Source organism: Halomonas daqiaonensis, from assembly GCF_900109725.1.
GTDB classification, from domain to species: Bacteria; Pseudomonadota; Gammaproteobacteria; order Pseudomonadales; family Halomonadaceae; genus Halomonas; species Halomonas daqiaonensis.
The window spans coordinates 112865-168827 of the sequence record NZ_FOBC01000003.1 but is presented as its reverse complement, the minus strand read 5'-3'; the positions used below and the strand labels follow the sequence as shown (position 1 = coordinate 168827).

General features: G+C 65.9%; 55 protein-coding genes and 1 pseudogene (2 of these 56 cut by a window edge). 7 read left to right on the top strand and 49 right to left on the bottom strand.

What is annotated here, in order from left to right:
• The 5 genes from BMY30_RS03495 to BMY30_RS03475 form a co-directional block, all read right to left on the bottom strand.
• Window positions 1–392 carry the 5' portion of a MotA/TolQ/ExbB proton channel family protein gene (locus BMY30_RS03495; RefSeq protein ID WP_244516110.1) on the bottom strand. Its footprint begins 997 nt before the window's first position, so 392 of the gene's 1389 nt are visible here — the first part of the coding sequence; its start codon is at window positions 390–392; its stop codon lies beyond the left edge, outside the window.
• Window positions 389–1183 (bottom strand): DUF3450 domain-containing protein, encoded by a 795-nt coding sequence (locus BMY30_RS03490; RefSeq protein ID WP_089710648.1) that lies wholly within the window; start codon window positions 1181–1183, stop codon window positions 389–391. The genes BMY30_RS03495 and BMY30_RS03490 overlap by 4 nt, the downstream gene beginning before the upstream one ends.
• A gap of 150 nt (window positions 1184–1333) precedes the next feature.
• Entirely contained in the window at window positions 1334–1945 is a 612-nt protein-coding gene (locus BMY30_RS03485; RefSeq protein ID WP_089710646.1) for a superoxide dismutase, read from the bottom strand.
• Between the two features lie 196 nt (window positions 1946–2141).
• Entirely contained in the window at window positions 2142–3080 is a 939-nt protein-coding gene (locus BMY30_RS03480; RefSeq protein WP_089710644.1) for an electron transfer flavoprotein subunit alpha/FixB family protein, read from the bottom strand.
• A 14-nt stretch (window positions 3081–3094) separates the two neighbouring features.
• A complete protein-coding gene (locus BMY30_RS03475; protein ID WP_089710642.1) occupies window positions 3095–3844 on the bottom strand; it encodes an electron transfer flavoprotein subunit beta/FixA family protein in 750 nt (249 codons plus the stop codon).
• A 393-nt stretch (window positions 3845–4237) separates the two neighbouring features.
• Here BMY30_RS03475 and BMY30_RS03470 point away from each other — a divergent pair, with 393 nt between their 5' ends.
• A complete protein-coding gene (locus BMY30_RS03470; RefSeq protein WP_089710777.1) occupies window positions 4238–5878 on the top strand; it encodes an electron transfer flavoprotein-ubiquinone oxidoreductase in 1641 nt (546 codons plus the stop codon).
• A gap of 145 nt (window positions 5879–6023) precedes the next feature.
• Here the strand turns inward: BMY30_RS03470 and BMY30_RS03465 are convergent, their stop codons facing one another.
• The 16 genes from BMY30_RS03465 to BMY30_RS03390 all read right to left on the bottom strand — a co-directional run bounded on the left by BMY30_RS03465 (window position 6024) and on the right by BMY30_RS03390 (window position 19915).
• Window positions 6024–6854 (bottom strand): sulfurtransferase, encoded by an 831-nt coding sequence (locus BMY30_RS03465; RefSeq protein ID WP_089710641.1) that lies wholly within the window; start codon window positions 6852–6854, stop codon window positions 6024–6026.
• Window positions 6851–9082, bottom strand: coding sequence for an ATP-dependent helicase (locus BMY30_RS03460; RefSeq protein ID WP_089710638.1), 2232 nt, complete (start codon window positions 9080–9082; stop codon window positions 6851–6853). Before BMY30_RS03460 ends, BMY30_RS03465 begins: the two co-directional genes overlap by 4 nt.
• Window positions 9073–9651: a DUF1285 domain-containing protein gene (locus tag BMY30_RS03455; protein WP_089710636.1), complete on the bottom strand. Its 579-nt coding sequence runs from the start codon at window positions 9649–9651 to the stop codon at window positions 9073–9075. The genes BMY30_RS03460 and BMY30_RS03455 overlap by 10 nt, the downstream gene beginning before the upstream one ends.
• A gap of 33 nt (window positions 9652–9684) precedes the next feature.
• Window positions 9685–10530: a TatD family hydrolase gene (locus tag BMY30_RS03450; protein WP_089710634.1), complete on the bottom strand. Its 846-nt coding sequence runs from the start codon at window positions 10528–10530 to the stop codon at window positions 9685–9687.
• Between the two features lie 48 nt (window positions 10531–10578).
• Window positions 10579–10914 carry a PilZ domain-containing protein gene (locus tag BMY30_RS03445; protein WP_089710632.1) on the bottom strand — a complete coding sequence of 112 codons (336 nt, stop codon included), beginning with the start codon at window positions 10912–10914 and terminating at the stop codon, window positions 10579–10581.
• Between the two features lie 13 nt (window positions 10915–10927).
• Entirely contained in the window at window positions 10928–11923 is a 996-nt protein-coding gene (locus BMY30_RS03440; protein WP_089710630.1) for a DNA polymerase III subunit delta', read from the bottom strand.
• A complete protein-coding gene (gene tmk / locus BMY30_RS03435; protein WP_089710628.1) occupies window positions 11920–12597 on the bottom strand; it encodes a dTMP kinase in 678 nt (225 codons plus the stop codon). Before tmk ends, BMY30_RS03440 begins: the two co-directional genes overlap by 4 nt.
• 11 nt (window positions 12598–12608) lie before the next feature.
• Complete coding sequence (mltG, locus tag BMY30_RS03430) at window positions 12609–13613, bottom strand: endolytic transglycosylase MltG (protein WP_089710626.1); 1005 nt, start codon at window positions 13611–13613, stop codon at window positions 12609–12611.
• Between the two features lie 16 nt (window positions 13614–13629).
• Entirely contained in the window at window positions 13630–14451 is an 822-nt protein-coding gene (gene pabC, locus BMY30_RS03425) for an aminodeoxychorismate lyase (protein ID WP_089710624.1), read from the bottom strand.
• Window positions 14452–14468: 17 nt separating this feature from the next.
• On the bottom strand, window positions 14469–15707 hold the full coding sequence (gene fabF / locus BMY30_RS03420; protein WP_089710622.1) for a beta-ketoacyl-ACP synthase II: 1239 nt from the start codon (window positions 15705–15707) through the stop codon (window positions 14469–14471).
• A gap of 200 nt (window positions 15708–15907) precedes the next feature.
• Complete coding sequence (acpP, locus tag BMY30_RS03415) at window positions 15908–16141, bottom strand: acyl carrier protein (protein ID WP_089710620.1); 234 nt, start codon at window positions 16139–16141, stop codon at window positions 15908–15910.
• A gap of 132 nt (window positions 16142–16273) precedes the next feature.
• The gene (gene fabG, locus BMY30_RS03410; RefSeq protein ID WP_089710618.1) at window positions 16274–17017 is read right to left on the bottom strand and encodes a 3-oxoacyl-ACP reductase FabG; all 744 of its coding nucleotides are present in this window, start codon (window positions 17015–17017) and stop codon (window positions 16274–16276) included.
• Window positions 17018–17047: 30 nt separating this feature from the next.
• Window positions 17048–18019, bottom strand: a complete 972-nt coding sequence (fabD, locus tag BMY30_RS03405; RefSeq protein ID WP_089710617.1) for an ACP S-malonyltransferase — start codon at window positions 18017–18019, stop codon at window positions 17048–17050.
• A gap of 5 nt (window positions 18020–18024) precedes the next feature.
• Entirely contained in the window at window positions 18025–19146 is a 1122-nt protein-coding gene (gene plsX, locus BMY30_RS03400) for a phosphate acyltransferase PlsX (protein ID WP_089710614.1), read from the bottom strand.
• Window positions 19147–19184: 38 nt separating this feature from the next.
• The gene (rpmF, locus tag BMY30_RS03395; protein ID WP_089710612.1) at window positions 19185–19355 is read right to left on the bottom strand and encodes a 50S ribosomal protein L32; all 171 of its coding nucleotides are present in this window, start codon (window positions 19353–19355) and stop codon (window positions 19185–19187) included.
• A 32-nt stretch (window positions 19356–19387) separates the two neighbouring features.
• On the bottom strand, window positions 19388–19915 hold the full coding sequence (locus BMY30_RS03390) for a YceD family protein (protein ID WP_089710610.1): 528 nt from the start codon (window positions 19913–19915) through the stop codon (window positions 19388–19390).
• Window positions 19916–20044: 129 nt separating this feature from the next.
• On the opposite strand from BMY30_RS03390, the gene BMY30_RS03385 reads away from it, so the two are divergent.
• Window positions 20045–20680 (top strand): Maf family protein, encoded by a 636-nt coding sequence (locus BMY30_RS03385; RefSeq protein WP_089710608.1) that lies wholly within the window; start codon window positions 20045–20047, stop codon window positions 20678–20680.
• Window positions 20681–20865: 185 nt separating this feature from the next.
• Here BMY30_RS03385 and sppA read toward each other — a convergent pair whose 3' ends face one another.
• The 3 genes from sppA to BMY30_RS03370 are packed head-to-tail and all read right to left on the bottom strand — an operon-like array spanning window position 20866 to window position 23584.
• Window positions 20866–21951 (bottom strand): signal peptide peptidase SppA, encoded by a 1086-nt coding sequence (gene sppA / locus BMY30_RS03380; RefSeq protein ID WP_089710606.1) that lies wholly within the window; start codon window positions 21949–21951, stop codon window positions 20866–20868.
• A gap of 22 nt (window positions 21952–21973) precedes the next feature.
• Window positions 21974–22624 (bottom strand): HAD-IA family hydrolase, encoded by a 651-nt coding sequence (locus tag BMY30_RS03375; protein ID WP_089710604.1) that lies wholly within the window; start codon window positions 22622–22624, stop codon window positions 21974–21976.
• Window positions 22625–22636: 12 nt separating this feature from the next.
• Window positions 22637–23584, bottom strand: coding sequence for an RluA family pseudouridine synthase (locus tag BMY30_RS03370; protein WP_089710602.1), 948 nt, complete (start codon window positions 23582–23584; stop codon window positions 22637–22639).
• A gap of 563 nt (window positions 23585–24147) precedes the next feature.
• Here BMY30_RS03370 and rne point away from each other — a divergent pair.
• Complete coding sequence (gene rne / locus BMY30_RS03365; protein ID WP_089710599.1) at window positions 24148–27360, top strand: ribonuclease E; 3213 nt, start codon at window positions 24148–24150, stop codon at window positions 27358–27360.
• 62 nt (window positions 27361–27422) lie between these two features.
• Here rne and murB read toward each other — a convergent pair whose 3' ends face one another.
• From murB to BMY30_RS18085, 11 genes and pseudogenes are all read right to left on the bottom strand, one after another.
• On the bottom strand, window positions 27423–28442 hold the full coding sequence (murB, locus tag BMY30_RS03360; protein WP_089710597.1) for a UDP-N-acetylmuramate dehydrogenase: 1020 nt from the start codon (window positions 28440–28442) through the stop codon (window positions 27423–27425).
• Window positions 28439–28915: a low molecular weight protein-tyrosine-phosphatase gene (locus BMY30_RS03355; RefSeq protein ID WP_089710595.1), complete on the bottom strand. Its 477-nt coding sequence runs from the start codon at window positions 28913–28915 to the stop codon at window positions 28439–28441. The genes murB and BMY30_RS03355 overlap by 4 nt, the downstream gene beginning before the upstream one ends.
• Complete coding sequence (kdsB, locus tag BMY30_RS03350) at window positions 28915–29715, bottom strand: 3-deoxy-manno-octulosonate cytidylyltransferase (RefSeq protein WP_089710594.1); 801 nt, start codon at window positions 29713–29715, stop codon at window positions 28915–28917. Before kdsB ends, BMY30_RS03355 begins: the two co-directional genes overlap by 1 nt.
• 9 nt (window positions 29716–29724) lie before the next feature.
• On the bottom strand, window positions 29725–29934 hold the full coding sequence (locus tag BMY30_RS03345) for a Trm112 family protein (RefSeq protein WP_089710592.1): 210 nt from the start codon (window positions 29932–29934) through the stop codon (window positions 29725–29727).
• Window positions 29935–29953: 19 nt separating this feature from the next.
• Window positions 29954–30961: a tetraacyldisaccharide 4'-kinase gene (lpxK, locus tag BMY30_RS03340; protein ID WP_089710590.1), complete on the bottom strand. Its 1008-nt coding sequence runs from the start codon at window positions 30959–30961 to the stop codon at window positions 29954–29956.
• Window positions 30962–30964: 3 nt separating this feature from the next.
• Entirely contained in the window at window positions 30965–32701 is a 1737-nt protein-coding gene (msbA, locus tag BMY30_RS03335; protein WP_089710775.1) for a lipid A export permease/ATP-binding protein MsbA, read from the bottom strand.
• On the bottom strand, window positions 32701–33123 hold the full coding sequence (locus BMY30_RS03330) for an ExbD/TolR family protein (protein ID WP_089710588.1): 423 nt from the start codon (window positions 33121–33123) through the stop codon (window positions 32701–32703). The genes msbA and BMY30_RS03330 overlap by 1 nt, the downstream gene beginning before the upstream one ends.
• On the bottom strand, window positions 33120–33833 hold the full coding sequence (locus tag BMY30_RS03325; RefSeq protein WP_244516109.1) for a MotA/TolQ/ExbB proton channel family protein: 714 nt from the start codon (window positions 33831–33833) through the stop codon (window positions 33120–33122). Before BMY30_RS03325 ends, BMY30_RS03330 begins: the two co-directional genes overlap by 4 nt.
• A 39-nt stretch (window positions 33834–33872) precedes the next feature.
• Window positions 33873–34340, bottom strand: coding sequence for a ComEC/Rec2 family competence protein (locus BMY30_RS18095; RefSeq protein ID WP_244516108.1), 468 nt, complete (start codon window positions 34338–34340; stop codon window positions 33873–33875).
• Window positions 34341–34352: 12 nt separating this feature from the next.
• A complete protein-coding gene (locus BMY30_RS18270; RefSeq protein ID WP_280140870.1) occupies window positions 34353–35039 on the bottom strand; it encodes a ComEC/Rec2 family competence protein in 687 nt (228 codons plus the stop codon).
• Window positions 35040–35175: 136 nt separating this feature from the next.
• Window positions 35176–36039: pseudogene (locus BMY30_RS18085) on the bottom strand (ComEC/Rec2 family competence protein); the annotation flags it as partial.
• A gap of 264 nt (window positions 36040–36303) precedes the next feature.
• On the opposite strand from BMY30_RS18085, the gene BMY30_RS03315 reads away from it, so the two are divergent.
• Window positions 36304–36843 (top strand): DUF2062 domain-containing protein, encoded by a 540-nt coding sequence (locus BMY30_RS03315; protein ID WP_089710587.1) that lies wholly within the window; start codon window positions 36304–36306, stop codon window positions 36841–36843.
• A gap of 61 nt (window positions 36844–36904) precedes the next feature.
• Here the strand turns inward: BMY30_RS03315 and BMY30_RS03310 are convergent, their stop codons facing one another.
• Window positions 36905–37642, bottom strand: a complete 738-nt coding sequence (locus BMY30_RS03310; RefSeq protein ID WP_089710585.1) for an ABC transporter ATP-binding protein — start codon at window positions 37640–37642, stop codon at window positions 36905–36907.
• Complete coding sequence (locus BMY30_RS03305; protein ID WP_089710583.1) at window positions 37635–38876, bottom strand: lipoprotein-releasing ABC transporter permease subunit; 1242 nt, start codon at window positions 38874–38876, stop codon at window positions 37635–37637. The genes BMY30_RS03310 and BMY30_RS03305 overlap by 8 nt, the downstream gene beginning before the upstream one ends.
• 151 nt (window positions 38877–39027) lie before the next feature.
• Between BMY30_RS03305 and BMY30_RS03300 the strand changes: the two genes are divergently transcribed.
• Both BMY30_RS03300 and BMY30_RS03295 read left to right on the top strand, forming a co-directional pair.
• Entirely contained in the window at window positions 39028–40071 is a 1044-nt protein-coding gene (locus tag BMY30_RS03300; protein WP_089710581.1) for an agmatine deiminase family protein, read from the top strand.
• 108 nt (window positions 40072–40179) lie between these two features.
• Window positions 40180–41082 carry a carbon-nitrogen hydrolase gene (locus tag BMY30_RS03295; protein WP_089710579.1) on the top strand — a complete coding sequence of 301 codons (903 nt, stop codon included), beginning with the start codon at window positions 40180–40182 and terminating at the stop codon, window positions 41080–41082.
• 91 nt (window positions 41083–41173) lie between these two features.
• Here the strand turns inward: BMY30_RS03295 and BMY30_RS03290 are convergent, their stop codons facing one another.
• The 4 genes from BMY30_RS03290 to BMY30_RS03275 form a co-directional block, all read right to left on the bottom strand.
• Window positions 41174–42121 carry a Nudix family hydrolase gene (locus BMY30_RS03290; protein WP_089710577.1) on the bottom strand — a complete coding sequence of 316 codons (948 nt, stop codon included), beginning with the start codon at window positions 42119–42121 and terminating at the stop codon, window positions 41174–41176.
• 84 nt (window positions 42122–42205) lie between these two features.
• Complete coding sequence (argJ, locus tag BMY30_RS03285) at window positions 42206–43435, bottom strand: bifunctional glutamate N-acetyltransferase/amino-acid acetyltransferase ArgJ (RefSeq protein WP_089710575.1); 1230 nt, start codon at window positions 43433–43435, stop codon at window positions 42206–42208.
• A 28-nt stretch (window positions 43436–43463) separates the two neighbouring features.
• Window positions 43464–46199 carry a preprotein translocase subunit SecA gene (gene secA, locus BMY30_RS03280; RefSeq protein ID WP_089710573.1) on the bottom strand — a complete coding sequence of 912 codons (2736 nt, stop codon included), beginning with the start codon at window positions 46197–46199 and terminating at the stop codon, window positions 43464–43466.
• 69 nt (window positions 46200–46268) lie between these two features.
• Window positions 46269–46628, bottom strand: a complete 360-nt coding sequence (locus BMY30_RS03275; protein WP_089710571.1) for a hypothetical protein — start codon at window positions 46626–46628, stop codon at window positions 46269–46271.
• 142 nt (window positions 46629–46770) lie between these two features.
• Here BMY30_RS03275 and BMY30_RS03270 point away from each other — a divergent pair, with 142 nt between their 5' ends.
• A complete protein-coding gene (locus BMY30_RS03270) occupies window positions 46771–47196 on the top strand; it encodes a DUF721 domain-containing protein (RefSeq protein WP_244516107.1) in 426 nt (141 codons plus the stop codon).
• A gap of 172 nt (window positions 47197–47368) precedes the next feature.
• Here BMY30_RS03270 and lpxC read toward each other — a convergent pair whose 3' ends face one another.
• The 8 genes from lpxC to ftsW all read right to left on the bottom strand — a co-directional run.
• Entirely contained in the window at window positions 47369–48280 is a 912-nt protein-coding gene (lpxC, locus tag BMY30_RS03265) for a UDP-3-O-acyl-N-acetylglucosamine deacetylase (protein WP_089710566.1), read from the bottom strand.
• Between the two features lie 110 nt (window positions 48281–48390).
• Window positions 48391–49563 carry a cell division protein FtsZ gene (gene ftsZ / locus BMY30_RS03260; RefSeq protein ID WP_089710564.1) on the bottom strand — a complete coding sequence of 391 codons (1173 nt, stop codon included), beginning with the start codon at window positions 49561–49563 and terminating at the stop codon, window positions 48391–48393.
• A gap of 34 nt (window positions 49564–49597) precedes the next feature.
• Window positions 49598–50887: a cell division protein FtsA gene (gene ftsA, locus BMY30_RS03255; protein WP_089710563.1), complete on the bottom strand. Its 1290-nt coding sequence runs from the start codon at window positions 50885–50887 to the stop codon at window positions 49598–49600.
• A gap of 194 nt (window positions 50888–51081) precedes the next feature.
• A complete protein-coding gene (locus tag BMY30_RS03250; protein ID WP_089710561.1) occupies window positions 51082–51807 on the bottom strand; it encodes a cell division protein FtsQ/DivIB in 726 nt (241 codons plus the stop codon).
• A gap of 3 nt (window positions 51808–51810) precedes the next feature.
• On the bottom strand, window positions 51811–52728 hold the full coding sequence (locus BMY30_RS03245) for a D-alanine--D-alanine ligase (protein WP_089710559.1): 918 nt from the start codon (window positions 52726–52728) through the stop codon (window positions 51811–51813).
• Window positions 52725–54137 carry a UDP-N-acetylmuramate--L-alanine ligase gene (gene murC, locus BMY30_RS03240; RefSeq protein WP_089710773.1) on the bottom strand — a complete coding sequence of 471 codons (1413 nt, stop codon included), beginning with the start codon at window positions 54135–54137 and terminating at the stop codon, window positions 52725–52727. Before murC ends, BMY30_RS03245 begins: the two co-directional genes overlap by 4 nt.
• Window positions 54138–54198: 61 nt before the next feature.
• Window positions 54199–55284 (bottom strand): undecaprenyldiphospho-muramoylpentapeptide beta-N-acetylglucosaminyltransferase, encoded by a 1086-nt coding sequence (gene murG, locus BMY30_RS03235; RefSeq protein WP_089710557.1) that lies wholly within the window; start codon window positions 55282–55284, stop codon window positions 54199–54201.
• Window positions 55281–55963, bottom strand: partial view of a putative lipid II flippase FtsW gene (gene ftsW, locus BMY30_RS03230; protein ID WP_089710555.1) — the 3' portion only. It continues 526 nt past the right edge of the window; only the last 683 of its 1209 coding nucleotides appear in the window; its start codon lies off the right edge, out of view; its stop codon occupies window positions 55281–55283. The genes murG and ftsW overlap by 4 nt, the downstream gene beginning before the upstream one ends.

Genomic DNA, 55963 nt, shown 5'->3' with positions numbered 1-55963 from the left:
CAGCTCTCTGCTAATTCATTGCGCAGCTCGCCACTATGACGCGCCAGGGTATCCAGCACCGCCGTGAGACCCTCGCCCTGCTCGGCCTGGCGTTCATCGAGCGCATCTTGACGGGCCTGCTGGACCTGTTCCCGTTCCGACAGAGCCGCGAAACGCGCCTGGGCCTCGTCGTGGGCCTCGCGGGCCTCCTCGAGGGCCACTTGCAGGGCGTCGCGATCCTCGACCAGTTGGGCCAGCCGTGCCGCATCGCGAGCCTCGGCCGCCTCCCGCTCGGCGCGCAGGGTGGTCAGGGGCTCTTCCTGTGACTGGACGGGCAGCCCGACAATCAACAGGCCGCCCATGACCAGCCCCACCAGAGTACGGCGTGCGGAGCGCGTCCGGGAATGACTCATGAGCTCGCCTCTGCACCGGTGGCATCTGCCCGCTCGAGGGGTCGGGAGATCGGCAGGGTCAGCAGTTCCGGCGCCCGTTGGTCGCGGGCGATACGCAGGCCGTGACGCAGTTCCATGCGTCCGGCTTCATCCAGTGCTTCCCAGCGGTCGGCATCGGCGCGCCACACACCGCCTCTGCGTCCATCGGGGGTCAGGTAGTAGAGGCCCACTCGACCCAGGCGCAGGAAATCCACCTCGCGGCGAGCATCGCCATCGTTCAGGGTACCGCGCCAGGCGTCCAGCTCGCGGCCGTAGTCGAGTTCGGTTCGCCAGGCGGCGAGGATGCGATCCAGGTGTTCCGCGGCAGAAGCCTCGAGGTCGGCAAGGCCAGCCTCAAGGCTCCCGGCGCGAGCCAGGCGTTCTTCCTTCAGGAACGGCAGGTCGCGCGACACCCAGGCCTGCAGGCGCGAGATCAGCGCCTGCTCGATCTCGGGCAGCACCTCCCGGGTCTCGGCCAGGGTGTCCAGCGCCGCCTGGCGGCGGTCCAGACGATCGCTCCGTCGCTCCAGGCGTGGCGCCAGGACATCGCTACGCGCTTCCAGGCGGCGAGTCTCGGCCTCTATTCGACGCAGTTCGGTGAGCATCTCGCGGCTCTCGTCGTCGGCAGCATCGATACGTCGCTGTAACTCGGCCTGGGCGCGCTGGGCCTGGCTGGCCTCCTCGACAACTGGCTCCTGTGCCTGGAGGAAGCCGGCGGCGAGCAAGCCGAAGACGATGCCGAATGGCAGTTGAAAGCGAAAGTTCCTCACCATGGCTCTCCGTCGTGGTCGCAGGCAGGGCGCCCACCATGCCACCAATACGAACGATTATCAATGCATATTGATTGACATCTGAGCAGGTGTGCCGCACAGAAAAGCCGCACCCTAGCGGGTGCGGCTTTTTGGTGGGAGGAGGAGCTGGCCTTATGACGTAGCGTTGCGATAGCGACGCTCGACGTCCTCCCAGTTGATCACGTTGAAGAAAGCCTTCAAGTAGTCCGGACGCTTGTTCTGGTATTTGAGATAATACGCATGCTCCCAGACGTCGACACCCAGGATCGGGGTATGACCGTGGCTGATCGGGCTGTCCTGATTGAGCGTGTTCTCGACGACCAGCTTGCCATCAGGCTTGACGCTGAGCCATGCCCAGCCACTACCGAAACGCCCTAGGCCAGCCTTCGTCAGGGCTTCCTGGAAAGCCTCGTAACCGCCTAGCTCGCTGTCGATAGCGGAAGCCACCTTGCCCTCGGGAGTACCGCCTCCCTTGGGAGACATCATCTGCCAGAACATGCTGTGGTTGGAATGACCACCACCGTTGTTGATGACCGCCTGACGCTTGTCATCGGGCACACGGTCCAGATTCGCGAGCAGCTCATCTACCGGGACATCCTCCAGACCGGTGCCTTCCAAGGCACCGTTGAGGTTATTGACGTAGGTCTGATGGTGCTTTGAATGGTGGATTTCCATGGTCAACGCATCGATATGCGGTTCCAGAGCATCGTAAGCATAGGGAAGATCAGGAAGAGTATGCGCCATGATCCATTCTCCTTGTTGATGTCGGATAGGCCTCTTGGGCCTGGTTCACCCACAAGGATGGCAGGGAACTGCCTTTGTTGCTAACGGTTCCTGTTATCCCTTGTATAGAAAATGTTAATTGACCACTTAACGACGCGGGCCGCCCCCCATACAAGGGCCGGCCCGCGTCGCTTCCAGGTCGAAGAGCACTGCTTCCCTACAATTTCTGCTCAAGCTCCGGCAGCACGTCGAACAGGTCTCCCACCAGACCATAATCGGCTACCTGGAAAATCGGCGCCTCCTCATCCTTGTTGATGGCAACGATCACCTTGGAGTCCTTCATGCCGGCCAGGTGCTGGATGGCCCCCGAGATGCCCACGGCGATGTAGAGGTCCGGGGCGACGATCTTGCCGGTCTGGCCGACCTGCATGTCGTTGGGCACGAAGCCGGCGTCCACTGCGGCACGCGAAGCGCCAATGGCCGCGCCCAGCTTGTCGGCGATACCCTCGAGTAGCTTGAAGTTCTCGCCGTTGCCCATGCCGCGGCCGCCGGAGACCACCACCTTGGCAGCAGCCAACTCGGGACGATCGGACTGGGCCAACTCTTCCTTGATGAAAGTCGACTGGCTATTCTCGGCGACAAAATCGACTGCCTCGATGGAGGCACTGCCGCCTTCACTGACCGCATCGAAGCCGGTGGAGCGTACGGTGATCACCTTGAGCGAGTCCTCGCTCTGCACCGTGGCAATGGCATTTCCGGCATAGATCGGACGCGCGAAGGTGTCAGCGGACTCCACGGCGACGATCTCGGAGATCTGCGCTACGTCCTTCAGCGCGGCGACGCGCGGCATGATGTTTTTGCCGTTAGTGGAAGCCGCGGCCAGCACGTGACTGTAGTCACCGGCCAGCTCACTGATCAGCGCGGCGGTGGGCTCGGCGAGCAGGTGGGCGTAGGCGGCGTTGTCGGCCACCCGCACCTTGCTCACGCCGTCCAGCTTGGCGGCGGCGTCAGCGATGTCGCCGACACCTTCGCCGGCGACCAGCACGTCGATATCGCCACCACTCTCTTTGGCGATCTGTTGGGCCGCGGCGACGACATGGGCGGTGGCACCGGCCAGGGCGCCATCGTGATGTTCGGCAAGGACCAGAATGCTCATGAGATCAGCTCCTATCAAAGCACTTTGGCTTCGTTCTTCAGTTTGTCGATCAGCTCGTCCACCGAGCCCACCTTGACACCGCCCTGACGCTCGGCCGGTGACTCGACCTTGAGCAGCTTAACCTTGGAGGCTACCTCGACGCCGAGATCCGCCGGGCTCTTGATGTCCATCGGCTTCTTCTTGGCCTTCATGATATCGGGCAGCTTGGCGTAACGCGGCTCGTTGAGGCGCAGGTCGGTGGTGACGATGGCGGGGAGCGTGAGCTCGATGGTCTGCAGGCCGCCATCGATCTCTCGGGTCACCTGGAGCTTGTCATTCTCGAAGACGACGTCCGAGGCGAAGGTGCCCTGAGGCAGGCCGGTCAGGGCGGCGAGCATCTGGCCTGTCTGGTTGTTGTCGGTGTCGATGGCCTGCTTGCCGAGGATCACCATGCCGGGCTGCTCTTCATCGACCAGCTTGGCCAGCACCTTGGCAGCGCCCAGCGACTCGACGCGTTCGTCGGTCTCGACATGAATGGCGCGGTCTGCGCCCAGCGCCAGCGCGGTGCGCAGCTGCTCCTGGGCGGCCTTGGGCCCCACGGTGACGGCAACGATCTCGCTCACCACGCCCTTTTCCTTCAGTCGCACCGCCTCTTCCACGGCGATCTCGCAGAACGGGTTCATGGCCATCTTGACGTTGGTGAGGTCGACGTCAGTGTGATCCGGCTTGACCCGGATCTTGACGTTATAGTCGACGACGCGCTTGACCGCGACGAGTACCTTCATAGTGTCCTCGCTTGGTTCACACTGGGAACCTGATGGTTGGAGAAGCGGGCTCTACCCCGAGTGGATGCCGGAGGAAACCCGCCTCCTTAGGAACCGGCTGGCATACCTTCATACGTTTCATGCAAGCGTTTGATAGGTGCAGCACCGTGAAACACTCCCAATGTGCCACAGCCACAACCTGATCAACAATCCCGGGTCACGCGGGTGCAGCAACAGACAATGACGCGCTGCATCATCGCAGGGGGTGACCCTTTACCGCTATTATGCCTATCATGACGCATGGCTAGAAGCAAACGACCGTTTTAAATCCTTTCGACGTTGGTCGCATTCGGTGGCCACGTACCCGGGACAGCAAGGAGAGAGCAGGTGGAAGAACAAGTCGAACGCGATTCCATGGACTTCGATGTGGTCATTGTCGGCGCCGGGCCTGCGGGGCTCTCGGCGGCCGCCCGCCTGATGCAGCAGGCGAACGAGGCCGACCAGGAACTCACCGTCTGCGTGGTGGAGAAGGGTTCCGAGGTGGGCGCCCATATCCTCTCTGGCGCGGTCTTCGAGCCACGCGCTCTGGCCGAGCTGTTCCCCGACTGGGCGGATCGCGGTGCCCCGCTGAACACGCCAGCGACCCGCGATGAGGTCTACCTGCTCAAGGACGCCGAGAAGGGTCAGAAACTGCCCAACGCCTTGGTGCCGCCATCCATGCACAATACCGGTGGGGACATTACGCGCTATGTGATCAGCGCCGGCAACCTCTCCCGCTGGCTGGCCGAGCAGGCCGAGGCGCTGGGTGTGGAAATCTTCCCCGGCTTCGCCGCCCAGGAGACGATCATTGAAGACGGTGTGGTCAAGGGCATCCTGATCGGCGATATGGGCGTGGGCGCCGACGGCCAGCCCAAGGACAGCTACATGCCGGGCATGGAGCTGCGGGCCAAGTACACCCTGTTCGCCGAGGGTTCCCGCGGCCATCTGGGCAAGCGATTGATCGAGCGCTTCAAGCTCGATGACGGCAAGGACCCACAGCACTATGGCATCGGCCTCAAGGAGCTGTGGGACATCCCCGCGGAGCAGCACGAGCCCGGCCTGGTGCTGCACGGGTCCGGCTGGCCACTGGACAAGGGCACCCACGGCGGCTGGTTCCTCTATCATGCCGAGGACCAGCAGGTGGTCGTCGGCCTGATCATGGATCTTTCCTACCAGAACCCTTGGCTGTCGCCCTTCGACGAGTTCCAGCGCATGAAGCACCACCCGGTGCTCAAGCAACATCTAGGGAACGGCAAGCGCGTGGCCTACGGTGCCCGCGCCATCACCAAGGGTGGGCTGAACTGCCTGCCGAAGATGACCTTCCCCGGTGGCCTGCTGATCGGCTGCGATGCCGGCACCCTCAACTTTTCCAAGATCAAGGGCCTGCACACCGCGATGAAGTCCGGCCTGGTGGCAGCGGAGAGCGTCTTCGAGACCCTCCAGGAGGGCGACGAGGGGGGCAAGGAACTGACCGCCTTCACCGAGAAGTGGGAGGCCAGCTGGGCCTACGCCGAACTCAAGGAGAGCGCCAGCTTCGGCCCGGCGATCCACAAGTACGGCACCGTGGCCGGCGGCGCCTACAACTTCGCCAACCAGCTGCTGGGCGGCAAGCTGCCCAATCTCCACGACACCACCCCGGATCATGCGACGCTGAAGCCCGCCAAGGAGTGCAAGAAGATCGACTACCCGAAGCCGGACGGCAAGCTCTCCTTCGACAAGCTCTCCTCGGTGTTCCTGTCGAACACCAACCATGAGGAGGATCAACCGTGCCACCTCAAGCTGACTGACCCGGACGTGCCGATCCGCGACAACCTGCCCGAGTTCGACGAACCGGCCCAGCGCTACTGTCCGGCCGCGGTCTACGAAGTCGTCAAGGGCGACGACGGCAAGCCGCAGTTCCAGATCAACTTCCAGAACTGTGTGCACTGCAAGACCTGCGACATCAAGGATCCGGCCCAGAACATCACCTGGGTGGCGCCGGAAGGCGGCGGCGGGCCGAACTATCCCAATATGTAAGCGTTCCGCGTCGAGCTCCGCTCGGCGCGTAAGCCGAGACGCCATCATGAACCAAAGCTCTCGACAAGGCTGGCCCGGGTTTTCTTATAGCTTATAGCTTATAGCCTCAAGCTTATAGCTTACAGCTTCCGAACGAAGTCCGGGCTCAGTCGCCGGTAGCCACCGGCCGCGAAGGGTCGCAGATCCACTCGCTCCAGGAGCCAACGTAGAGCCGGGGCAGAGAACGTCCGGCTACCGCATAGGCGAGGATGTTGTGGCAGGCGGTGACACCGGAGCCGCAATAGGCAATCAGCGAGTCGGCCTCGGGCAACTCGCTCGCGAGATCCTCGGCGGACTTGAAGTGACCGTCACCGTCGAGGTTGTTGGCACTGGGACGGCACAGGGCACCGGGAATATGGCCCGCCACCGGATCGATGGGCTCCGCATCGCCCCGGAAGCGCTCTGTGGAGCGGGCGTCGACCTTGATCGCGGTATCCTCCAGCACCTCTTCAGCCGGGACATGGCTCTGGTCGCGGTAGGCCGGTTGCCAGTCGGAACCCGTCGGCATGGCCTCGGGATCGCTATCCTCTTGCAACGCGCCCCCCGCCGCCAGCCAGGCCTTGAGACCACCGTCCAGGACGCGCACATCGGGATGGCCGGCCCAGCAGGCGAGCATCCACCAGGCCCGCGCCGCCGCGAGCTGGCCACCCATGTCGTCATAGACCACCACCGGCTGTTCTGGGGTGATGCCTAGTCGCTGGACCACCGCCGTGAAGGCCGTTGGCGTCGGCAACGGGTGCCGGCCACCCTGCCCCGGGGGTCCGGCCAGATCCCGGCCCAGGTCGAGGTGGTAACTGCCCGGCAGGTGGGCTTCCCCCCATAGCCGGTGGCCCGCATCGGGCTCACCCAGCCGCGCGCGACAGTCCAGGACCCGGGGCGGGTTGGCGCCCTCGAGGGCGTCGACCAGCGCGGTGGCCGTGATCAGCGAGTATGTCATGCGTTGATTCCCTCCAGCAGTTCGATGGGGGCCAGACGGGCGATCAGGCGGCGGCGACCTGCCTGATGGAAATGTACCTCGATCACGGGATTGTCCGGGTCGCCCTCCACCACACTGATCTGGCCCTCGCCGAATACCGCATGGCGCAGGGCCTGTCCGACCCGGAAACCCTCGGCCCTCGAGTCGGCAGGCCCGGCCTGGGCGGCCGGATCCGCCGCCACCACCGGCATCGAGTGACCCAGGGCGGTCAGGTATCGACGAACGAGGTCGGGGTCGGAGACTGCCAGAGGGCCTTTCGCCTCACCGACCTCACCCGCTGGCGTCCCATCAAGCCTGAGAGCTACCCGCTGGCCATCCTGCCAGGCGGTCTCGGCAATGAAGCGGCTGGGGCGGTGGTCACCGCCGTCATGGAGCAGCACCAGGCGCTCCCGCGCCCGGGTGATGGCCACGTAGAAAAGCCGCCGCTCCTCCTCCAGGCGCTCCGGCGTCAGCGGATTGTCGCGGGTGTAGTGAGGAAAGTCCTCCTCGTTGGTCCCCGCCACCAGGACCAGCGGCCACTCCAGGCCCTTGGCGCCGTGCACCGTGCTGATCAGCACTCCGTCATCGCGGTTCTCCACCGGCCGCGACAGCAGTTCGATGAAGGCCTGGGTATCGTTGCCCAGTTCGCCGGCCTGCTCGATCAGCACGTCGAGCAGGCGCACGTCTTCCTCGCCCTTGTCGCGTCGGGCGGCGGCACGCTTGAGCACCTTCTCGGCCTCCACGGCCTCGACCACGTACTCGAGCAGTCGCGCGGGCGGCCAGGACGCCCGCCGGGGAAGCTCGCAAAGCAGTGCCCAACGCTTCTTGAGGGTCCGCTGTTGATGGGGCTTCAAGCCATCGAGCAGCGGGTCGTGACGCTCAGGCCAGCGCTGAGTCTCGGCCAGCCGTTTGGCCAGGGCATGGATCCGCTCCCGGGCCACGAAGGGAGTGGGCTGGGACAGCAGCATCGTCAGATGCCCCGGATCCTGGAGACGACGGGGCTCGATGGCAAGACGCAGGTAGCCTGCCAGGGCCTCGACAAGGGGCAGGCGGAAGACGAAGCGATCTTCTCGAGCCAGACGGAAGGGAATGCCCTCGCGGAGCAGTGCCAGCTGAAGCGGCACCGACAGCGCCCAGCTGCGCACCAGCAGGCAGGCCTCATCCAGCCCACGCCCCCGGAGATGCCAGCCGTCGAGCTCGGCCAGCACTCCCTGGCTGCCCTGCCCCACGGACAGTGCGGTCGCGGGGTTGTCCGGCGCGGCCAGGCAAAGCTGGTCGGGACGCCGTCGGTTGGCGGCAATTGCATGGTTGGCGATAAGGGCCAGGGCATGACCATGCCGGAAGGTGGTCGAGAGCGGATAGTCGTGGGCCGCCCCGAAGGTGGCAGTGAAGTTCTCCAGCATGGTGTCGGGGTGAGCACCCCGCCACTCGTAGATGCACTGGTTGGCATCGCCCACCGCCATGACCTCGGCATCGCAGCCGGCGAGCAATGCCAGAAGTCGCTGCTGTGCGGTGTTGATATCCTGGTACTCGTCGATGACCACGTGGTCGAGGAATCCCTGAACCCGGCCCCGCAGCCGGGCATCCGCCTCCAGGGCCAGCAACGGTCGATAGAGGAGGTCGGCAAAGGTCATCAGCCCCTGCTCGGCCAGCAGCCGCTCGGCATGGTCGAAGGCGGCCACGAAGTGGCCGGTCTCCTCGCCGAAGTCGAGCTGGCGGTGAAGCTCGGCAGGTGAAGCCATCTCGGCTTTCACCAGGCCGCAGAAATGGGCCAGCGCTTCGAGGCGCTCGGCCTCGAGTGCCGACTCGCGGGCCTCGGGTACCTCGGCGAGGGCGGCCAGCGTCGCTTGACGCAGCAGCCGCTCGAGCTGCCAGTCGGCCGTCAGCAGTTGGCGCGGCGCGAGCGCTCCCCAGCGGGTCAGGCTAGCGGTCAGCCGGTGGCCGAGAGAGTGGAAGGTGCGCACGTCGGGCAGCGCCTGCCCAGCCGGCGCCATCTCGGCCAGGCGGGCCTGGAAGTCTTCCCGGGCCGAGCGGTTGAACATCAGTACCAGAATGCGTGGCGGGGGGACGCCCTGTGCGAGCAGGTGCAGCACCCGGGCGACCATGGTCGTGGTCTTGCCGGCACCCGCAACGGCGGCGACCCGGGCGTGTCCCCGCTGGTGGGTGACCACGGCGCGCTGCTCGGGAGTCAGCTGACGGATCAGCGACATGGCATCTCGCCATCTCGCCGTGAATCCGGCTCCAGCCGTCCCAGGGGCTGCCAGATGCCCTGGCTGGTCAGCCCCAGCTCGAGGACGCCCCCACCGAGCTCTCGTGTCTCGGCCTGCTCCACCAGGCGGTAGTAGACGCTGCGCCCCAGCCGCGCGGAGAGCCCGAAGCGCACCGGGACCTCTGGTACCATCTCCCCGGCCGGCGTTTCGCTCAGCACCAGCCGATGGGCCTCGCCGAGCGCCAGGCGGTCGCCGACGTTGGTGGTCAGCCACCACTGGCCGTCCTCCTCGCACTCGGCGTCCACCACCAGGAAGGGCCGATCCTCGACCCGGATACGCTGGCTCTCGACCGGTGTCACCAGCACATAGTCGCCATCGGGTTCGCGGCGCAGGATGGTCGAGAGCAGGCGCACCAGCCGCGGGCGGGCGATGGGTGCACCCTCATGGATCCAGCGCCCGTCTGCGGCGATCGTGAGGTCCATCTCCCCCTGTTGTTGGGGATGCCAGCGATCCACGGGCGGGATATCGCCATCGGGATCGATCTGGGCCAGCAGCGGATCGAGTTGCATGGGTCGGCCCTCCGGAAGATACATCCTTCGAGTCTAGACCAGCCCGGCGGAGCGAAGCGCCTCACGCACGTCCGCCGGCGCCTCGGGGGCTGCCGCTCGGAACAGCCGGTAGAAGTTGGACGTGGTCTGGGCCGCGACCTCCTCGACGCTGATACCGCGTTCGTCGGCAATGCACTCGGCGACCTCGACCACCCAGGCCGGCTCGTTGGGCTTGCCACGATACGGCACCGGCGCCAGGTAGGGGCTGTCGGTCTCGATCAGCAGCCGGTCCAGCGGCAGCCGTCGTGCCAGGTCACGAAGCGATTCGGCGTTGCGAAAGGTGACGATCCCGGACAGCGAGATATAAAAGCCGTGACGTACCGCCTCGCGGGCCATGTCCAGGTCCTCGGTGAAGCAGTGCAGTACGCCGCCCACTGCCGGGTCGGTATGTTCGCGGATCAGCGCCAGGGTATCGTCGCGGGCCTCGCGGGTATGGACGATCACCGGCAGCTCGAGTTCGCTCGCGGCAACCAGCTGACGCCGGAACCGCTCGCGCTGCACCTCCCGGGAGGGCACGCTGTCGGGTGCCTTGTCGAGGTAATGGTAGTCCAGGCCACATTCACCGATGGCCACGGCGCCGAAGCCGTCGGCTGCCTCCTTGAACGCCGCGACGCTCGGCTCCTCGTCAACGCTGTGCAATGGATGAAGTCCGGCGGAGATCACTACGTCATCGTGGGTACGAGCGATCTTGGCCAGCATCGGCATGTCCTCGAGGGTCACGGCGATGGCCAGGAACTGGCGTATGCCCCGGGCGCGGGCCGCATCGAGGGTAACGGCGAGGTCGCCACCGTGGGTATCGGGATGGAGACGGTCGAGATGGCAATGGGAGTCGACAAACATTCAGAAAACAACCGATGTGAACAGATGGGTATTGGGTGCTCGACGCTCTTAGAGCGTATAGGTCGGGGCCCCCTTGTCGAGCTGGCCGGCCAGTAGCGTCTCGATGCGATCTCGCACGGCCTGGTCCTCGGCACTGAAGTGGATGCCGATGCCCGGGACCCGGCGACCCGCCACACCCTCGGGCGACACCCAGACTACCTGGCCGGTGACCGGGACCCGCTCGGAATCCCCCGGGAGCATGAGCAGCAGGAAGACCTCCTGGCCCAGCTCGTAGCGCTCGCGGGTGGGCACGAAGATGCCGCCGCGCTCCAGCACCGGCATGTAGGCCGAGAGCAGGGTCGGGACATCCTGGATCGTCAGGGAGAGCGCTTTCTGTGCGGCCATGGTGTCTCCTTCATCAAGAGCGCAGCAGCGTGGACCAGCGGACCAGCCAGGCCTCGAGGGTCAGCTGGGGATTGGGATTTCCCCCCTCGGCCAGCAGGCGTCGCTGCTCACGGGCATAGTCCAGCAGGCGGAACCAGTCACGTACCCGAGCATTCTTGACCGCCTGCCGATAGAGTACCAGCAGGTCGGGGTTGCGCAGTTCGCTGGTATCGCCAGAAAGCCCCAGACGAATCAGGTCCTCGAGCCAGGCGATACCGTACCACAGGATAGCGTCGATGGACTGGCGCTCCAGGCGGGCCGCTTCGGCCACCGGCTCGGCGCCCCTGACCAGCGCCTCGAAGGTATCGAGGAGCTGCTGGCGCAGCGCGCGGGATTCCGGCTCGGCGAGTTCCAGCGCCCGCAATGGCAGTCTCCCCGCAGCTCGGAACCAGAACCGGGCCTCCTCCTCACCCCCCAGGCGCTCGGCCAGCCAGGCCCGGCAGTCGGCCTCGGGCGGCACTGCCAGGCTCCAGTGCTGGCAGCGCGAACGGATGGTGGGCAGCAGCCGAGAAGGAATGTCGGAAAGCAGCACGAACAGCGTCCGGCCGCCGGGCTCCTCCAGGCTCTTGAGCAGCGCATTGGAGGCGGCCACGTTCATGGCCTCCGCCGGCGAGATCACTATCACGCGATAGCCGCCCTGCTGGGCGGTCTGGGAGACGAAGGCATTGACCTCGCGCACCGGCCCTATGCGGATTTGCCGCTTGCCCTCCTCCGGCGCCACCCGCAGCAGATCCGGATGATAGCCCGAGGCCAGCATATAGCAGGCATGGCAGCGACCACAGGCGTGTTCTCCCGGCGAGGCGCAGAGGGTCCGAGCCACCAGTGCCTCGGCCAGGGAGTGCTTGCCGATACCGTGAGCCCCCGAGATCAGCAGCGCATGGGGCAGTCGCCCGCCATCGGCTAGGCGCACCAGCTCCTCCCACCGCGCTTGCAGCCAGGGCAATGGCCGAGGGACCTCGACCTCACTCATGTCCAGGCCACCAGTCGCTCATCAAGACGTGCCAGCAACTCGGACTGGACCTCCGCCAGGCCGACACCGGCAGCGATCACCACCATGCGACCGGGATCGGCCTCGGCACGAGCGAGGTAGGCCTGGCGAACGGCCTCGAAGAAGGCATCGTGCTCTCGCTCGAAGCGGTCACGCTCACCGCCCTGCCCCTGGAGGCGACCGTCGAGCCGTTGCTGGGCCTCGGCCATGGGCATGTCCAGAAGCAGCGTCAGGTCAGGCTCGAGGCCCTGCTGGACGAAGGCCTCGAGCTGCGCGATGCGCGCCGCCTCGAGGCCGCGACCGCCGCCCTGGTAGGCATAGGTGGCATCGGTGAATCGGTCGCAGACCACCCAGGCACCACGCGCCAGCGCGGGGCGAATCACCCTGACCAGGTGCTGGGCCCGCGCGGCGAACACCAGCAGCAGTTCGGCATCCGGATCGAGGGTTTCCTCGCCGTCGGGGTCGAGCAGCAAACGGCGCATTGCCTCGGCGCGCGGGGTTCCGCCGGGCTCGCGTGTCGCTACCACCTCGTGGCCGCGAGCCCGCAGATGCTCGACCACCAGGGCCAGGCTGGTGGACTTGCCCACCCCCTCCCCGCCCTCAAGGGTAATAAAGCGTCCTCGAGGCGTTGGCCGATCAGGGTCGTTGTTGCACATGCCTGCTCCAATCAGCGATTACGTATATACCGGTTCACTGCATTGTTATGCTCTCGCAGGGTGCGCGAGAAGTGGTGGGTGCCATCACCCTTGGCAACGAAATAGAGCGTTTCGCCCTCCTCGGGATGTACCGCCGCTTCCAGCGCGGCCCGCCCGGGCAGGGCGATCGGCGTGGGCGGCATGCCGTCGATCACGTAGGTATTGTAGGGCGTGGCCTCGCGCAGATCGGCGTGGGTGATGTTGCCATCATAGCGCTCGCCCATGCCATAGATCACGGTGGGGTCGGTCTGCAGTCGCATGCCGCGCTCCAGGCGGCGCTTGAACACGCCGGCGATCTCGGGACGCTCCTCGGGAGCACCGGTCTCGCGCTCGATCAGCGAGGCCATGATCAGCGCCTCGTAAGGGCTCTCCAGGGGCAGGTCGTCATCACGTGCAGCCCAGACCTCGTCGAGGGTAGCCTCCATGCGTTCCAGGGCCTGGCGCAGGATCTCCAGGTCGCTGAGCCCCTTGTGATAACGGTAGGTATCGGGGAAGAACCAGCCCTCGGGGTGGCGACCCTCGCGGTCGAGCCGGGCCATCACCTCCTCGTCGGAAAGGCCGTCGGTGTTGTGCTCCAGCTTCGGTGCGGCATCGAGCAGCTCGCGCATCTGGCGGAAGGTCCAGCCCTCGGGAATGGTCAGCGGATAACTGACCACATCGTTGCTGCCCAGCAGGGACAGCAATTCGCGACCACTCATCCCGGGTTCCAGACGGTACTCTCCAGGACGCAGGCGTGGCAGGGTCTCGGGCTCCAAGCGGGTGAGAAGCCGGAAAGCCCACGCATCAGCGATGACCCCCTGCTCGGCCAGTTCGTTCACTACTCGATGGTAGCCGGCACCGGCGGGGACTTCGTAAAGAGTCGTTTCATCGAGGGTGATGGGGGCCGCCAACCGCGATTGCCAATAGCGATGCCCGGCGAATGCCGCCAGGGCGGCAAGGAGGATCAGGACCAGCAGAATCTTAAGCGCACGCCCCATGGGTCGTCCTCGTCATTCAGTCGTCGAATCGTGTCGGATAGCCCAGCGGCTCATGGGCAACTGCCTGCAGGCGTCGATGGTCTGTCCCGATGGACCAGCGGTGCAGCATCTCTCCTTCGGCCCCATCCAGCCGCGACACCGGCCAGAGCCCCTGCACCGAATTGCCGAGCCACACCGCTTCGGCATTGGCCAGCACGTCAGGGATGGCATCGACCTCGGTGATGGGCAAGCGCTCGAGCAGCGCCGCCCGCAGCGTGCCGGCTACACCACAGCGCACCAGGCGTGGCGTCTCCAGCCGACCTTCGCGCTGCCAGAAGAGGTTCATGCAGGTGGCCTCCACCAGCCGGCCCTCACTGTCGCATAGCAGTCCTTCAACGGTGTCGTCATCCGACCACTCGCCCCGTGCCAGCACGTTCTCCAGGCGGTTGAGATGCTTGAGGCCAGCGAGCGCCGGCTGGATGCCCAGTCGCAGGCGACAGTGACGCACCCGCACGCCCGCCTTCCAGCGGACTTCATCGGGGACCAAAGGTGAGAGCTGCCAGCGCAGCCGGGGATCGGGTGTCTCGGGAGGGGCATAACCGCGCCCGCCGCTACCTCGGGTCAGCATCAACTTGAGCACTGCCAGGCCCGCTGGTGCGTTGGCTAGGGGGGCGGCAAGCCGATGTTCCGCCGGCAGGGGTAAGCCCAGTACCTGACAGCCACGGGCCAGACGCGCCAGGTGGGCATTCCACAGCAGTGGCGAGCCGTCACGCACCAGTACGGTCTCGAAGAGACCATCGCCATAGGCGACGCCGCGATCCTTCAGTGGCCAGCCCTCTGTCGAGGCCCCTGCTCCCATCTGGCGCGCCTCTGGCCTCACACCCTGGTGAAGACCAGGGTGCCGTTGGTGCCGCCGAAACCGAAGGAGTTCGACAGACTGACGTCGATCTTCATCTCGCGAGCGGTATGAGGCACATAATCGAGATTGCAGCCTTCCTGAGGAGTGTCCAGGTTGATGGTTGGTGGCGCCACCTGGTCACGGATCGCCAGCACGCTGAATACCGCCTCGACGGCACCGGCGGCACCCAGCAGATGGCCGATCATCGACTTGGTGGAGCTGACGGACACCGACTTGGCGGCGTCACCCATCACCTGCTCGACGGCACGACTCTCGGCCAGGTCGCCGTGTGCGGTCGAGGTGCCATGGGCATTGATGTAATCGACGGCCGAGGGAGCGATCCCGGCATCGCGGATGGCATTGCGCATGGCCCGGGCGGCGCCATGACCATTCTCCGGCGGGGCGGTCATGTGATAGGCGTCATCACTCATGCCGAAGCCGGTGAGTTCGGCGTAGATGGTCGCCCCGCGGGCCTTGGCCTGCTCGTACTCCTCGAGCACGATCACGCCGGCGCCATCGGACAGCACGAAGCCGTCGCGGTCGCGGTCCCAGGGCCGACTCGCCGCGGCCGGGTCATCGTTGCGGGTAGAGAGTGCCCGGGCCGCCGAGAACCCGCCCAGCCCCAGCGGGGTGGTGGCCATCTCCGCGCCCCCGCAGACCATCACATCGGCATCGCCATAGGCGATGGTGCGGGCACTATAGCCGATATTGTGGGTCCCGGTGGTGCAGGCCGTGGTAATGGCGATGTTGGGCCCACGGAACCCGTGCTGGATCGCCAGGTTGCCGGAGATCATGTTGATGATCGACCCCGGCACGAAGAAAGGCGAGATCCGCCGTGCGCCGCCATTGAGCAGGGCATTGTGGTTATGCTCGATCATCGGCAGGCCACCGATTCCCGAACCGATGGCCACGCCGATACGATCAGCATTATCCTCGTGACACTCGATTCCGGCATCCTGGATCGCCTGGGCACCCGCGGCCATCCCGTACTGGATGAAGAGGTCCATCTTGCGGGCCTCCTTGGGGTTCAGGTACGGGCTGATGTCGAAGTCCTTCACCGACCCGCCGAAGCGCGTATTGAAGGCGCTGACATCGAAGTGTTCGATGGGCGCGATACCGCTCTTGCCGGCCAGGATGCTGGCCCAGCTCTCTTCAACGGTATTCCCCACCGGCGTGACCAGACCGAGTCCGGTCACCACAACCCTTCTACGAGCCATCAGCTTTCCTCCAGACAACCTTGGGTGACACGACCCCGCAATGGAGTCGTCATTGCGCGCATTATACGCGAGTCTCCCCGACCTGTACGGGCTCGGCAAGTTCGCATCGTGCATAGCACGAGAGCCGTCCTGCCATGGCAGGACGGCTCTCCACGGGGCCGGGGCCCCGGACGCCTCAGCAAGCGGTATCGACCGCCACCTTACTGGTGGGAGTTGACGTAGTCGATGGCTTCTTGAACGGTAGTGATCTTCTCGGCTTCCTCATCGGGAATCTCGGTGTCGAACTCCTCTTCGAGCGCCATCACCAGCTCGACGGTGTCCAGGGAATCGGCGCCGAGGTCTTCAGTGAAGGAAGATGAGTTCTGGATGTCTTCTTCCTTGACGTTCAGACGCTCGGCCACAACCTTCTTCACGCGCTCTTCGATGGTGCTCATTATGACGTACTCCAGTCGTTCACATTGGCCGTTCGGAGAACCAGCCGTTAAAGATCCAGATCCGCTAGCCGGAAGCTGCGGAGTAGTTTATAGACGCCCCCGGGTCGGCGCAACCGCCACCCTCCGGGGACTTCAACGCATGTTCATGCCGCCGTTGACATGCAGGGTCTCGCCGGTAATGTAGCCCGCCGTATCGCCGGTCAGAAAACCCACCGCCGCGGCAATCTCTTCAGGATCACCCAGCCGGGCCAGCGGAATCTGGCCGAGCAGCGCCTTGTGCTGCTCCTCCGGCAGGGACTGGGTCATGTCGGTGGCAATGAAGCCGGGCGCCACCGCATTGACGGTGATCGCGCGCGAGGCAACCTCTCGCGCCAGCGCCCGGGTAAAGCCCTCCATGCCCGCCTTGGCAGCAGCATAGTTGGTCTGCCCCATGTTGCCCATGGTGGCCACCACCGAACTGATCGAGACGATGCGGCCGAAACGCGCCCGCGTCATGCCGCGAACGCAGGCCTTGCTGACGCGATAGACCGACTTGAGGTTGGTGTCGATCACCGAGTCCCACTCGTCTTCCTTCATGCGCATCAGGAGATTGTCGCGGGTGATGCCGGCATTGTTGACCAGGATCGTCGGCGCACCGAACTCATCGGTGACCGCCTTGACCAGGGCATCGACGCTGGCCTGATCGGTGACGTCCAACTGGCGCCCGGCCCCCTCGATCCCCGCTTCCGCGAGGTCGGCACCGATGCGCTCGGCACCGGCATCGGTGGTGGCCGTACCGATCACGGTACGCCCCTGACGGCCCAGCTCGTGGGCGATGGCGCGGCCGATGCCGCGACTGGCCCCGGTGATCAGGGCAACTCTACGCTCGGTTGTCATGGTCTCTTCCGTCTTCGTCCAGGAGATGGATCAGCCATTAGCCGACGGTGACTGACCGACGGCCTCCCTGGCCAGTTCGAGAGCTGCGGAGAGGCTATCCGGATCGTTGACCGCCAGCCCCTTGCTACCTCGAGCAATTCGCTTGTTGAGCCCGGTGAGCACTTTGCCCGGACCGCACTCGATGAACACCTCGGCACCCTGCCCCGTCATCGCCTCGATGCAGGAAGTCCAGCGCACCGGCTGGTAGAGCTGCTCGATCAGCCGAGTACGCAGGGTCGCCACGTCGGCATGAGCCTGGGCATCGACGTTCTGGAAAACCGTGTAGCGCGGCGAGCGCAGCTCCACCTCATCCATGGCCGTCGACAGGCGCTCGGCAGCCGGACGCATCAGATCGCAATGGGACGGCACCGAAACCGGCAACGGCATTGCGCGCTTGGCCCCGGCTTCCTGGCAGGCGGCTATTGCCCGCTCAACCGCAGCCTTGCTGCCCGCAATCACCACCTGTCCCGGGGCATTGTAGTTGACGGCAGAGACGACGTCGCCGTCGGCGGCCCGTGCACAAGCCTGCTCCACCACCTCGTCATCGAGACCGAGAATCGCTGCCATGGCGCCCTCCCCGGCGGGGACGGCTTCCTGCATCGCCTCGCCGCGCAGCTTCACCAGCCGCACGCCCTGGGCGAAGGGCAGCGCCCCGGCACAAACCAGAGCACTGTACTCACCCAGGCTGTGGCCGGCCATGGCGCCGGGGCGTGGCCCTTCGAGCTCCTGCCAGACGCGCCAGACCGCCACGCTGGCGGTGAGCAGCGCCGGCTGGGTGCAGGCAGTGGCGTTGAGTGCCTCAGCCGGCCCCTCCTGCACGACCTGCCAGAGGTCGTAGCCCAGAGCATCGGCCGCTTCCTCGAAGGTCGTGCGCACCACGCTGTAGCGCTCTGCCAGCTCACGCAGCATGCCGATCTGCTGGGAGCCCTGCCCGGGAAAGATGAGGGCAAGGGATTGCGTCATGTCGATCACCTTTGCGCTTGTTGACTGTCGTCGACGCCGGTCGCATCCGGCATGGTCGGCCCGTCGGGCCTGGATCCGCTCTCGGTTCGACCGCTGACGGCCGAGTCGACAGGGGACCGGCGATGGTCCAGTTCAGCGGCCAGCCGGCTCGGCAGGTCGTGCCTCACCTCATTCACCGCCCTTTGCACTGCATAACGAAAGCCAGTGGCATCAGCGCTGCCGTGGCTCTTGATCACGATCCCGGCCAATCCCAGCAAGCTGGCGCCATTATAGCGCACGGGATCGAGCTCACCCTTGAGCCGGCGCAGCGCCGGACGGGCGAGCAGCCCCACGACCCGGCTGCTCCAGTGGGCCTCAAAGGTCGCCTGTACTCGCTCGACGAGCAGCCGCGCCAGTCCCTCGCTGGCCTTGAGCACGGCATTACCGACAAAGCCATCGCAGACCACCACGTCGGCGGCACCGCTGAAGATACCGTCGCCCTCTACGTATCCCAGGTAGGCGATGTCGGGATGGCACCGCAACCAGGCATCGGCATCACGCACGCTATGCGTGCCCTTGGTGCCCTCGACACCGACATTGAGCAGCGCTACCCGCGGCGCGACGAGGCCATCCACATGGCGCGCCATCACTTCTCCCATCAGCGCGAAATCGACCAGCCGCTCGGCACTGGCCTCCACGTTGGCGCCCAGGTCGAGCAGGTAGCAACGACCCAGATCGCGGGTAGGAATGGCGGTGCTGATGGCCGGCCGAGGAATCCCCGCTACCGTGCCCAAGGCTCGCCGGGCCAGGGCCATCAGGGCACCGGTGTTTCCGGCACTGACCCCGGCCATAGCTTCGCCACCGGCGACGCAATCTAGCATGCGGGCCATGCTGGTATCACTTCCGTGACGCAGCACTTCTCTGGGTCGCTGTGACTGCTGGACGATTGCAGGCGCGTCATCGACCCGTAGACGCGACGCCGCCGCGGCAAGCTGCCGCGGCAGGCGGGCTACCTCGTCCTCCAGCAACCCGGCTGGGCCGAACAGACACAGCTCCAGGTCAGGATCGGCAGAGGCGGCCTCGGCGGATCCCATCACGGCCGGACGGGGACCGAGGTCCCCGCCCATCGCATCGATGGCAATCCGCACGTCAGCGACCAGCTACTGCTACCCGGAGCGCCGCCGACTCAGACCTCGACGATCTTGCGGCCGCGGTAGAAGCCGTCCGGAGACACATGGTGGCGCAGGTGGGTGGTACCGGTTTCCTTGTCCTGGGAAAGGGCCGGAGTGGTGAGGGCGTCGTGGCTACGACGCATGCCGCGCTTGGAACGGGTCTTGCGGTTCTTTTGAACTGCCATGGGGTGTCACTCCAGAGTGAAACGAGGATGTATCAGGGTTTGCCCTTGATCTGCCGCAGCACATCGAAAGGGCTCGCCGGGGCGCTGGCCGACTCGTCGGTCGCCTCCCCGCTGTTCAGCTGGTCGCGCGAGACCGCACACTCGGCCTCGTCATGGTAAACCACCTGGGGCAGGCTGAGGATGAGCTCATCCTCGACCACCGCCAGTAGGTTCAGCTGTTCGTTTTCCACCAGCACCGGCTCGTGGGTGCTCGGCAGTTCCCCGGCCAGGGCGTCACTGGTGACCATGCCCAGCCGGAAATCGCTCTCGACCTGCGTCGCCATGGGCTCGAGACAGCGCCGGCACGGCAGCTGCAGCTCGGCTTCCAGGTGGCCATGGATCTCCCGACGCCCCTGGGAGTCGATGGCGAAATCCATCCATACCTGGGCGTCGCCTGACTGGGCGCCGATTTCTTCGGCAAGCCTCGTCATCTCGGCGAGCGCTACCAGGCCTTCCAGGTGTTCGGCATGGGCCACGAGCTTGTAGGGCTCGACCCTTTCGGGGAGTCTTGAGGTCAACATAGGCGCGCAATGATAGGCACTCGCCCAGCCCCTGTCAAAGCCGCTATCGTCTCGGGTTACCATGGTGGCGAGGCGCCATGAGCGCACTACTGACTTACCGTTTTCCCCAACACGATCCGGAGAATGTCCATGCCCCGCCTGATCCTTGCTTCGGGCTCCCGCTGGCGCCGCCAGCTGCTCGACCGGCTGGAGATCCCCTTTGCCTGGGAGAGCCCCGATATCGACGAAACACCATGGCCGGGCGAGGCACCCGAGGCCCTGGTCCACCGCCTGGCGCTGGCCAAGGCCAAGCGACTGGCCGAACGCTTTCCCGCACACTTGATCGTCGGTTCCGACCAGGTGGCGCTGTTCGATGGCGCGATCCTCGGCAAGCCCGGTGACACGGCCACCGCCCGCGCCAACCTGGCCCGTTTTTCCGGCCACCGGGTGCGCTTCATCACCGGCCTGGCGCTACTCGACACCGAACAAGGCCGCCACCGGGTCTGTCACGAGACCTATGACGTGGCGTTTCGCCACCTGAGCGAGGGCGAGATCTCGCGCTATGTGGAGAAGGAAAAGCCCCTGGACAGCGCCGGCAGCTTCCGCATGGAGGGGCTGGGCATCACCCTGTTCGAGAAGCTCGAAGGGGACGACCCCAATACCCTGATCGGCCTGCCGCTGATCCGGCTATGCGAGATGCTGCGCGAGGCCGGGCTGGATCCTCTTGGGCCCGGCAATCAGTATGCGGATGGCGCCGGGCCAAGCGGCCCCGGGGACAGGTCGTAGAGGGGGTCCTATGCCAGGGGTGAGGAGCATTGCTCCGAACGGGCTGGCCAAGGATGGCCAGCACCGGACCTGCAAGCGGAGCGGGACGCGAGAGCGAAGCAGGGCATCGGCAACGCCCAGGGAGGGGGTCACAGCGCCCCCTCGCAGACCTGTCGCCGGAAAAGCCGCGAGATCAGGCGACGACGCTAGTAGGTCTGATAACGTACCGGCGACTCGCCCCGCGGCACGCCAAGCCACTCCATGGCCACTCGACCGAACTGGCGGGAAATCCGCTCGAAGGGGTCGAGGCGCGGCGTATAATCACGCGTTCTCGCCTCACCGAGCCGGGCGCGGGCCACGCCATCGAGGCTGTCGAGTTCGTCCACCAACCCCAACTCGAGGGCCTGCTCGCCGCTCCAGATCAACCCGCTGAACAGCCGTTCGTCATCGGCGAGCCGCTCTCCGCGTCCCTCGCGAACCGCCGAAATGAACTGCTCATGGGTACTCTCGAGCACCGACTGCCAGAATTCGCGTTGTGCCGGGTCGATGTCCGAGAAGGGGTCGAGGAACGCCTTGTTCTCGCCGGCCGTGAAGACGCGTCGCTCTATGCCCAGACGCCCGATGGCCTCCTCCAAGCCGAAACCGGCGTGGATGACCCCGATCGAACCCACCAGGCTAGCCGGTGCGGCGATGATCTCGTCGGCTGCCGCGGCCACGTAGTAGGCGCCACTGGCGCCGATATCCTCGATCACCGCCAGGACAGGCTTGTCACCTTTTTCACGCAACCGCATCACCGCCTCGAAGATCCGCTGTGACTGCACGGGGCTGCCGCCGGGGCTGTTGATATGCAGCACCACCGCTTCGGCCTCTTCCGCCTTCCAGGCCCGCTCCAGGCCCTCGATGATCCGTTCGGCACTGGCCGGTGAATCGCTGTCGATCACCCCCTTGACCTCGACGACGCCAAGATGGGGCCTGTCGGGCGCGGCGGCGCCCGGGGCACCCAGGATCCCGTAGAGCGTGACCGAGAGCGAGGCCAGTATCAGCAGTGCAAAGAAGAAACGGAAGAACAGCTTCCAGCGCCGGGAGCGCCGCTGCTCCACCAGTACCCCATCTATCCAGCGGTCCATCATCTCCAGATGGGCCAACCGCTGGCGCTCACGCAGGGTCTCGGCATCCTCCCCGGGCGGTGGCGCCTGGTCGGTCTGCTGCGTCTCGCGTTCCCGGCGCGCCTGTTCCGGGGTCAGCTCCGGTCCGCTCGTCCAGCGATCGTCACGCTTGCTGTCGTCACTCATGGTCTTCCTGTTCCTTGGTCAGCTAGCCATACAGCCAGTCAAAGAGGTCGGGCACCGCCTCAGCCGTGAACACCGGACGGCTGGCGGACAGACGCTGTGGAGCATGCACGCCCCAGGTCACCGCCACCCGATCCATACCCAGCGACCGGGCCATCTCAAGGTCATATTCGGTATCGCCGATCATCACCGCCTCGCCGACCCCGACATCGAGCTCGACGAGGAGCTCCTCCAGCATCCGGGGATGCGGCTTGGAGAGGGTTTCATCGGCGGTACGGCTGGCATGGAACCAACCACCGCTACCACTCTCGCGGAAGATGCGCTCCAGGCCACGACGACTCTTGCCGGTGGCCACGGCGAGGCGCTGGTCCGTCCTGCCCCGCAACCGTGCCAGCCCGGCCTCGACACCGGGATAGAAGCGCATGGGGCCGGTGTCGCCCTCGACGAAATGGTAGGCGTAGCGCGCCTTCAGCAACTCGGCACGCTCGGCGTCGATCCCGGGGCAGAGTGTGGCGATGGCTTCGGGCAACCCCAGGCCGATGATGTTGCGGACCGCCTCCGCGTCCAGCTCGCCCCAGCCGGCTTCTATAGAGGCCGCCTGCATGCTGGAGACGATCCGTGCAATGGAGTCCATCAGGGTGCCATCCCAGTCGAAGATGGCCAGTCGATAGCGCATGAAGCCTCCGTGTCAGCGGGACTGGCGAGCGCGAGCAAGCACCGAATCGAGTTCATCCGGCAACGGTGCCTTGATCTTCACCGGCCGACCACTGCTGGGCTCGGGAAAGGTCAGGGCCGCGGCATGCAGGAAGAGTCGCGACAGGCCCAAGGTGGCGGAGAGCCTCTGGCTCTCGCGGCTGCCGTACTTGTCGTCGCCAAGTAACGGATGGCCGGCATGGGCCGCATGCACGCGAATCTGGTGGGTCCGTCCAGTGACCGGCTCGGCCTCGACCAAGGTGACCTTCTCGAAGGCCTCACGCACCGCGAAGCGTGTCCGGGACACCTTGCCGGCGGCCTCGACCCTAACGCGTCGCTCGCCGTTGGCGAGCTCGAAGCGGTCGAGCCGGGCGCTGACGAAGTCGCGACGTGCCGGCCAGCGACCGGCTACCAGCGCCAGGTACTGCTTGTCCATCTGGCGCTCCTTGAGCGAGGCGTTGAGGGCCAGCAGCGCGGGACGCGACTTGGCCAGCAACAGGCAGCCCGAGGTATCGCGGTCCAGCCGATGAACCAGCTCCAGGAAGTCGAGATCCTCGCGCACCTGGCGTAACGCCTCGATCAGGCCGATCTTTACTCCGCTGCCGCCATGCACAGCGAGTCCCGAGGGCTTGTTGATCACCAGCCAGTCGCGCCCCTCCAGCAGCACGCTACCGGCGAGCAGGTTGCGCAGGTTGTCGCTGACATCGCGTACCGCCTCGCGAGGTGTGAGGCGCAGCGGTGGGATCCGCACCATGTCGCCCAGTGCCAGACGAGTGTCGGCCTTGACCCGCTTCTTGTTCACCCGCACCTCGCCCTTGCGCACGATGCGGTAGATGAGCGCTCTGGGCGCCCCCTTCATGCGCGCCAACAGGAAATTATCGACCCGCTGTCCGACCTGGCCCTCGGTCACTTCCAACCACTGCACGTCGCGCCCTTCGGCCATGCCCCAACTCCACTGGATACCTGCTCGAAAGGCGCATTCTACCGCAGTGCACGCCATCCTGCGCCAATTGCTGACCACCCCCCTTTGCTGGTATATTGCCAGTTCGCTTCAATGGGTTGTCACGACCCCAGAGCGCCTGCACGACAGACACGCAGGCCGGAGCGAAAAGATCAGGCCGCGACGATCCTTGCCAATTCGAGGTCCCGCCGCCGAGAAACAAACGATACAACGCCACGCCCGGCTCCGGCCTCGCTTTTTGCAGCACGGCCGGAGTCCATGGGATACGTACAACAACGTGCCGAAGGTCGGCGTTGGCGGATCGATGAATGCCAGGTGTTGGCGGTGACCCCAGGGCCGGATGGGCGACGTCCCACCGAGACATGTCCTGCCTCCGCCCCGTACTCAACATGATCATGCCGTGTCGGTTCCATCGTGCAAGGATGACTCGGGACGGCCGGGCGCACTACCGCATCCGCGACATGCGCTGAGCACAAGCACGCAGCAACCAGCGGTTCGCCTCCGTCGTTGACCGCCGTCCGGCACGTCCCTACTTGCGAGACGACATGAAACGGATGCTCATCAATGCGACCCAGCCCGAAGAGCTGCGGGTCGCGCTGGTCGATGGACAACGCCTCTACGACCTGGACATAGAGTCCGGTGCCCGGGAACAGAAGAAAGCCAACATCTACCGCGGCAAGATCACCCGGGTAGAACCCTCCCTCGAAGCCGCTTTCGTCGACTTCGGTGCCGACCGTCACGGCTTCTTGCCCCTCAAGGAGATATCTCGCGACTACTTCCTGAAGGAACCCTCGGGCCGTCCCAGCATCAAGGAGGTGCTCAAGGAGGGTCAGGAAGTCATCGTCCAGGTGGACAAGGAGGAGCGCGGCAACAAGGGTGCTGCCCTGACCACCTTCATCAGCCTCGCCGGTCGCTTCCTGGTACTGATGCCCAACAATCCCCGTGCCGGCGGCATCTCGCGGCGCATCGAGGGCGAGGAGCGCAGCGAGCTCAAGGAGGCCATGAGCCAGCTGACCGTGCCCGACAAGATGGGTCTGATCGTGCGTACGGCCGGCATCGGCCGCTCTCCCGAGGAGCTGCAGTGGGACCTGGACTACCTGGTACAGGTCTGGGAGTCGATCACCGAAGAGGCCAGCAAGCGCCCGGCGCCCTTTCTGATCTACCGTGAATCCAACGTCATCATCCGCGCCATGCGCGACTACCTGCGCCAGGACATCGGCGAGGTGTTGATCGACAGCGAGGAGGTCCATCAGGAGGCCCTGGCCTTCATCCGCCAGGTAATGCCCTCCTACCAGCAGAAGATCAAGCTATACGTCGACGAAGTCCCGCTCTTCTCGCGTTTCCAGATCGAGTCGCAGATCGAGACCGCCTATGAGCGCGAGGTCAAGCTGCCCTCCGGCGGCTCGATCGTCATCGACCATACCGAGGCACTGGTCTCCATCGACATCAACTCGGCGCGTGCCACTCGCGGCAGCGATATCGAGGAGACCGCGCTGCAGACCAACCTGGAAGCGGCCGATGAGACCGCCCGCCAGTTGCGCCTGCGCGACATCGGCGGCCTGGTGGTGATCGACTTCATCGACATGAGCCCGGCCCGCAACCAACGCGACGTCGAGAACCGCATGCGCGACGCGCTCAAGCTGGATCGCGCCCGCGTGCAGATTGGCCGCATCTCGCGCTTCGGCCTGATGGAGATGTCTCGCCAGCGCCTGCGCCCCTCGCTGGGCGAGACCAGCGGTGTGGTCTGCCCGCGCTGCGACGGCCAGGGCACCATCCGCGACGTGCGCTCCATTTCACTTTCCATCATGCGCCTCATCGAGGAAGAGGCAATGAAGGAGCGCAGCGCCCAGATCCGTGCCATCCTGCCGGTCCCGGTGGCCACCTACCTGCTCAACGAGAAGCGCGCCGTACTGGCCGAGATCGAGCGGCGCCAGGGCGTGCGCGTGGTAATGCTGCCCAACCCGGACATGGACACGCCCCATTACGACGTCCAACGCCTGCGCGAGGACCACGTGGACGAGGAAGGCACCACGACCCTGTCCAGCTTCGAGTTGTCCACCGACAGCGAGGTGGGCAAGGAGCCGGAGGCCGCCTTCGGCAAGCCGGTTCAGCGTGCCGAGGCTGCCGTAAAGACAGTGATACACCACGAGCCGGCGCCCGCATCCCTGCAGGAAGAGCAGACACCAACCCCGACGCCACCCCAGGCAGCAACCAAGCCGCCGGCCGCTCCACCCGTCGCCGAACCCCAGGCCGGCGTGCTGGGTCGCCTGGTCAAGGGCCTGACCAGGCTGCTCGGCAGCGACGAGGCACCGGTCGGCACCGAGCAGAAAGCGTCCACCCGCTCGGGTGATTCGCGCAGTGATCAGGGCGCACGCAAGCCTGCCCAGCGCGATGACGAGCGTAACGAGCGCAATGGCCGCCAGCGTCGCTCGCGCAGCAATGAACCAGCCAGCTCGACACGTCAGGAAAACACACGCCAGGAAAACAAGGGGGGCGAGGGCAAGACGGAAGGCAACGACAAGCGTGACAATCGCGGCAACCGTGGCGGCCGTGGACGCGGCGGTCGTCCTGACGAAAATCGCCAGACGCGGCAACAGGAAGCACCCAAGTCACGTGATGACAAGCCACGTGACGATAAGCCTCGTGATCAGAAGCGTGACGACAAGCCTCGCGACGATGGACGCCGCCAGAAAGGCAGCGACAAGCCTGCCGAGAAGACGAGCGAAACACGTGCTGAGAAGCCGGCGGCCGCCGAGGCCCCCGTGGATGACGGCAAGCCCAAGCGCACTCGCAACAACCCGCGCCAACGCACGCGCAAGCATGCCATCAACCCTAAGGCAGTAGATGAGCAGCAGCGCCTGCAGATGGAAGTCGCAGAGGCCGAGCCCGAAACCGAGGCAGCCAAGCAGCCAGATGGCCAGGTGACCAAGCCTGCGGAAGCGGGGGCCGAGTCAGAAACCGCCAAGCAGACAAGCGACCAGGCCGCCGAGGCCGAGACGCCCCCTGCCGACGCAGGAGTACAGGCAGAACCCAAGGTCGAGACACCGAAGGCTGAGAAAAAGCCGGCCGAAAAGCCCGCCGAGGCCGAGGCGCCGAAAGCCGAGCAGGAGCAGGAGCAGGTCGACAAGCCCGCTGATGCAAAGCCCAAGGCCAAGCAGAAACAGGCTGAGCAGCCTGCAGGGGCGAAGCCGGAGGCCGAGCAGAACTCTGCCGAGGAGGGCGTCGAGGCCAAGGCACCGAAGGCTAAGCAGAAGTCCGCCGAAGCGAAAGCCGATGCAACGTCGGAAGCGCCGAAGGCCGAGGCCGGGAAATCCGCCGAAGCCCAGTCGGATGCCCCGAAGGCTGAGCAAAAGCCGGAGGAGAAGGCTGCCGATGCCCCGCCGGCAGCGACGGCCGACGCCGAGGCGCCGTCGCAAGCGCCGAATGCCAAGAAATCCGCCGAAGCCCAGTCGGATGCCCCGAAGGCTGAGCAAAAGCCGGAGGAGAAGGCTGCCGATGCCCCGCCGGCAGCGACGGCCGACGCCGAGGCGCCGTCGCAAGCGCCGAAAGCCGAGAAATTTGCCGAGACCAGGTCGGATGTCCCGGAGGCTGAGCAGAAGCCGGAGGAAAAGACTGCCGATGCCCCGCCGGCAGCGAAGGCCGAAGAGACGTCGGAGGAGGCTCGCGCCAATCGCCGCCGTCGCCGCGCTCACAACGATCCGCGAGAGATCCGTCGTCGTGAGAAGGAGGCCAAGGCCCAGGAAGGCAAGCAGGGCTGAGAGCCCACTTAAGTCCTGCAGCAATGACAGCGCCCGCAGCCATGGCTGCGGGCGCTGTCGTGTCAGGCCGGCTCGACGAGTCGAGGCTCACGCTCCAGGATCACGCCGAAACGCTCGCTCACGCTGTCAGCCACCCGGCCGGCAAAATCGAGCAGTTCCGCCGCATTGCCACCACCGAAGTGCACCAGCACCAGCGCCTGGCGCTCATGCATACCAAAGTGTCCCTCTCGCCAGCCCTTGAGGCCGCACTGGTCGATCAGCCAACCGGCTGCCAGCTTCACTCTGCCTTCTGCCTGGGGGAAGTGCGGCATCGTCGGGTAATCGACCATCAGCCGAGAGGCCAGGTTGGCCTCCACCACGGGATTCTTGAAGAAACTCCCGGCATTGCCCAGCACGGTCGGATCGGGCAGTTTCTCGCGACGGATTGCACAGACCGCCTCGGCCACGTCCAGTGCCGAGGGCTCGGCAGCAACCCGAGCGGCCAGATCACCATAGCCGAGACGGGGACGCGGCGTGCGCGACAGTCGCAACACCAGCCGGGTGATCACCACTCGCCCGGCAAAAGCCCCCTTGAAGACGCTGTCCCGGTAGCCGAAGGCGCACTCCTTCGGCGATAGGACTGCCTCACGGCCATCGTCGAGATGGACCAGGTGCACGGCCTCGATGGCATCGCTCAGTTCCACGCCGTAGGCGCCGATGTTCTGGATCGGCGCGGCACCGCAGTGACCGGGAATCAGGGCCAGATTCTCGATGCCCCAGAGGCCCTTGCCGACCAGCGCCATGACCAGTTCGTGCCATACCACCGCGGCCTCGGCATGGACGAGGACCGTGTCACCCTCGCCCTCTTCCAACCACCAGCCCTGCATGGACGGCCGGATAACCAGGCCCGGGAGCCATGCCGGCAGGATCAAGTTGCTGCCGCCGCCTAGCAGGGTCAGTTGCCAGCCCTCGCAATGGGCCAGGTCCAGCGCCTCGCGCAGCTCGCAGACGCTTTCTGGCGCGGCGAAGTGCTCCGCCTGGCAGGGCAGCCCCAGGGTATTGGCCCGGGAGAGGTCGTGGCGGGCCTGGACCACCAGGCTCAAGGCCTGCGCTCCCGGCGCGCCTCGATCTCCTCCAGCAGACCACGGGAGGCCGCCTCGACCAGATCCAGCACCTCGTCGAAGCCCTGATCACCCCCGTAGTAGGGGTCGGGTACGGCGCGGTCAGGATAGCCGGCATACTCCAGGAAAAGCCGTGCCGGCACCTGGCTATGGGGCGGACGCCGCGCCTCGATGGCCGCGAGGTTGTCATGGTCCATGGCCAGCAGCATGTCGAAGCGCTCGAAGTCGTCATCGGCGAGCTGCCGGGCGCGAAATTCCGAGAGGTCGATGCCACGGCGAGCGGCGGCCTCGCAGGCCCGCGGGTCCGGCGCCTTGCCCACGTGCCAGGGGCCGATGCCGCAGGAGTCTACCGCTACGCGATGGGCCAGGCCATGTTCATCGAGCAGGCGGCGGAATACGCCCTCGGCGGTGGGAGAACGGCAGATGTTGCCGAGACAGACGAAGAGCACGCGCATCAATGACCTCCCGGAAGCTGCATCAGCTCACGGACCCGTGCCAGGTCTTCCTCGGTGTCCACCCCAGCCGGGTGCGGTACCCCGGCCAGGGCCACCTGAATGGCATGGCCATGGTGCAGGGCACGCAACTGCTCGAGCTGCTCCAGGCGCTCCAGCGGCGAAGGGGCCCAGTCACGGTACTCGGCAAGGAAGCCAGCGCGATAGGCGTAGAGGCCAATATGCCGCAGCCAGGCAGTTGTCTCTAGCAGTTCGGGGCGATGGGTGACGGCGTCCCTGTCCCAGGCCTCTCTATTCCAGGACTCTCTATCCCAAGGAACAGGAGCCCGCGAGAAGTAGAGGGCGCGACCGGAAAGCGCACGCACCACCTTGACCGCATTGGGGTTGAAGAGCGTCTCGACGTCGCTGATCGGCTCGGCCAGGGTGGCGATAGAGGCGTCCGGATCATCGAAGAGCCGCGCCGCCACCTGGTCGATCAGCAGCGGCGGGATCAGCGGCTCGTCGCCCTGGACATTGACCAGCACGGCATCATCGGCCAGGCCCAGTCGCTCGGCCACTTCGGCCAGGCGATCGGTTCCCGAGGGGTGATCAACGGCGGTCAACAGCACCTCCGCGCCAAAGGGAGCCAGCACCTCGGCAATGCGCCGATCGTCGGTAGCCACCACCACCCGAGCGGCAGCGCTTTCCCGTGCCCGTCGCCAGACGTGGGCCACCATGGGCTCCCCCGCAATCTCGGCCAGCGGCTTGCCGGGCAGCCGTGAAGAAGCGAAGCGCGCCGGTATGACGGCGATGAACTCCTGCATGGAACCTCCTCAGGACTCGCCGCTGCGACCGGAAGAGTCGTGCAGTTTCTCGTCGACGTCCATCGCTCGGGCTTCCTCGGGCAACATCACCGGGATGCCGTCGCGAATCGGATAGGCGAGACCATCGAAGCGGCACACCAGTTCACCGGCCTCGCGGTCGTACTTCAGCTTGCCCTTGCACAGTGGGCAGACCAGCATCGCCAGCAGTTCCTTGTCCATGACTCCCCCTCGGATGGTTTCATTGGGTTGAGAGTGATACCAGCCGCGCCTGCAGCCAGTCGATGAAGGCGGCCTCGGGTCGGGCTTCCACCTCGAGGACCCAGCTGTCGACGGGTGCCAGCCCGCGACACTTGACTGCGTCCTTGGACGTCATCACGACCGGCCGATGGTCATCGAAGGCCAGGTCGGCCGCCGTGAAGCGATGGTGATCGGCGAAGGCGTGGGTGATCGGCTCCACGCCCAGCTCTTCCAGGGTGGCGAAAAAGCGCGCCGGGTGACCGATCCCGGCCAGGGCATGTACCGGCCCGGCGAAGGGTAGCGGCGTGGGCGGCACTCGCCTGCTGTCGTCGAGGCGACGCCAGGCCGATGGCACCAGGGCCATGCCGTGGGCCCCGGCGGGCGGGTCGAAGGCCGGCTCGCCATTGATCACCACGGCATCCGTCCCGTCGAGACGAGTCAGCGGCTCACGCAGCGGCCCCGCCGGCAGGCAACGGCCGTTGCCGAACCCACGACGGCCATCCACGACCACGAACTCCAGGTCACGACCCAGTGCCAGGTGCTGCAGGCCATCATCGCTGATCAGGATATCGCACCCCGCCGCCAACAGTCGTCTCGCGCCCCGGGTGCGGTCCGGGTCGACCACCACCGGCAGTCCCGTCTGGTCCGCCAGCATACGAGGCTCGTCGCCGCAGGCGGCCACCGGTGTGTCGGCGTCCAACAGCAGCGGATAGCGGTCGCTGCTTCCGCCATAGCCCCGCGAAAGGATGCCGGGCGACCAGCCCCGCTCGCCGAGAAATCTCGCCAGCCAGGCCACCAACGGTGACTTGCCGGTGCCGCCCAGCGTGATGTTGCCGACCACGATGACCGGCACAGGCGCCTGCCAGACAGCCTTTCTGCCCGCCACATAGGCTGCGGCGCGACGCCGCACGACCAGGCGATATAGGGCCTCCAGCGGCCGCAGGGCGACCAGCCAGGCATCGCCCCGATAGGCCGCCGCCAACCAGCGCTCGACGAGTCGACCCGCCATGGATCAGGCAGGCTCCTGGAACTGCAGCCGATGCAGGGCCGCATAGGCCCCGTCCCGGGCGAGGAGCTCGGCATGGCTGCCCTGCTCGACGACCTCGCCCTGCTCGAGTACCAGAATGCGGTCGGCGCGTTCGATGGTCGATAGGCGGTGGGCGATAACGAAAGTGGTTCGTCCACGGCAGACCTTTTCCAGGGCCGCCTGGATATGGCGCTCCGATTCGGTGTCCAGTGCCGAGGTCGCCTCATCGAGAACCAGCAGCGGCGCATCCTTGAAGATCGCCCGAGCGATGGCCAGGCGCTGGCGCTGGCCGCCGGAGAGCATCACGCCGTTCTCGCCGACCACGGCATCGTAGCCTCCGGGCATCCGCTCGATGAACTCGTGAGCATGGGCGGCCCGTGCCGCCGCCTCGATACCCGCCGGATCGGGATCGTCGATACCATAGGCAATGTTGTCGGCGATACTGGCATTGAACAGAGTGACCTGCTGGGAGACGAGAGCGATCTGTCGGCGCAGTGGTTGCAGGCGGAACTCCTCCAGGGGCACCTCATCGATCAAAATACGCCCCTCGGTGGGCCGGTAGAAGCGCGGCAGCAGGCCCACCAGCGTCGACTTGCCGCTGCCGGAACGGCCGACGATGGCGATCATCTCGCCGGGAGCCACCTCCAGGTCGATGCCCTTGAGCACCTCGGGCTGGTCGTCGCCGTAGGCGAAGCGCACTCCCTCGAAGCATACCCGGCCGACAAGGCGACCGGGGTCGCGAGTGCCTTCGTCGCGCTCAGGGGGCTCCTCGAGCAGGCCGAAGAGCTCCCCGGCGGCGGCAATACCCTTCTGGATCTCGCTGTTGATCTCGGTGAGCTGTCGCACCGGCTTGGCCATCAGCGCGGCGGCAGTGACGAAGGCCACGAACTCGCCAGGCGTCATCGCGTCCATCAGGGTCGGCGACATCGCCAGCCACACCAGCAGCGCCAACGACAGCGCTACCAGCAATTGGATCACCGGCGTGCTGGTGGCCTTGGTCAACGCCTCCTTCATGCTCTGACGGCGGTTGACCTCGCTGGCTTCGGCGAAGCGTGCCTTCTCGTACGCCTCGGCCCCGTGAGTACGCACCACCCGGTAACCGGAGAGCGCCTCGGAGGCGACATGGGTGACGTCGCCCATGGAGCGCTGGATGCGCCGCGAGATATGCCGGAAGCGCTTGCTGGCATAGCTGACCACGCCGCCGATCAGCGGCGTCACGGCCAGGAACAGCAGGGTCAGCATCCAGTTGGTCCAGAGCAGGTAGGCCACCAGGCCAATCACGAAGAATCCCTCGCGCAGCAGAATGGTGACCGCCTTGGTGGCGGCCCCGGTGACCTGCTCGACATGGTAGGTGACCCGCGAGATCAGATGCCCCGTGGAGTGGTCATCGAAGAAGCGTCCCGGCAGATGCAGCATGTGGTTGAAGACGTCGCAGCGCAGGGCGTGCACTAGGTTGCGAGCCACGCTGCTCATGAAGTAGGTACCAAGGAAGGTACCGAGCCCGCGGGCCGCGAACATGCCCACCACGAAGAGCGGCAGGAAGATCCGGAAGGCCGCATCGGGGTTCTGGATACCATCGATGAGCCGCTTCATCATCTCCGCCAGGGCGGTGCTCGAGGCGGCATAGATGACATAGCCCAGGATCGCCAGGGCAAAGGCTCGCCAGTAGGGCTTCACATAGCCCAGCAGGCGCCGGTAGAGGGTCCAGCCGGAGTGTTCGATCACGGTGTCTCCGCTTGAGGGGTTGATGCCACGGCGGTGGCGATGCGCACGCGCCGGATCTCCAGGCTGGCGGCAAGGTCCAGGACGCGCACCACGTCGGCGTGGGCGGCACGACCATCGGCTTCCACTACCAGGCCATACTCGCGAGCCTGCTCGGCCTCGGCGGCCAGGGCCTCACCCAGCATGCCGCCGCTATGGGTCTGCTCGCCCAGTCGGTATTCGCCCTCGGCAGTGACCACCAGGGTCACCGGCGATGCTTCCATGTCCTGGCCACTCTGACTCTCGGGGAGCTCGAGTTCCAGCGCCTGTCGGGTCTCGAAGGTAGTCGAGACCATGAAGAAGATCAGAAGCAGGAAGACCACGTCGATCAGCGGGGTCAGATTGACCTCCACCGGCTCGCGTCGCCGCCGGGGAAACCTCACGGCTGCTTCACCCTCGGGGCGATGCGCCCATCGGCCTCCAGTTGCTCGCCGCCGCGCGCCCCCAGTGAGGGCTCGTCACCGTGTCGCTCGGCCAACACCAGCTCGCCAGGGTAGTGGGCGAGGTACTCGACTACCTGACCGGCCTGCTCCTCCATGCGCACCGTGATGTCCTCGACACGGCGCTGGAAGTAACGGTGAAACATCAGCGAAGGGATCGCCACGGTGAGGCCTGCTGCGGTGGTGACCAGGGCGCGGGAGATACCGCCGGCCAGGTCGGCGGTACGGCTGGCTCCGTCACCGGAGACGATCACCGCGAATACCTCGATCATGCCCACGACGGTACCCAGCAGACCGATCAGGGGCGTGATGGCGGCGATGGTACCCAAGGGGCTCAGGAAGCGCTCCATGTCGTGGATCACGGCGGTGGCCGCCTCATGGAGCCGAGCGCGCACCTGCTCGTGACCGAGCCGAGCGTTGCGCAGCCCGGCCGCGAGCACGCCACCCAGGGGGGAGTGCCCTTCCAGCCAGTAGAGGTTGACCTGCCCCCGTGACACCAGCTGACAGACCTCCTGTCCCAACCCGTAGGGAGCGATGCGGCGGGCCCTCAGGGTCCACAGGCGCTCGATGATAATCACCGTGGCCACTAGCGAGCAGCCCAGCAGCGGTACCATCAACCAGCCGCCGGCGATCAGGGCATCCATCATGTCCATGCCGTTCCCCCTCGAGATGGACGGCCCGGAGGCCAGAAGTCAGTGAGACGATTCTAACGCAAGGCAGCCACCACCGACACCGCCATGCCGCCAGGCTGTCTGCCGCTCGGTATGGACACGCCGGCGCCCATCCTCGCCGAGCCACAGGGTCACGGCACCATCATGGGCGGTGCTCCAGAGACAACTGCCAACCTCGCGGAATCGACGCACGACACGGCTTGCCGGGTGATCGAAGGGATTGTCACGCGCCGCACTGAAGACCACATGACGCGGTGTCAGCCGTCGCACCAGCGGCAGGCCGGAACTGGTGGCGCTGCCGTGATGCCCCGCCACCAGCACGGTCAGCCTGGGGGGAAGCTCGCGCAGCAAACGTCGCTCGACATCGCGCCCCACATCCCCGGTGATCAGCAGATGATGCTCGCCGACAATCGCTAGCAGCACGCAAGAGCGATCGTTGGACGAGAGCTCGGCGCTCTCGTCCGGAGGCCAGAGAATGCGGAAATTCACGCCGTCACGATGCTACGAGCGTCCGGCCGTGCAGGCCTCGGCCGGCACCTCGAGGGCCTCGCCGGGTGGTGCCAGGAAGCGCGTCACCCGATGCTGCTCGCGCAGGCCCGGCAGGCCGCCGGCATGATCCTGGTCGCCATGGCTGATGATGACATCGTCGAAGCGTTGTCCTGGCGGCCACAGTGAGGCGAGCGGCATGAAGCCGGAACCGAAGCGCGGCCCGGTATCGTAGAGTGCTCGATAGCCGGCGGTTCGCAGTTCGACCAGCTGGCCCTGGCCCACATCGTGCACCCGGACTCGCAGCAGCCCCTCGGCGGGCACCGGAGATGATGAGAAGAGACTCAGCGGCACCACCAACAATAGCGCCGTGGCGGCCAGTCGCAGGCGTGGAACCAGGCCGGGCAGCGCCCATAGCAGGGCGGCGAGGCCCAAGGCCAATCCCAGCGGGATCACCAGCGACGAAGCCGGCAACCAAAGGGGCAACCAGGTAGCGGCGAGCTCCAGCAACCATGCCAACCCGTCAACCAGCAGACCGAACAGGGCCCAGCACAATGCCGACAGGGGCGGCAGCCAGGCGGTCAGCCAGCCGAGCAGCCCCAGCGGCACCAGCAGACTGCTGACCAGGGGGACGGCGACCAGATTGACCAGCGGGGCCGCCGGAGCCATACGGTCGAAGGCCAGCAGTACCGCCGCGGCCATCAGCGGAGCCAGCAGCAGCTGAGTACGAACCAAGGCCCAGAGCCAGCCGGTCACCCCTATCGGCCGCGCCCTGCCCTGCCCTGCCCTGCCAGATCAGGATCAGCAATGCCACGGCGCCGAACGACAGCCAGAGACCGGGACGCCAGGCCGACAGCGGGTCGACCAACAATACCAGCGCCAGAGCCAGCCACCACGCCTGCCAAGGACCGGGCGCATGACGCCCGCTGGCCACCCACAACCCCACCAGGGTCATGATCATGGCACGCAGTGCCGGGGGCTCCAGGCCTGCCAGGCCAGCATATCCCACCGCTGCCACCCCCGCCAGCCACCAGGGCCAGACCGTCAGCCGCCAGGCCCCGGGGGTGACTAGCCGGGCCAGCCCGCGTGCCAGCCATAGCGAGAAAGCCGCCACCAGCCCCACGTGCAGCCCGGAGATCACCATCAGATGGGTAGTTCCGGTGGCATTGAGCAGGTCCCAGTCGTGTGGCTCGAGTCGCTCGCTCGCCCCCAGGGTCAGGGCCGCCAGCCAGCGCCGATGGTGCGCCGCCAGTTCCTGCTCATCGAGATGTGCGAGGGCCAGTCGGCGCAGCGAGAAGGGAGCAGTGGCCAGGCGGTGAGGAGACGGGTCGCGGCGTACATAGCCGCTGGCCTGAATACCCTCCCGCCACAGCCAGCCGCGATAGTCGAAGGTACCGGGGTTGGCGAAGCCCGCCGGCGGACGCAGACGCACCGTCAACCGCCAGCGCTCGCCGGGCACCATGGCCGGTGCCCCGAAGAAGGAGAGCCGGACCCGCTCGAGATCGCGACAATCGGGCAGCGTCTCTGCCAGGGGGCGACACTCGGTGACCTCCAGTACCAGCCGTGTCAGCCGCTCGTCGCTGGCCACCGAGACCAGGCGCCCCTCCAGCCGGAGGTCTTGCCGAGTCAGGCCGGGCGCGAGCTCACCACCGCGCACCATCAACAGCTGGACCGCCACCAGGGCCGCCACCACCAGCCCCATCGCCAGATGAAGTCGACGCACGACCAGCAGGCCAACGGCAAAAGCCTCTATGGTCCCCGGTACGGCAAGATGGCCCCCCAGCACACCGGCCAGCACGGCGAATGCCAGGGGAATGGCCAGGCCCAGTTGCATGGCATCGTCCCTGAACGGCAAGGATGGCGACGCGCCCGTCCCGCTACGGCATCACGTTGAGGGGGCATCATGGCGAGGCACGCGACTTGTATGGATAATAGCTCGGGTTTCGTAGCCGCGAGCCCCTCGTCAATGCCGCGCCGACTGCTTCAGCGCTATCTGCCCCACCCCGATGACCTCAGGCGCCGGCGCTCCCTGCGTTTCGTCAATCACCTGATCGGCAACCCGACGTTGTGGGTGCTGACGCGACGCAGCGTGGCCAATGCCTTTTCCGTGGGGCTGTTCAGCGCCTTGCTGCCGATTCCCTTCCAGATGCTGGTGGCCGCCTTCGGGGCCTGGCTGGTTCGCTGCAACCTGCCGCTCTCCATCGGCCTGGTGTGGATCACCAACCCCCTGACGATGCCGCTGATCTTCTATGGCAACTACCGCCTGGGGGCCTGGCTGCTGGACATGCCGGTCCGCCAGGCCCCGGACCGGATATCCACCCGCTGGATCACCGAACAGCTGGTGGACATCCTGCCGACCCTGGCCCTGGGATCGCTGGTCGCGGCCATAATGATTGCTGCGCTGGCCAACCTGGTCATCCGCCTGGTGTGGCGTTGGCAGGTTTCTCGCAGTTGGAAGGCACGGGCGCGGCGACGCCGGCGACAACGGCCGGCTACCCGTGGGTAGTGAGGCCACCATGTCAACGGCCGACGCATGGCATCGGCCATCCCTAATGAGGCGCGCCGCCTCAGTCGTCCCCTGCCCGCTCGACCAGCCGTCCGCCGTCTAGTCGGAGGATGCGATCCTGATGGGCGGCGAGGGCGAGGTCATGGGTGACGATCACGAAGGCACAGGCCGCGCTACTTGCCAGCTCGTCCATCAGCGCCAGGATACTCGCCGCCGTGGTCTGGTCCAGATTGCCGGTGGGCTCGTCCATCAATACCAGGCTGGGGTCGGTGACCAGCGCCCGGGCGATGGCTACCCGCTGGCGCTCGCCACCCGAGAGCTCACCCGGCTTGTGGTCGGCCCTCTCGGCCATGCCGACCCGCTCCAGCAACTGGCGGGCACGCTCTTCGGCTACCCGCTTTCGCTGGCCGCGCACGATCAGCGGCAGGGCGGCATTCTCCAGGGCAGTGAACTCCGCCAGCAGATGGTGAAACTGGTAGACGAAGCCGATCCGCCGGTTGCGGAAGCGCCCCAGGTCGGCATCATTGAGCGCCAGCAGCGACTCGCCGGCGATATGCACCTCGCCGCGACTCGGACGGTCCAGGCCGCCCAGCAGGTTGAGCAGCGTCGTCTTGCCGGAGCCGGAACTGCCGACCACGGCCACCCGCTCGCCGGCCAGCACCTGCATCGTCAGGCCATCCAGCACGGTGAGGTCCCGCGGCCCTTCTCGATAGACACGGGTCAGGTCACGGCATTCGAGCATCACCTGTCCCGCGCGGGAAGGCGTATCGACATCTGGAGTCACGGCCGTCTCACTCATAGCGCAGCACCTCGGCAGGCTGTACCCGGGCGGCACGCCAGGCCGGGTAGAGGGTGGAGAGGAAGGTCAGCACGAAGGCCGCGGACACGATATTACCCACATCGCTCCAGATCAGGCGCGACGGCAGGTTGCTGATGAAGTAGACCCCGGCATCGAGGAACTGGATACCGAAGGCACCCTCCACCCAGCCGATGAGGTCCGACACGGTCCAGGCCAGCAGCACACCCAGGGTCACGCCCACCAGGATGCCGATCACGCCGATCGCCAGCCCCTGGACAATGAAGATCCCCATGATCGAGCGTGGCGTGGCGCCGATGGTGCGCAGGATGGCGATATCGGCCCGCTTGTCGGTCACCACCATCACCAGGGTCGAGACGATGTTGAAGGCCGCCACGGCAATGATCACCGTCAGCAGCAGCGCGATCATGCGCTTCTCCATCTGGATGGCCTGGAAGAGGTTGCCATGCGAGTAGGTCCAGTCGAGCCCTCGGTAGCCGGCACCCAGCTCGTCGATGATCGCCCGAGTCTCGCTGCCGGCGACGAAGAGGTCGTCCAGCTCGAGGCGCAAGCCGCCGACCGCCTCGCCCATCCTTGCCAGGGTCTGCATGTCGTCGATGTGGGCATAGGCGAGGGAGGCATCCAGGTCCGCCCCGACGCTGAAGATACCGCTCACGGTGAAACGCTTGAGCCGTGGGAAGACGCCGGCCGGGGTGATCGAGGCCTCGGGCACCAGCAGCGTCACCCGGTCGCCCACACCAACCCCCAGGCGTTGGGCCAGGATAGAGCCGAGCACGATGTTCCATTCGCCGGGCGTCAGCTCATCCAGGCTCCCGTTGCGCATGTTCTCGTCGATGATCGACACCCGACCTTCCCACTCGGGCACGATACCGATGACCATGGCGCCCTCGTTACGACCACCGACCGAGAACATGCCCTGCTGCTCGACATAGGGGGCGGCGCCGATCACCCGCTCACGCTCCATGAGCCGCTCGGCCAGCGGCTGCCAGTCGGTAAGCCCACCCGGTGCCTCGATCTTGGTATGCGGCACCATGCCAAGCACCCGGGTGCGTAGCTCGTGGTCGAAGCCGTTCATCACCGAGAGCACCAGGATGAGCACCGCGACACCCAGCATGAGGCCCAGCATGGAAGTCAGCGAGATGAAGGAGATGAAATGGTTGCGACGCTTGGCGCGCACATAGCGCAGCCCGATCAGGAAGGGGAGACGGTCGAACATGGGCACATTCCTTGTCGGCGGGCGCCCATGGTACGGTTTTTCGCCTGCGGCTGCATCGCCGGCGCCATCCGATTGCGTGATCATTGCATCATTGTCGGCGGCGGCCTACATTGCGCCGGCACGCCCTAGACGACCTGCACGAGACCCGCTGATGGCTAATCGCCTGCTCCCCGAATGGCATCCCCAGGATGCCGTGCAACTCACCTGGCCCAGTCCCTACAGCGACTGGGCGCCGCTGCTCGAACGCATCGAGGCGACGATGGAGGCCATGGTGGTCGCCATCGCGCGCTACCAGGCCGTGCTGATTGCCGTGCCGGATACCGCGACCCGCAGCCACCTGGCACATCGCTTCGCCTGCCTCGGCGTCGAGGCCGCCCGCCTGCGGCTGGTGGTCGCCCCCGCCGATGACACCTGGGCCCGCGACCATGGCCCCCTCGGCGTAGTGCGTGACGGCGAGTCTATCCTGCTCGACTACGTCTTCACCGGCTGGGGCGGCAAGTTCGAGGCCGAGCGCGACAATACCCTGACGCGTCGGCTGGCAGACGCCGGCACCTTCGCCTGCCCGGTGGAGTCGCGCGAGCTGGTGCTTGAGGGTGGGGCCATCGACACCGATGGCGAGGGCACATTGCTGACCACCGAGGCCTGCCTGCTCAACCCCAACCGCAACCCCAGCCTCGACAGGACAGCCCTCGAGACACGCCTGAAGGCGGACCTCGGCGTCACACGGGTGCTGTGGCTGACCCGCGGCCATCTTGAGGGTGACGATACCGACAGCCATGTGGATACCCTGGTGCGTTTCTGCGATCCGGCCACGCTGGCCTACGTCAAGTGCGACGATCCAGAAGATCCCCACTACTCGGCATTGGCCGCCATGGAAACCGAACTGCGAGCCCTGCGCCGCGCCGACGGCGAGCCCTACCGGTTGATCCCCCTGCCCTGGCCGGCGGCCTGCAGGGATCCCGATGATGGCCACCGACTCCCGGCCACCTACGCCAACTTCCTGATCATCAATGACGCCGTGCTTGTTCCGGTCTATGGCGATGCCGCGGACAGCCTGGCCCTTGCTGCCCTCGGCGAGGCCTTTCCGGGACGTGATATCGTGCCCATCGATTGCCGCAGCGTGATCCGTCAGCACGGCAGCCTGCACTGCCTGACCATGCAACTGCCCCGGGGCAGCCTGGCAGTGTTCAACTGAGATAGAGGCGCCGGAGACAGTCCGGAGACGAGGTGCTATTTTCAGCACCCCCTCTCAGTCTGTTTGCTGGATCAGCTTCAAGCATTCGCGTACGAGGAGAATTTTGACATGACCCGTCATCTGAAGGTCGGCCTGGTACAGCAGCCCGCCTGGCCTGACAAGGCCAGGAGCCTCGCCGAGAGCGAAACCGGCATTCGCGAGCTGGCCACTGCAGGGGCCCAGCTAGTGCTGCTCCAGGAACTTCACGCCACCCATTACTTCTGCCAGACCGAGGACACCGAGGTCTTCGACCTGGCCGAGCCCCTCGACGGGCCGACCGGCACGCGACTGGCAGCCCTGGCGAAGGAACTCGACATCGTGCTGGTGGGCTCGCTGTTCGAACGCCGCGCACCCGGCCTCTATCACAATACTGCCGTGGTCTACGACCGTGATCGTGGCCGCGTAGGCCACTACCGCAAGATGCATATCCCCGACGATCCGGGCTTCTACGAGAAATTTTACTTCACGCCCGGGGACCAGGACGACGGCCGCGGCCAGGGCTTCCAGCCGATCGACACTTCCCTGGGGCGCCTGGGCGTGCTGGTGTGCTGGGACCAGTGGTACCCGGAAGCCGCGCGGCTGATGGCCCTGGCCGGCGCGGAGCTGCTGCTCTACCCCACCGCCATCGGCTGGCATCCGCCGGACGACACCCCGGAAAAACAGCGACAGAAGGAGGCCTGGACCCTGGTCCAGCGCAGCCATGGCGTGGCCAATGGCCTGCCGGTGATCGTCGCCAACCGTGTCGGCCATGAACCGGATCCTTCCGGGGCCACGCCGGGTGTCGACTTCTGGGGCGGCAGCTTCATCTGCGGCCCCCAGGGCGAGTTGCTCGCCCATGCCGGCCAGGAGGCGAAACGGATGCTGGTGACACTGGACATGACGCGCAGCGAGGAGGTGCGACGCATCTGGCCGTACCTGCGCGACCGCCGGATTGACGCCTACGGGGACCTGACGCGAAGGTATCGGGACTAAGGCCGCAGCGGCCAACAGTGAGTGATGCTCCCAAGCAGAAGTAAACCCCTAGGCTATTGCCTGGGGGTTGCTTGTAGCCCGGCGCTTGTCGCTATTTCCAGAAATCGCGGATCGAGGCGATCCCCTGGGCGCCTACGGCCCGGGCATGATGCGCATCGAATCGCGTCATGCCGCCCAGGGCGAAGACCGGCATGCCGGCACGCTCCACCAGCTGCTGGAAGTCATGCCAGCCGATCGGCGCAACCTCCGGGTGGGAGGGCGTGGTGCGCAGCGGCGAGAGGGTCACGAAGTCGCAGCCGATGCGACGCGCATGATCCAGCTGCAGATAATCATGGGTCGAGGCGGAGAGCCACTTGCCTTCGGGCAGTGCACGCCGCTCCAGGCTCATCAGCCGGTCGCTGGTCAGATGGATGCCATCAGCCGCCACGACCTCCAGCAGCGACGGCTCGCCATTGAGCATCAGGCGGGCACCCCGCTCATGACACAGCGGCAGCGCCTGCTCGGCGCGCTTCAGGTAGTCGGCCTCGTCCAGCGACTTGGCACGCAGCTGGACCAGACGCACCCCGTCCTCGTCGAGGGCACGGGCCAGACGCTCCATGAACCTCCCCTCATCAGCCTCCTCGCCGGTGATCAGGTATTCGGTGGGCAACATGACCGCACGCAGGATCGGCAGGTTCGCCGCCGGGAAAGGATAGTTCGCCAGCTCGGCCATGGGCACCCAGCGCACCGCCTGCCCTTCGCGACCGAACGGCTCGCCGGCAAAATCGTGCACCTGCCACACATCGAGCAGAATATGCTTGTCGGAATATTCGTGGTGGATGCGGATCAGCGGCTGCGCTCGCCGAATCTCGACGCCGAGCTCCTCGTGGAGCTCGCGCTTAAGCGCCTCCAGGCCTGTCTCGTAGGGTGCCAGCTTGCCGCCGGGGAACTCCCAGAGCCCGCCGTGATCGACGTTAGAGGGACGACGGGCGAGGAGCACCTCGCGGCCATCGGCACTGATGATGGCGGCGGCCGCCACATGCACCCTTCTCTTCACCATTGCGTTCATTGACTCCTACCCGCTGGTCCACGCGGCCTTGACGCCGCGCAGGGTTGCTGTCTGGCTGCCGACCGTCCTCGCCGGTCAGCTGCGATAGTCGGCATTGATGGTCACGTAGTCATGGGACAGGTCCGAGGTCCACACCGTCGCATTATGCTCGCCGCGCCCCAGGGCGATACGAATGACAATCTCCTCGCGGGCCATCACCGCACTGCCGGCCTTCTCGGTATACCCCGGGGCGCGCCCGCCGTGTTCGACCAGGCGCACCTCGCCCAGATCGATGGTGACCCGATCCACGTCGAATGCCTCGACGGGGGCACGCCCCACTGCAGCCAGGATCCGCCCCCAATTGGCATCGCTGGCATAGAGGGCCGTCTTTACCAGCGGTGAGTGGGCCACGGTGAAGGCCACATCCAGCGCCTCTCGGCGGCTCCGCGCCTCGTCGACCTGAAGGGTGACGAACTTGGTCGCGCCTTCGCCATCGCGGATAATCGCCTGGGCCAGTTCGGTCATTACCCGCTGCAGGCCGTTGCGAAAAACGTTCAGGTCCGCTTCGTCGGCCACTACTGCGCCATGGCCGGTACTGATCAGCATGCAGGCATCGTTGGTCGAGGTATCGCTATCGACGGTGATGCAATTGAAGGAGCGCTCAACCGCCTCGCGCAGCAGCTGGTCCAACAACGCCGACTCCAGGGACGCATCCGTTGCCACGAAGGCCAGCATGGTGGCCATGTCGGGACGAATCATCCCCGAGCCCTTGGCGATACCGTTGATGGTCACCGTCTCGTTGCCCAGCGCCAGGGTCACGCTGGCACCCTTGGCCCGAGTGTCGGTGGTCAGGATGCCCTCGCCAGCCTCTCGCCAGGCAGTGGCGCCATCGCCGAGCGTCTGCAGGGCCGTAGGCAAGCCCGCCAGCAGGCGCTCGATGGGCAGCGGCTCACCGATCACCCCGGTGGAAAACGGCAGCACGCTCTGCTCGCCCACACCGGTCAGCCGTGCCAGTTCGGCACAGCTGGCACGAGCGTCCCGCAGGCCCGTCTCGCCGGTACCGGCATTGGCATTGCCGGTGTTGATCACCAGGTAACGCGATCCCACCCCTCGCGCCGCGCAGGCGGCGAGGTGCTCACGAGCCACCGTCACCGGCGCCGCACAGAAGGCATTGCGCGTGAAGACGCCGGACACCCTGGCCCCCTCGAGGATCTCGATTACCACCAGATCGCGACGATCTGGCTTCTTGATTCCGGCCATGGCGGTGCCCAGTCGCACCCCCTCGATCACCGGCATCGCCGGAAAACGCGTCTCGCCGACTGCCATCGTTTCGTCTCCTATCCCGCCTTCCGCCTCAGTTCAGCTTGCCGCAACACTGCTTGTACTTCTTTCCCGACCCGCAGGGGCAGGGATCATTACGGCCGACCTTGGGACCCTCCCGGCGCAGAGGGCGACCGTCAGCCCCCGGGGCTGGAGCGGCAGGGGCATCGTCCTGCTCGTCGGCTTTCATCGACGGCGCATCATGGCGACTCGTCGCGCTGGCTTTCTCGCGTTCCAGCTCTTCGCGACGCTGGCGCTCCAGGGCCTCGACCTCTTCGGGGCGACGCACCTGGACGTGGCTGAGGATGCGGGTGACGTCGGCCTTGATGTTGGTCAGTAGGTTCTGGAAGAGCTCGAAGGCCTCGCGCTTGTACTCCTGCTTGGGGTTCTTCTGGGCATAGCCGCGCAGGTGTATCCCGCGACGCAGGTGATCCATGGACTGCAGGTGCTCCTTCCAGCGGGTATCGAGCACCTGCAGCATCACCTGCTTCTCGAAACGACGCATCAGCTCCTCGCCGGCCTCCGCCACCTTGGCCTGGTAAGCCTCGCGATGCATTTCCTGCAGCCGTTCGCGCAGCTGCTCCTCATGGAAACGCTCATCCTGCTTGGCCCATTCGACCACCGGTGCATCGAGGTTGAACTCGCTCTTCAGGTGATCCTGAAGGCCGGCCAGGTCCCACTGTTCGGGGAGACTCTGCGGCGGCACGAACTCGCTGATGGCGAGGTCCAGCACCTCCTCTCGAATGCCCATGACGCTGTCCGAGACATCCTCGGCAGCCAATATCTGGTTGCGCTGCTCATAGATGACCCGACGCTGGTCGTTGGCCACGTCATCGTACTCGAGCAGTTGCTTGCGAATGTCGAAGTTGCGGCCCTCGACCTTCTTCTGGGCGCGTTCCACGGCATTGGAGACCATCTTGTGCTCGATCGCCTCGCCGCGCTCCAGCCCCAGGGCCTTCATCATGCGCTGCACCCGGTCGGAGCCGAACAGGCGCATCAGGTTGTCTTCCAGCGAGAGGAAGAAGCGAGTCGAACCCGGATCCCCCTGGCGACCGGCGCGACCGCGCAACTGGTTGTCGATCCGCCGCGACTCGTGGCGCTCGGAACCGATCACGTGCAGGCCACCGGCCTCGAGTACCGCCTCGTGGCGGGCCTGCCACTCGGCCTTGAGTTGCTCGACCTGGGCCTCGGAAGGATTCTCCAGCTTGGCGACCTCGGCCTCCCAGTTGCCACCCAGCACGATATCGGTGCCGCGACCAGCCATGTTGGTGGCGATGGTCACGGCTCCGGGGCGACCGGCCTGGGCGATGATCTGCGCTTCGCTCTGGTGCTGCTTGGCGTTGAGCACATTGAACGGGATGCCAGCACGCTTCATCAGGTCGGCCAGGTACTCGCTGGTCTCGATGGACGCGGTACCCACCAGCACCGGGCGCCCGGACTCGGTCTGGGCCTTGACGTCCTCGATGATCGCTTCGAATTTCTCCTCGGCGGTGAGGTAGACCAGATCGTTGAGGTCCTCACGGATCAGTGGGCGATTGGTAGGAATCACCACCACATCGAGGCCATAGATCTGGCGGAACTCGAAGGCCTCGGTATCGGCGGTGCCGGTCATGCCGGAGAGCTTGTCGTAGAGGCGGAAATAGTTCTGGAAGGTGGTCGAGGCGAGCGTCTGACTCTCGCGCTGAACCGGCACGCCTTCCTTGGCCTCCACGGCCTGGTGCAGGCCTTCCGACCAGCGACGCCCCGGCATGCTGCGGCCGGTATGCTCGTCGACGATTACCACCTGGCCATCGCTGACGATGTAGTCCACGTCGCGGTGATAGAGATGACGAGCGCGCAGTGCCGAGTGCATGTGCTGCAGCAGATTGAGGTTCTGGGCGGCGTAGAGGGAATCTTCCTCGCCCAGCAGCCCCTCGCCACGCATCAGTTCCTCGATCCTGCGGTGGCCAAGTTCGGTGACCTCCACCTGCTTCTGCTTCTCGTCGAGGATGAAGTCGCCGCTCTCCGGGTCCTCCTCATCGCTGCACGCCGTGAGGTTCAGCGCCAGGCGATCGACGACCTTGTAGAGCTCGGTGTTCTCGTCAACCGCCCCGGAGATGATCAACGGGGTCCGTGCCTCGTCGATCAGGATGGAGTCGACCTCATCGACAATGGCGAAGTGGAGCGCGCGCTGGACCTTTTCCTCCAGCGAGAAGGCCATGTTGTCGCGGAGGTAGTCGAAACCGAACTCGTTGTTGGTGCCGTAGGTGATGTCGCAGGCGTAGGCGTGACGCTTTTCTTCCGTCGACTGTCCGGCGAAGATCACGCCCACCGAGAGGCCCAGGAATTCATAGAGCGGACGCATCCACTCCGCATCACGGCGCGCCAGGTAGTCGTTGACCGTGACCACGTGCACACCCTTGCCCGGTAGGGCATTGAGGTAGACCGCCAGGGTCGCTACCAGCGTCTTGCCCTCGCCGGTCTTCATCTCGGCAATACGCCCGCGGTGCAGGGTGATACCACCGACGACCTGCACATCGAAGTGGCGCATGCCCATGACGCGCTTACTGGCCTCACGCACCGTGGCAAAGGCCTCCGGCAGCAAGGCATCGAGGGACTCGCCGCCCTCGAGGCGCTCGCGCAGCGCCTCGGTACGGGCCTGCAGGGCCACATCATCGAGGCCCTCCAGCTCGTTCTCCAGGCGGGAGACATCCGCCACCTGGCGGCTCATGCGCTTGACTTCACGGTCGTTCTTCGAGCCGACGACCTTGCGTAACATATTGTTGATCATGAAGGGTCCAGTAGCTGCTTGTGGCATCGCGTCGCGGACAGCGGTCCGCGACCTCTCCGAGCGGTCTCGTCATCGGAGGCAGGGAGGGCCACGACGCGTCAGGACATCATGTGCGGCAACCGGGTGACACGGCTGAAGGAAGGGCCGGACAACGGCCCTTGCCTCGATCCGCGCCCGGCCGGCGACTAGCCGGACCCAGCGTACCAGGGCACGACGACGGGCATGCAGACGGGAGCGCACACGCAGCAGTGTCGGTACCAGGAGGCTGACCTGAGCGGTGCGCTCGACGAGACGCAGGGAGTCGACCTGAGCCAGGCTGGCCGGCAGCAGGCATCCCACCAGCAACCCTGCCAGCCACCAACGAGTCGCGCGGCGCCTGCTCCGGCTCCCGTGATCCCCGGGACCGTTGTCGGTGATGGCGGCTGGCATGCTGTCGAGGGCCTCCCGTGCGTGCTAGGCTTTGGGTGTTCAACGGCCGCCGCTTCGCTGGCTGCCGACGTGTAACGTCTGAGGCGCGGCCCCGAGAATCAAGCTGATGAGTATAAAGGTTAAGCGGTTCAGAGCACAGCCCATGTCCCGGCTGCTGGAGGGTCGCGGCGAGCTGGGATCGCTGATGCGCATGGCCACCCTGATCGAGCGCGCCCAGCAGCACCTGCGAGACCAACTGCCCGAGGAGATGCGCGAGCACCTCTTCGTTGGCGGCTATCGCCAGGGTCGCCTGGCCCTGATCACCGACAGAGCCGTGTGGCTGACCCGGCTGCGCTATGAACAGCCTCGCCTGCTCCAGCTATTGCATCAGCTGCCCGGCTTCGAGTCGGTGACCGGCTTTACCCTCAAGGTGCGCCCCGTGCGACCAGTCCGCCCTCCCTTGCGCCAGGTACGTCACCTGCCGGAAACGGCCGCCGACGAGATCTCCAGCTGTGCCGATGATGTCGATGACCCCGGGCTCAAGAGCGCCCTGGAGCGGCTGGCCGCTCACGCCGAGCGTAAGCCGTAAGCTGGAAGCTGGAAGCTGGAAGCTGGAAGCTGGAACGCAGCATAGCTTCAGCCTGTTATGAAACATCCCCGCTGGCAGGTCCAGCGGGGATGTATTTCTTCAAGCTTCCAGCCGCGAAGCGGTGCTCTTCCAGCTTAGAGCTCCCGGCACAGCCTAGCCGGGCGAAGCCCGGCTAGGCCATGGCCGGCGCGGAATAGGAGATCGGCGCCGTCTCGGATGCGCCCTCGAAGGTAACGAGATCCCAGGATTCCGGTTGAGCCAGCAGGGCACGACACAGCTGGTTGTTCAGGGCATGGCCGGACTTCACGCCGCGGAACTCGCCGATCAGGCTATGGCCGAGCTGGTAGAGATCGCCGATGGCATCGAGCACCTTGTGCTTGACGAACTCGTCGTCATAGCGCAACCCGCCTTCATTCACGATGCGATAATCATCAATCACGATGGCATTGTCGAGGCTCCCGCCCAGCGCCAGATTGTTGGCGCGCAGATATTCCAGGTCACGCATGAAGCCGAAGGTTCGGGCTCGAGACACTTCCTTGACGAAGGAAGTGGTGGAGAAGTCCACCATGGCCGTCTGGGCCTGGCCCTCGAAGACCGGATGGTCGAAGTCGATGGCGAAGGAGACCTTGAAGCCCTGATGGGGGAGGAAGATCGCTTCCTTGTCATCCTCGCGCACCACGATCTCGCGCTTGATGCGGATGAACTTCTTGGGTGCGCTCTGCTCGGCGATACCCGCCGACTGGATCAGGAACACGAAAGGCCCGGCACTGCCGTCCATGATCGGCACCTCGGGCGCGCTCACGTCGACATAGGCGTTGTCGATGCCCAGTCCGGCGAAGGCCGACATCAGGTGTTCGACGGTGGCGACCTTGGCCCCGCCAGCAGAGAGCGCCGTACACAGGGTGGTATCGGTGACATGCTCAGCGCGCGCCGGAATCTGCACCTCGGGTTCCAGGTCGGTGCGCACGAAGACGATGCCGGTATCGACCGGTGCCGGTCGAAGCGTCAGGTAGACCTTCTTGCCGGAGTGCAGGCCGACGCCGGTGGCGCGGATGATGTTCTTCAGGGTACGTTGTCTGATCATGGTCGGTCGCCAGGCAGTCATTGATTATCAAACACTGTTCACTATAACACCGAACAGGCGTTTCAACAAAAAAAGCTCAGCCGGCGCCCCTATTCACGTGATAGCGCGGATCAATCGGCCTGCCGACGCAGAAAGGCCGGAATGTCCAGATAATCATCAAGCTCCTGAGACTTGCGTTTCTCCGGCTGCGGCTGTTGCGCCTCGTCGGCCTCGGTCTTGGAAGCCGTTGCCTGGCCGCGACTGACCGCCGCCTGCGGACGCTGGCGATAACTGCTGGCCTCGGCACGACGTGAAGTCTCGCGAGAAGCCGGCTTCTGGGCCTTGTTGCCCTCGAGCCCGGCGGCCACCACGGTGACGCGCAATTCGTCGGTCATGTCCATGTCGATGGAGGTACCGACCACGATGGTGGCATCCTGGGAGGCGAACTCCTGGACGGTAGCACCCACATCATTGAATTCGCCGATGGAGAGGTCCGGGCCGGCCGTGATGTTGACCAGGATGCCACGGGCACCGTGTAGATCGATATCCTCGAGCAACGGGCTGCGGATAGCCTTCTCGGCGGCCTCACGGGCACGGTTCTCACCGGTGGCTCCGCCGGTACCCATCATTGCCATGCCCATCTCGGACATCACGGTACGCACGTCGGCGAAGTCGACGTTGATGATGCCGGGGCTGGTGATCAGCTCAGCGATACCCTGCACGGCCCCCAGCAGCACGTCGTTGGCCGCACTGAAGGCGGTGAGCAAGGTCGCGCTCTTGCCCAGTACCGAGAGCAGCTTCTCGTTGGGGATGGTGATCAGGGAATCGACATGCTCGGAGAGCTCCTTCATGCCCTCCTCGGCAGCGCGCATGCGCTTGGGCCCCTCGAAGGGGAAGGGACGGGTCACCACCGCCACGGTGAGGATGCCCAGCTCCTTGGCCACTTGGGCGACGACGGGAGCGCCCCCAGTCCCCGTACCGCCACCCATGCCGGCGGTAATGAAGACCATGTCGGCGCCCTCGAGCAGTTCCGCGATACGTTCGCGGTCCTCCATGGCGGCCTGTCGGCCGACATCAGGGTTGGCGCCGGCCCCGAGCCCCTTGGTAATCTCGCTGCCGAGCTGGAGCACGGTCTTGGTGGCGACCCGTTTGAGAGCCTGGGCATCGGTATTGGCGCAGATGAACTCGACGCCCTCGATGTTGCTCTCGACCATGTGGTTGACGGCATTGCCGCCCCCGCCTCCGACACCGATGACCTTGATGACCGCACTGCTTGAGGGTGCGCTATCTACCAGTTCGAACATAAGTCCCGTCTCCTGGACCGCGACCGCGGCCCTGTCAGAAATTTCCTTTGAACCAGCCCTTGATCCTTGCCAGCGCCGGAATCCCTTCGCCTGCCTCACGCCGGGTCATGTCGTCACGTCTCGGTTGCGCCGGAACGATGCCTCCAGGCCCCTGACGGCCGTGCCCTTGACGGGTTTCCCGTAGAGCGTAATGCAGCAGACCGACACCCGTCGAATAAATCGGATTGCGCACCACATCGGCCAGACCGCGCACGTTCTGTGGACAGGCGATGCGGACCGGCATGTGGAAGATTTCCTCAGCCAGCTCGACCACCCCCTCCATGCGCGCCGTACCACCCGTCAGCACCACGCCGGCGGCCACCAGGTCCTCGTAGCCACTGCGGCGCAACTCATCGCGCACCAGGGTGAAGAGCTCCTCGTAGCGAGGCTCCACCACCTCGGCCAGCGACTGACGGGAGAGGTCCCGGGCCGGCCGGTCACCCACGCTGGGCACCTTGATCATCTCGTCGCTGGAGGCCAGCTGAGTCAGGGCGCAGGCGTACTTGACCTTGATCTCCTCGGCATGCTGCGTGGGCGTGCGCAGCGCCATGGCGATATCGTTGGTGACCTGGTCACCAGCGATGGGGATCACCGAGGTATGGCGGATGGCGCCCTCGGTAAACACCGCGATATCGGTGGTGCCGCCACCGATGTCCACCATGCAGACTCCAAGTTCGCGCTCATCCTCGGTGAGGACCGCATGGCTCGAGGCCAATTGCTCGAGGATAATCGCATCCACTTCGAGTCCACAGCGACGTACGCACTTCTCGATATTCTGGACGGCATTGAGCGCCGCGGTGACGAGGTGAACCCGTGCCTCGAGGCGCACACCGGACATGCCCAGCGGCTCCCGGATTCCGCCCTGGGTATCGATGGCAAATTCCTGGGGGATGACGTGCAGCACGCGCTGTCCTTCCGAGATGGCCCGAGCCCGAGCAGAATCGATAACGCGGTCGATATCGGAGGAAGCAACCTCGCGCTCCTTGATAGCCACCACGCCGTCGGAATTCATTGAACTGATATGGCTGCCGGCGATGCCCACATAGACCGAATGGATGTCACAACCTGCCATCAGCTCGGCTTCTTCCACGGCACGCTGGATGGATTGCACCGTGGACTCGATGTTGATCACCACGCCCTTCTTCATGCCGCGTGACGGATGTGAGCCGATACCGGCGATTTCGATCCCGCCATCGTCGGTGGGCTGCCCCACGATCGCCACGACCTTGGATGTTCCGATATCCAGCCCGACTACCATATTGGACACATTAGATGGACCTGCCATGAGTCGGGAAGTCTCCTCGAACCTGACCCCGAAGGGGAAGATAAATCCTGAAAAGTAGGCCTGGACCAATTATAGGAACAAGATGGCTTGTTCCACCAGCCCGATTGCCAAATCACCCGACACGATACGGCGAATTTGCCACGAAAGAAATACCCGAAATGCCGCCTGGGCAACCGAGTTGTGTCATGAAGCCTTCAGCTGTCCGCTGGCGACTCATTCTCCACCGGCTCGGTCTGTCCGTGCCATGCCACAGCAACACCATTGGGGTATCGCAGGTCGATGTAACGAATATGCGATGCCAGAGGGCCCAGCTCTCGCTGCCAGGCGGCAACCAGGCGTCCCAGGCGGGCGGAGCGGTCGTTGCGACCGAGCATCACCCAGACACCGCTGTCGAGCTGGAAGCGCCAGGCCCCGCGGGGCTCAAGCCGCAGCTGGCGTACCTCGACTCCCTGGGTGGCTAACTGGGCGGCGAGCCGGGCATGATAGCCCAGCACTTCGGCCCCGCTGCCGGACGGGCCGGCTAGATCCGGCAGGTCGGCGGGAGGCGACACCGGCTTGTAGGCGAAGGGTTCACCCTCGGGATTGAGCAGGCGCGCGTCATTCCAGCGTGCCACCGGCACCTGTTCGACCAGGTCGAAGGTCAGGGCATCGGGCCATTCACGGCTGATACGCACTTCGGCCAGCCAACCGACCTCCCGAGCCCTCTCACGCAGCCTGGACAAATCGGCAGAGAGCCAGGTCTGTCCCTGGATCAATGGTGCCAGCTCGCTGCGCAGGTAGTCGGCACTGACGTGCTGAAGCTCGCCCCTCACCGAGACACGCTCGATGGGCCGGTCGAGCCAGACCCACAGCGCCCGCCCCCCCGCCCCCAGCAGCAGGGCCAGCAAGAGCACACCGACAAAGCTTCCACGCGCCGCCATGGGCTAGTGACGTTCCTCGGCCGTGGCGAGGATGCATAGCACCAACGCATCGAAGTCGATGCCGGCATGGGCCGCCGACTGGGGCACCAGGCTGTGGTCGGTCATCCCCGGCACGGTATTGACCTCGATCAACCAGAAGCGCCCCTCGCCGTCACGCATCACGTCGACCCGTCCCCATCCCTCGGCACCGATAGCCTCGAAGGCCACCCGGCAGAGCGCGGCGAGCTCGGCCTCCTCCTCGGCAGACAGGCCACACGGCAGGTGGTAGCGCGTGTCGTTGGAGAGATACTTGGCCTCATAGTCGTAGAAGCCACTAGGCACCTCGACACGGATCGCCGGCAGAACATCGTCCGCAAGCAGCGATACCGTATATTCCTCCCCCTTGACGAAACGCTCGGCCATCACCCGCGCATCGAAGCGAGCGGCATCGCGGTAGGCCGCCTCCAGGGCATCGCGACTGTCGACGATACTGATGCCGAGGGTCGAGCCCTCATGGACCGGCTTGACGATCAGCGGCAGACCGAGGCGCTCGACCACCGCTGCCCAATCGGCCTCGGGACCGAGCATCACGCTCTCCGGGGTCGGCAGGCCCAGCGCCTGCCAGACCAGTTTGGTGCGCTGCTTGTCCATGCCCAGCGCCGAGGAGAGAACACCGCTGCCGGTGTAGGGAATCCCCAGCAGCTCCAGCGCCCCCTGCAGGGTGCCGTCCTCGCCACCCCGGCCGTGCAGGGCAATGAAGACCCGATCTGGAGCCAGGGCTTCCAGGCCCACCAGCCCACCGTCGGCAGGATCGTAGCCGATGGCCTCTACCCCCGACCGCTTCAGAGCAGCGAGCACGGCGGCACCGCTCTTCAGCGACACTTCGCGCTCTGCGGATCGGCCGCCATAGAGCACCACCACCCGACCGATATCATCCCTCATAGCGTCACCTCATCGAGGGCTAGGGCAGCATCGGCCAAGTGCTGGGCTATGCCGCCCACGTCGCCGGCCCCCTGGGTGATCAGGATATCGTCAGGACGCAGCACCCTGGCCAGCAATCCCGGCAGCTCGTTCTTGTCCTGGACGAAGATCGGATCTACCGCGCCGCGCTGGCGTATCGAGCCCGCCAGGCTGCGGCCCTCGGCGCCGGGAATCGGCGCCTCTCCGGCGCTGTAGACGTCGAGCAGCAGCAGGACATCGACCCCGGCCAGCACCCGCACAAAATCTTCATAGAGATCCCGGGTGCGCGAATAGCGGTGCGGCTGGTAGACCATTACCAGGCGCCGCTCGGGCCAGCCTGCACGCACCGCGTCGATCACCATCGACACCTCACGGGGATGGTGGCCGTAGTCGTCCACCAGCATCACCTCGCCCTCGCCCTGCGGGGCCGGAAAGTGGCCATGCACCTGAAAGCGTCGGCCCACCCCCTCGAAGCTAGACAGGCCGCGCTGGATGGCGACGTCATCGACCCCCGCGTCGCTGGCCACGGCGATCGCCGCCAGGGCATTGAGCGCATTGTGGCGTCCGGGCATGGCCAGGCGCACCTCGATCGGCGCCAGCCCTTCGGGACGCGCCGCGGTGAAGTGCACTTCGCCGGCCAGCTGGACGAAGTCCTCGATGCGATAGTCGGCATCCTCGCTGAAGCCGTAGGTGACGAACTGGCGACTGATGCGATCGAGCAGGCCACGCACGTGGGCATCGTCGATGCACAGGATCGCCAGGCCGTAGAACGGCAGGTTGTGCAGGAACTCGATGAAGGTGCCCTTGAGCCGCTCGAAGTCGCCACCGTAGGTCTCCATGTGGTCGGCATCGACGTTGGTGACGATGGCCACCATGGGTTGCAGGTGCAGGAAGGAGGCATCCGACTCGTCGGCCTCTGCCACCAGGACGTCGCCCTCTCCCAATCGCGCATTGGCACCGGCACTGGTCAGCCGTCCGCCGATCACGAAGGTAGGATCCATCCCGCCTTCGCCCAGCAGAGTCGCGGTGAGGCTGGTGGTGGTGGTCTTGCCGTGGGTACCGGCCACAGCGATGCCATGGCGGAAGCGCATCAGTTCGGCGAGCATCTCGGCACGGCGTACCACCGGCACGCGATGCTCATGAGCCCAGCGGATCTCGGGGTTCGTCTCGTCCACCGCGGTGGAGACCACCACGACATCCGCGTCCGCGGCATGCTCCGCAGCATGGCCGATGGCCACGCGAATGCCGCACTCGCGCAGGCGCGTCACCACCGGCGAGGCCTTCAAATCGCTTCCACTGACCGTATAGCCCTGGTTGGCTAGCACCTCGGCAATGCCACACATGCCGGCGCCGCCGATACCGACGAAATGGATACGCCGGATTCGTCGCATGCCCAGTCCCCGTCCGGGGTGCGTGGGCGTGACCTGACCGGGAACCGGTCCGAGGGTCTCGTCACTCAAAGCCTGTCTCCATGCAACCGGCCACCAGGCGCTCGACGGCGTCGAGATGGGCACAGCCACGCGCCCGTGCCGCCATGGTGGCGAGAGTGTCGGGGTCCAGCAACGACGCCAGGCACTCGGCCAGTGTCGCCGCGCTCATCTCCTGCTGGGGCATCAGCCGTGCCGCCTGCTCGTCGACCAAAGCCTGAGCGTTGGCCGTCTGGTGATCGTCTACCGCGTGGGGAAAAGGCACGAAGAGTGCTGGCTTGGCCGCAGCGGCCAGCTCCGCCACGGTCAGGGCACCGGCACGGCACACTACCAGGTCAGCCCAGGCGTAGGCACCGGCCATGTCGTCGATAAAGGCCGTGACCTCGGCCTCGACGCCCTGCTCTAGGTAGGTCTCGTGAGTCGCCGCATCCTTGTCGCGACCGGCCTGGTGGCGTACCTCGGGACGCTGCGACTCGGACAGCAGGGCGAGTGCTTCGGGCAGCCGCTGGTTGAGGGCCTGGGCCCCCAGGGAGCCGCCCACCACCAGCAGCCGCAGGCGTCGGCCTGCCATCTCGTCGACACCCTTAGGGGCGTCACCGAGCCGGGCGATCTCGGCCCGCACCGGGTTGCCGACCACCTCGGCGCGGCCGGGAAAGGCCTGGGGAAAGGCGGCAAAGACACGCCGTGCCAGGTGCGACAGGGCGCGGTTGGTCAGGCCGGCGACGGCGTTCTGCTCGTGGATGACCAGGGGGCGGCGGACCAGCCACGCCGCCAGGCCGCCAGGACCGCTGGCGAAGCCACCTAGCCCCACCACGAGCTGGGGGTCGACGTCGCGGATGACCCGCCCCGCCTGCCATACCGCCCGAGCCAGGTTGAAGGGGGCAAGCAGCCAGCCGGCCAGACCGTTGCCCCGCAGCCCGCTCACCGCGATACGGTGCAGCGAAATGCCGGCCTCGGGGACCAGGCGGTTCTCGATCCCGCGCGGGCTGCCCAGCCAGGCTACCTCCACCCCCTGCGCCTGCAGGCCACGGGCCAGCGACAGGGCCGGAATGACGTGCCCACCGGTACCGCCGGCCATGATCAGTACGCGACATTCCTCGTCTCGACTCATGTTGCGCGTCCTTGTGTGCCGCCGGGCGATGGCGCCCGGGCAGCCGTGGGCCCGACCCGGCGCTGGGCCAGGCGAGTCTCGATGTCGGCGCGCAGCAATAGCGCCACCATCAGGCAGCTGACCACCAGGCTCGAGCCGCCGTAGCTGAGCAACGGCAGGGTCAGTCCCTTGGTGGGCAACATGCCGGTGCTCACGGCGATGTTGATGAAGGCCTGGGCGCCGATGATCAGGGCGAAGCCATAGCCGAGATAGGCGGCGAAGGCCATGCCGGCCAGTTCGGCCCGTCGCCCCACCGCCATGGCCCGCCAGATCAGCAGGGCGAAAAGCCCGACCACGGCGATGGCGCCCAGCAGGCCGAGTTCCTCGGCCAACACCGCGAAGACGAAGTCTGTGTGGGCCTCCGGCAGGTAGAACAGTTTCTGCACGCTGTTGCCCAGCCCCATGCCTAGCCAGTGTCCGCGTCCGAAGGCGATCAGCGCCTGGGTGAGCTGGTAGCCGCTGGCGAACTGGTCGGCCCAGGGATCGGCGAAACTGGTCAGGCGCGCCATCCGGTAGGGTTCGGCCACGGCGGCTAGGACCCCGAGGGCACCCACTACCACCAGCAGCACCAGGAAGCGCCCCCAAGGGGCACCCGCCATCAGCAGCATGCCCATCACCGCACCGGTCATCACCACCACGG

Excerpts from the sequence above, each read along its gene's own strand:
- rne (WP_089710599.1), top strand. The coding sequence starts at position 24,148 with ATGAAACGGATGCTCATCAATGCGACCCAGCCCGAAGAGCTGCGGGTC.
- sppA (WP_089710606.1), bottom strand. The coding sequence starts at position 21,951 with ATGAGTGACGACAGCAAGCGTGACGATCGCTGGACGAGCGGACCGGAG.
- BMY30_RS03315 (WP_089710587.1), top strand. The coding sequence starts at position 36,304 with ATGCCGCGCCGACTGCTTCAGCGCTATCTGCCCCACCCCGATGACCTC.
- BMY30_RS03455 (WP_089710636.1), bottom strand. The coding sequence starts at position 9,651 with ATGCAACTCGATCCGCTGCTGGCCCAGATCGATCCCGATGGCGATATC.
- argJ (WP_089710575.1), bottom strand. The coding sequence starts at position 43,435 with ATGGCAGTCGGCGAGACGCGTTTTCCGGCGATGCCGGTGATCGAGGGG.
- tmk (WP_089710628.1), bottom strand. The coding sequence starts at position 12,597 with ATGTGCAACAACGACCCTGATCGGCCAACGCCTCGAGGACGCTTTATT.
- lpxK (WP_089710590.1), bottom strand. The coding sequence starts at position 30,961 with ATGGCGGGTCGACTCGTCGAGCGCTGGTTGGCGGCGGCCTATCGGGGC.
- secA (WP_089710573.1), bottom strand. The coding sequence starts at position 46,199 with ATGATCAACAATATGTTACGCAAGGTCGTCGGCTCGAAGAACGACCGT.
- BMY30_RS03370 (WP_089710602.1), bottom strand. The coding sequence starts at position 23,584 with ATGGCCGAAGGGCGCGACGTGCAGTGGTTGGAAGTGACCGAGGGCCAG.
- BMY30_RS03355 (WP_089710595.1), bottom strand. The coding sequence starts at position 28,915 with ATGCGCGTGCTCTTCGTCTGTCTCGGCAACATCTGCCGTTCTCCCACC.
- BMY30_RS03375 (WP_089710604.1), bottom strand. The coding sequence starts at position 22,624 with ATGCGCTATCGACTGGCCATCTTCGACTGGGATGGCACCCTGATGGAC.
- pabC (WP_089710624.1), bottom strand. The coding sequence starts at position 14,451 with ATGGGAGCAGGGGCCTCGACAGAGGGCTGGCCACTGAAGGATCGCGGC.
- fabG (WP_089710618.1), bottom strand. The coding sequence starts at position 17,017 with ATGACAACCGAGCGTAGAGTTGCCCTGATCACCGGGGCCAGTCGCGGC.
- BMY30_RS03305 (WP_089710583.1), bottom strand. The coding sequence starts at position 38,876 with ATGTTCGACCGTCTCCCCTTCCTGATCGGGCTGCGCTATGTGCGCGCC.
- acpP (WP_089710620.1), bottom strand. The coding sequence starts at position 16,141 with ATGAGCACCATCGAAGAGCGCGTGAAGAAGGTTGTGGCCGAGCGTCTG.
- BMY30_RS03325 (WP_244516109.1), bottom strand. The coding sequence starts at position 33,833 with ATGGACATGATGGATGCCCTGATCGCCGGCGGCTGGTTGATGGTACCG.
- fabF (WP_089710622.1), bottom strand. The coding sequence starts at position 15,707 with ATGGCTCGTAGAAGGGTTGTGGTGACCGGACTCGGTCTGGTCACGCCG.
- lpxC (WP_089710566.1), bottom strand. The coding sequence starts at position 48,280 with ATGATCAGACAACGTACCCTGAAGAACATCATCCGCGCCACCGGCGTC.
- BMY30_RS03390 (WP_089710610.1), bottom strand. The coding sequence starts at position 19,915 with ATGTTGACCTCAAGACTCCCCGAAAGGGTCGAGCCCTACAAGCTCGTG.
- ftsZ (WP_089710564.1), bottom strand. The coding sequence starts at position 49,563 with ATGTTCGAACTGGTAGATAGCGCACCCTCAAGCAGTGCGGTCATCAAG.
- BMY30_RS03460 (WP_089710638.1), bottom strand. The coding sequence starts at position 9,082 with ATGTCGCTGATCCGTCAGCTGACTCCCGAGCAGCGCGCCGTGGTCACC.
- BMY30_RS03245 (WP_089710559.1), bottom strand. The coding sequence starts at position 52,728 with ATGAGGGATGATATCGGTCGGGTGGTGGTGCTCTATGGCGGCCGATCC.
- BMY30_RS03440 (WP_089710630.1), bottom strand. The coding sequence starts at position 11,923 with ATGAGTGAGGTCGAGGTCCCTCGGCCATTGCCCTGGCTGCAAGCGCGG.
- ftsA (WP_089710563.1), bottom strand. The coding sequence starts at position 50,887 with ATGGCAGGTCCATCTAATGTGTCCAATATGGTAGTCGGGCTGGATATC.
- BMY30_RS03465 (WP_089710641.1), bottom strand. The coding sequence starts at position 6,854 with ATGACATACTCGCTGATCACGGCCACCGCGCTGGTCGACGCCCTCGAG.
- BMY30_RS03275 (WP_089710571.1), bottom strand. The coding sequence starts at position 46,628 with ATGCCAGCCGCCATCACCGACAACGGTCCCGGGGATCACGGGAGCCGG.
- fabD (WP_089710617.1), bottom strand. The coding sequence starts at position 18,019 with ATGACGCAATCCCTTGCCCTCATCTTTCCCGGGCAGGGCTCCCAGCAG.
- murG (WP_089710557.1), bottom strand. The coding sequence starts at position 55,284 with ATGAGTCGAGACGAGGAATGTCGCGTACTGATCATGGCCGGCGGTACC.
- BMY30_RS03300 (WP_089710581.1), top strand. The coding sequence starts at position 39,028 with ATGGCTAATCGCCTGCTCCCCGAATGGCATCCCCAGGATGCCGTGCAA.
- murC (WP_089710773.1), bottom strand. The coding sequence starts at position 54,137 with ATGCGACGAATCCGGCGTATCCATTTCGTCGGTATCGGCGGCGCCGGC.
- BMY30_RS03480 (WP_089710644.1), bottom strand. The coding sequence starts at position 3,080 with ATGAGCATTCTGGTCCTTGCCGAACATCACGATGGCGCCCTGGCCGGT.
- BMY30_RS03470 (WP_089710777.1), top strand. The coding sequence starts at position 4,238 with ATGGACTTCGATGTGGTCATTGTCGGCGCCGGGCCTGCGGGGCTCTCG.
- BMY30_RS03295 (WP_089710579.1), top strand. The coding sequence starts at position 40,180 with ATGACCCGTCATCTGAAGGTCGGCCTGGTACAGCAGCCCGCCTGGCCT.
- BMY30_RS03290 (WP_089710577.1), bottom strand. The coding sequence starts at position 42,121 with ATGGTGAAGAGAAGGGTGCATGTGGCGGCCGCCGCCATCATCAGTGCC.
- BMY30_RS03310 (WP_089710585.1), bottom strand. The coding sequence starts at position 37,642 with ATGAGTGAGACGGCCGTGACTCCAGATGTCGATACGCCTTCCCGCGCG.
- BMY30_RS03270 (WP_244516107.1), top strand. The coding sequence starts at position 46,771 with ATGTCCCGGCTGCTGGAGGGTCGCGGCGAGCTGGGATCGCTGATGCGC.
- BMY30_RS03475 (WP_089710642.1), bottom strand. The coding sequence starts at position 3,844 with ATGAAGGTACTCGTCGCGGTCAAGCGCGTCGTCGACTATAACGTCAAG.
- rpmF (WP_089710612.1), bottom strand. The coding sequence starts at position 19,355 with ATGGCAGTTCAAAAGAACCGCAAGACCCGTTCCAAGCGCGGCATGCGT.
- kdsB (WP_089710594.1), bottom strand. The coding sequence starts at position 29,715 with ATGCAGGAGTTCATCGCCGTCATACCGGCGCGCTTCGCTTCTTCACGG.
- BMY30_RS03385 (WP_089710608.1), top strand. The coding sequence starts at position 20,045 with ATGCCCCGCCTGATCCTTGCTTCGGGCTCCCGCTGGCGCCGCCAGCTG.
- mltG (WP_089710626.1), bottom strand. The coding sequence starts at position 13,613 with ATGGGGCGTGCGCTTAAGATTCTGCTGGTCCTGATCCTCCTTGCCGCC.
- BMY30_RS03250 (WP_089710561.1), bottom strand. The coding sequence starts at position 51,807 with ATGGCGGCGCGTGGAAGCTTTGTCGGTGTGCTCTTGCTGGCCCTGCTG.
- BMY30_RS03445 (WP_089710632.1), bottom strand. The coding sequence starts at position 10,914 with ATGGCCGCACAGAAAGCGCTCTCCCTGACGATCCAGGATGTCCCGACC.
- BMY30_RS03345 (WP_089710592.1), bottom strand. The coding sequence starts at position 29,934 with ATGGACAAGGAACTGCTGGCGATGCTGGTCTGCCCACTGTGCAAGGGC.
- BMY30_RS18270 (WP_280140870.1), bottom strand. The coding sequence starts at position 35,039 with ATGGCCGCGGCGGTACTGCTGGCCTTCGACCGTATGGCTCCGGCGGCC.
- BMY30_RS03490 (WP_089710648.1), bottom strand. The coding sequence starts at position 1,183 with ATGGTGAGGAACTTTCGCTTTCAACTGCCATTCGGCATCGTCTTCGGC.
- BMY30_RS03450 (WP_089710634.1), bottom strand. The coding sequence starts at position 10,530 with ATGTTTGTCGACTCCCATTGCCATCTCGACCGTCTCCATCCCGATACC.
- BMY30_RS03485 (WP_089710646.1), bottom strand. The coding sequence starts at position 1,945 with ATGGCGCATACTCTTCCTGATCTTCCCTATGCTTACGATGCTCTGGAA.